The organism is Entomomonas sp. E7T21 (genome assembly GCF_058693955.1).
The window spans coordinates 1787553-1845223 of the sequence record NZ_CP191672.1 but is presented as its reverse complement, the minus strand read 5'-3'; the positions used below and the strand labels follow the sequence as shown (position 1 = coordinate 1845223).

The 57671-nt window shown below is 35.5% G+C and carries 61 protein-coding genes, 2 tRNA genes and 1 pseudogene (2 of these 64 cut by a window edge); 18 read left to right on the top strand and 46 right to left on the bottom strand.

Annotation, left to right across the window (positions count from 1 at the left end; genetic code table 11):
- The 6 genes in view from ACQVD9_RS09000 to grxB are tightly spaced (at most 26 nt apart) and all read right to left on the bottom strand, a layout consistent with a single transcriptional unit that may run on beyond the window.
- On the bottom strand, positions 1–453 hold the beginning of the coding sequence (locus tag ACQVD9_RS09000; RefSeq protein WP_264745706.1) for a glycosyltransferase. 660 nt of this gene lie to the left of the window's left edge; 453 of the gene's 1113 nt are visible here — the first part of the coding sequence; the start codon lies at positions 451–453; its stop codon lies off the left edge, out of view.
- Positions 450–1244, bottom strand: a complete 795-nt coding sequence (locus tag ACQVD9_RS08995) for a glycosyltransferase family 2 protein (protein ID WP_264745705.1) — start codon at positions 1242–1244, stop codon at positions 450–452. The genes ACQVD9_RS09000 and ACQVD9_RS08995 overlap by 4 nt, the downstream gene beginning before the upstream one ends.
- Positions 1245–2162 (bottom strand): glycosyltransferase, encoded by a 918-nt coding sequence (locus ACQVD9_RS08990; protein WP_264745704.1) that lies wholly within the window; start codon positions 2160–2162, stop codon positions 1245–1247. It lies immediately after the preceding gene.
- Positions 2163–2171: 9 nt separating this feature from the next.
- Positions 2172–2912 carry a glycosyltransferase gene (locus ACQVD9_RS08985; protein WP_264745703.1) on the bottom strand — a complete coding sequence of 247 codons (741 nt, stop codon included), beginning with the start codon at positions 2910–2912 and terminating at the stop codon, positions 2172–2174.
- Positions 2902–4323 (bottom strand): mannose-1-phosphate guanylyltransferase/mannose-6-phosphate isomerase, encoded by a 1422-nt coding sequence (locus tag ACQVD9_RS08980; RefSeq protein WP_264745702.1) that lies wholly within the window; start codon positions 4321–4323, stop codon positions 2902–2904. The genes ACQVD9_RS08985 and ACQVD9_RS08980 overlap by 11 nt, the downstream gene beginning before the upstream one ends.
- Positions 4324–4349: 26 nt before the next feature.
- Positions 4350–4991 carry a glutaredoxin 2 gene (gene grxB, locus ACQVD9_RS08975; RefSeq protein ID WP_264745701.1) on the bottom strand — a complete coding sequence of 214 codons (642 nt, stop codon included), beginning with the start codon at positions 4989–4991 and terminating at the stop codon, positions 4350–4352.
- A 66-nt stretch (positions 4992–5057) separates the two neighbouring features.
- Here grxB and dinG point away from each other — a divergent pair, with 66 nt between their 5' ends.
- Positions 5058–7190, top strand: a complete 2133-nt coding sequence (dinG, locus tag ACQVD9_RS08970) for an ATP-dependent DNA helicase DinG (protein WP_264745700.1) — start codon at positions 5058–5060, stop codon at positions 7188–7190.
- A gap of 257 nt (positions 7191–7447) precedes the next feature.
- Positions 7448–7651, top strand: a complete 204-nt coding sequence (locus ACQVD9_RS08965) for a cold-shock protein (protein WP_264745699.1) — start codon at positions 7448–7450, stop codon at positions 7649–7651.
- Positions 7652–7737: 86 nt separating this feature from the next.
- Here ACQVD9_RS08965 and fcl read toward each other — a convergent pair whose 3' ends face one another.
- The 3 genes from fcl to ppsA are packed head-to-tail and all read right to left on the bottom strand — an operon-like array spanning position 7738 to position 12261.
- Positions 7738–8709 carry a GDP-L-fucose synthase gene (fcl, locus tag ACQVD9_RS08960; protein ID WP_264745698.1) on the bottom strand — a complete coding sequence of 324 codons (972 nt, stop codon included), beginning with the start codon at positions 8707–8709 and terminating at the stop codon, positions 7738–7740.
- Between the two features lie 5 nt (positions 8710–8714).
- Complete coding sequence (gene gmd, locus ACQVD9_RS08955) at positions 8715–9836, bottom strand: GDP-mannose 4,6-dehydratase (RefSeq protein WP_264745697.1); 1122 nt, start codon at positions 9834–9836, stop codon at positions 8715–8717.
- Between the two features lie 52 nt (positions 9837–9888).
- Complete coding sequence (ppsA, locus tag ACQVD9_RS08950; protein ID WP_264745696.1) at positions 9889–12261, bottom strand: phosphoenolpyruvate synthase; 2373 nt, start codon at positions 12259–12261, stop codon at positions 9889–9891.
- Between the two features lie 190 nt (positions 12262–12451).
- Here ppsA and ppsR point away from each other — a divergent pair, with 190 nt between their 5' ends.
- Positions 12452–13261 (top strand): posphoenolpyruvate synthetase regulatory kinase/phosphorylase PpsR, encoded by an 810-nt coding sequence (gene ppsR / locus ACQVD9_RS08945; protein ID WP_264745695.1) that lies wholly within the window; start codon positions 12452–12454, stop codon positions 13259–13261.
- A gap of 14 nt (positions 13262–13275) precedes the next feature.
- On the top strand, positions 13276–13836 hold the full coding sequence (locus ACQVD9_RS08940; RefSeq protein ID WP_264745694.1) for a zf-TFIIB domain-containing protein: 561 nt from the start codon (positions 13276–13278) through the stop codon (positions 13834–13836).
- 102 nt (positions 13837–13938) lie between these two features.
- On the opposite strand, the gene pyrF is transcribed toward ACQVD9_RS08940, so the two are convergent.
- A complete protein-coding gene (pyrF, locus tag ACQVD9_RS08935; RefSeq protein ID WP_264745693.1) occupies positions 13939–14631 on the bottom strand; it encodes an orotidine-5'-phosphate decarboxylase in 693 nt (230 codons plus the stop codon).
- Positions 14632–14794: 163 nt separating this feature from the next.
- On the opposite strand from pyrF, the gene ypfJ reads away from it, so the two are divergent.
- The gene (gene ypfJ / locus ACQVD9_RS08930; RefSeq protein WP_264745692.1) at positions 14795–15643 is read left to right on the top strand and encodes a KPN_02809 family neutral zinc metallopeptidase; all 849 of its coding nucleotides are present in this window, start codon (positions 14795–14797) and stop codon (positions 15641–15643) included.
- Here ypfJ and ACQVD9_RS08925 read toward each other — a convergent pair.
- Positions 15636–16565 (bottom strand): CobW family GTP-binding protein, encoded by a 930-nt coding sequence (locus ACQVD9_RS08925; protein WP_264745691.1) that lies wholly within the window; start codon positions 16563–16565, stop codon positions 15636–15638. The two genes, ypfJ and ACQVD9_RS08925, sit on opposite strands and share 8 nt — an antisense overlap.
- Before the next feature lie 101 nt (positions 16566–16666).
- Between ACQVD9_RS08925 and ACQVD9_RS08920 the strand changes: the two genes are divergently transcribed.
- Together ACQVD9_RS08920 and ACQVD9_RS08915 are read left to right on the top strand one after the other, a co-directional pair.
- On the top strand, positions 16667–17566 hold the full coding sequence (locus ACQVD9_RS08920) for a GNAT family N-acetyltransferase (protein WP_264747877.1): 900 nt from the start codon (positions 16667–16669) through the stop codon (positions 17564–17566).
- Positions 17566–18996 carry a PIG-L deacetylase family protein gene (locus tag ACQVD9_RS08915; protein ID WP_264745690.1) on the top strand — a complete coding sequence of 477 codons (1431 nt, stop codon included), beginning with the start codon at positions 17566–17568 and terminating at the stop codon, positions 18994–18996. Before ACQVD9_RS08920 ends, ACQVD9_RS08915 begins: the two co-directional genes overlap by 1 nt.
- Positions 18997–19044: 48 nt before the next feature.
- Here ACQVD9_RS08915 and ACQVD9_RS08910 read toward each other — a convergent pair whose 3' ends face one another.
- The gene (locus ACQVD9_RS08910; protein ID WP_264745689.1) at positions 19045–20520 is read right to left on the bottom strand and encodes an amino acid permease; all 1476 of its coding nucleotides are present in this window, start codon (positions 20518–20520) and stop codon (positions 19045–19047) included.
- Positions 20521–20885: 365 nt separating this feature from the next.
- Here ACQVD9_RS08910 and ACQVD9_RS08905 point away from each other — a divergent pair, with 365 nt between their 5' ends.
- The gene (locus ACQVD9_RS08905; RefSeq protein WP_264745688.1) at positions 20886–22043 is read left to right on the top strand and encodes an alpha-hydroxy acid oxidase; all 1158 of its coding nucleotides are present in this window, start codon (positions 20886–20888) and stop codon (positions 22041–22043) included.
- A gap of 29 nt (positions 22044–22072) precedes the next feature.
- Here ACQVD9_RS08905 and phoR read toward each other — a convergent pair whose 3' ends face one another.
- The 7 genes from phoR to pstS are packed head-to-tail and all read right to left on the bottom strand — an operon-like array spanning position 22073 to position 28498.
- Positions 22073–23404 carry a phosphate regulon sensor histidine kinase PhoR gene (phoR, locus tag ACQVD9_RS08900; RefSeq protein ID WP_264745687.1) on the bottom strand — a complete coding sequence of 444 codons (1332 nt, stop codon included), beginning with the start codon at positions 23402–23404 and terminating at the stop codon, positions 22073–22075.
- Positions 23404–24102, bottom strand: a complete 699-nt coding sequence (gene phoB / locus ACQVD9_RS08895; protein ID WP_264745686.1) for a phosphate regulon transcriptional regulator PhoB — start codon at positions 24100–24102, stop codon at positions 23404–23406. The genes phoR and phoB overlap by 1 nt, the downstream gene beginning before the upstream one ends.
- Positions 24103–24104: 2 nt before the next feature.
- Positions 24105–24818: a phosphate signaling complex protein PhoU gene (phoU, locus tag ACQVD9_RS08890; protein ID WP_264745685.1), complete on the bottom strand. Its 714-nt coding sequence runs from the start codon at positions 24816–24818 to the stop codon at positions 24105–24107.
- 13 nt (positions 24819–24831) lie between these two features.
- Positions 24832–25614, bottom strand: a complete 783-nt coding sequence (gene pstB / locus ACQVD9_RS08885) for a phosphate ABC transporter ATP-binding protein PstB (RefSeq protein ID WP_264745684.1) — start codon at positions 25612–25614, stop codon at positions 24832–24834.
- A 6-nt stretch (positions 25615–25620) separates the two neighbouring features.
- A complete protein-coding gene (pstA, locus tag ACQVD9_RS08880; RefSeq protein ID WP_264745683.1) occupies positions 25621–26481 on the bottom strand; it encodes a phosphate ABC transporter permease PstA in 861 nt (286 codons plus the stop codon).
- Positions 26478–27434 carry a phosphate ABC transporter permease PstC gene (gene pstC, locus ACQVD9_RS08875; RefSeq protein ID WP_264745682.1) on the bottom strand — a complete coding sequence of 319 codons (957 nt, stop codon included), beginning with the start codon at positions 27432–27434 and terminating at the stop codon, positions 26478–26480. The genes pstA and pstC overlap by 4 nt, the downstream gene beginning before the upstream one ends.
- Positions 27435–27463: 29 nt before the next feature.
- Positions 27464–28498, bottom strand: a complete 1035-nt coding sequence (gene pstS / locus ACQVD9_RS08870; RefSeq protein WP_264745681.1) for a phosphate ABC transporter substrate-binding protein PstS — start codon at positions 28496–28498, stop codon at positions 27464–27466.
- 206 nt (positions 28499–28704) lie between these two features.
- Here pstS and ACQVD9_RS08865 point away from each other — a divergent pair, with 206 nt between their 5' ends.
- Together ACQVD9_RS08865 and ACQVD9_RS08860 are read left to right on the top strand one after the other, a co-directional pair.
- Positions 28705–29262, top strand: coding sequence for a hypothetical protein (locus ACQVD9_RS08865; RefSeq protein WP_264745680.1), 558 nt, complete (start codon positions 28705–28707; stop codon positions 29260–29262).
- Positions 29263–29489: 227 nt separating this feature from the next.
- Entirely contained in the window at positions 29490–30191 is a 702-nt protein-coding gene (locus tag ACQVD9_RS08860; protein ID WP_264745679.1) for a hypothetical protein, read from the top strand.
- Between the two features lie 23 nt (positions 30192–30214).
- Here ACQVD9_RS08860 and ACQVD9_RS08855 read toward each other — a convergent pair whose 3' ends face one another.
- The 8 genes from ACQVD9_RS08855 to leuC all read right to left on the bottom strand — a co-directional run bounded on the left by ACQVD9_RS08855 (position 30215) and on the right by leuC (position 39573).
- Positions 30215–31792: an EAL domain-containing protein gene (locus ACQVD9_RS08855; RefSeq protein ID WP_264745678.1), complete on the bottom strand. Its 1578-nt coding sequence runs from the start codon at positions 31790–31792 to the stop codon at positions 30215–30217.
- A 286-nt stretch (positions 31793–32078) separates the two neighbouring features.
- Complete coding sequence (locus tag ACQVD9_RS08850; protein ID WP_264745677.1) at positions 32079–33578, bottom strand: multicopper oxidase family protein; 1500 nt, start codon at positions 33576–33578, stop codon at positions 32079–32081.
- 19 nt (positions 33579–33597) lie between these two features.
- Complete coding sequence (locus ACQVD9_RS08845) at positions 33598–34065, bottom strand: hypothetical protein (RefSeq protein ID WP_264745676.1); 468 nt, start codon at positions 34063–34065, stop codon at positions 33598–33600.
- Positions 34066–34436: 371 nt separating this feature from the next.
- Positions 34437–35549: an aspartate-semialdehyde dehydrogenase gene (gene asd / locus ACQVD9_RS08840; RefSeq protein ID WP_264745675.1), complete on the bottom strand. Its 1113-nt coding sequence runs from the start codon at positions 35547–35549 to the stop codon at positions 34437–34439.
- 54 nt (positions 35550–35603) lie between these two features.
- Complete coding sequence (leuB, locus tag ACQVD9_RS08835) at positions 35604–36686, bottom strand: 3-isopropylmalate dehydrogenase (RefSeq protein WP_264745674.1); 1083 nt, start codon at positions 36684–36686, stop codon at positions 35604–35606.
- A 38-nt stretch (positions 36687–36724) separates the two neighbouring features.
- Positions 36725–37486, bottom strand: coding sequence for a class I SAM-dependent methyltransferase (locus tag ACQVD9_RS08830; RefSeq protein ID WP_264745673.1), 762 nt, complete (start codon positions 37484–37486; stop codon positions 36725–36727).
- Between the two features lie 10 nt (positions 37487–37496).
- Positions 37497–38141, bottom strand: coding sequence for a 3-isopropylmalate dehydratase small subunit (leuD, locus tag ACQVD9_RS08825; RefSeq protein WP_264745672.1), 645 nt, complete (start codon positions 38139–38141; stop codon positions 37497–37499).
- A gap of 1 nt (position 38142) precedes the next feature.
- Entirely contained in the window at positions 38143–39573 is a 1431-nt protein-coding gene (gene leuC, locus ACQVD9_RS08820) for a 3-isopropylmalate dehydratase large subunit (protein WP_264745671.1), read from the bottom strand.
- A 288-nt stretch (positions 39574–39861) separates the two neighbouring features.
- On the opposite strand from leuC, the gene ACQVD9_RS08815 reads away from it, so the two are divergent.
- Positions 39862–40437 (top strand): GNAT family N-acetyltransferase, encoded by a 576-nt coding sequence (locus tag ACQVD9_RS08815; RefSeq protein ID WP_264745670.1) that lies wholly within the window; start codon positions 39862–39864, stop codon positions 40435–40437.
- A 608-nt stretch (positions 40438–41045) separates the two neighbouring features.
- Here the strand turns inward: ACQVD9_RS08815 and ACQVD9_RS08810 are convergent.
- The 4 genes from ACQVD9_RS08810 to alaS all read right to left on the bottom strand — a co-directional run bounded on the left by ACQVD9_RS08810 (position 41046) and on the right by alaS (position 45451).
- Positions 41046–41136: transfer RNA gene (locus ACQVD9_RS08810), tRNA-Ser, on the bottom strand.
- 72 nt (positions 41137–41208) lie between these two features.
- Positions 41209–41397, bottom strand: coding sequence for a carbon storage regulator CsrA (gene csrA, locus ACQVD9_RS08805; protein ID WP_201090329.1), 189 nt, complete (start codon positions 41395–41397; stop codon positions 41209–41211).
- Between the two features lie 156 nt (positions 41398–41553).
- Complete coding sequence (locus ACQVD9_RS08800) at positions 41554–42789, bottom strand: aspartate kinase (protein WP_264745669.1); 1236 nt, start codon at positions 42787–42789, stop codon at positions 41554–41556.
- Between the two features lie 37 nt (positions 42790–42826).
- On the bottom strand, positions 42827–45451 hold the full coding sequence (gene alaS, locus ACQVD9_RS08795; protein ID WP_264745668.1) for an alanine--tRNA ligase: 2625 nt from the start codon (positions 45449–45451) through the stop codon (positions 42827–42829).
- Between the two features lie 633 nt (positions 45452–46084).
- Here alaS and ACQVD9_RS08790 point away from each other — a divergent pair.
- The 6 genes from ACQVD9_RS08790 (at position 46085) to ACQVD9_RS08765 (ending at position 50022) form a co-directional block, all read left to right on the top strand.
- Positions 46085–46161 (top strand) — tRNA-Arg (locus tag ACQVD9_RS08790).
- Between the two features lie 206 nt (positions 46162–46367).
- Positions 46368–47069, top strand: coding sequence for a hypothetical protein (locus ACQVD9_RS08785; protein ID WP_264745667.1), 702 nt, complete (start codon positions 46368–46370; stop codon positions 47067–47069).
- A gap of 480 nt (positions 47070–47549) precedes the next feature.
- A complete protein-coding gene (locus ACQVD9_RS08780; RefSeq protein WP_264745666.1) occupies positions 47550–47972 on the top strand; it encodes a hypothetical protein in 423 nt (140 codons plus the stop codon).
- A 197-nt stretch (positions 47973–48169) separates the two neighbouring features.
- A complete protein-coding gene (locus ACQVD9_RS08775; protein ID WP_264745665.1) occupies positions 48170–48310 on the top strand; it encodes a hypothetical protein in 141 nt (46 codons plus the stop codon).
- Between the two features lie 406 nt (positions 48311–48716).
- Entirely contained in the window at positions 48717–48857 is a 141-nt protein-coding gene (locus tag ACQVD9_RS08770) for a hypothetical protein (protein ID WP_264745664.1), read from the top strand.
- Between the two features lie 124 nt (positions 48858–48981).
- Positions 48982–50022 carry an IS481 family transposase gene (locus ACQVD9_RS08765; protein ID WP_264745663.1) on the top strand — a complete coding sequence of 347 codons (1041 nt, stop codon included), beginning with the start codon at positions 48982–48984 and terminating at the stop codon, positions 50020–50022.
- A gap of 181 nt (positions 50023–50203) precedes the next feature.
- Here ACQVD9_RS08765 and ACQVD9_RS08760 read toward each other — a convergent pair whose 3' ends face one another.
- The 7 genes and pseudogenes from ACQVD9_RS08760 to ACQVD9_RS08730 form a co-directional block, all read right to left on the bottom strand.
- Positions 50204–50386, bottom strand: a complete 183-nt coding sequence (locus ACQVD9_RS08760; RefSeq protein WP_264745662.1) for a MerR family transcriptional regulator — start codon at positions 50384–50386, stop codon at positions 50204–50206.
- Positions 50387–50768: 382 nt separating this feature from the next.
- Entirely contained in the window at positions 50769–51083 is a 315-nt protein-coding gene (locus ACQVD9_RS08755; protein ID WP_264745661.1) for a hypothetical protein, read from the bottom strand.
- A 58-nt stretch (positions 51084–51141) separates the two neighbouring features.
- The gene (locus ACQVD9_RS08750; protein WP_264745660.1) at positions 51142–52461 is read right to left on the bottom strand and encodes a phage portal protein; all 1320 of its coding nucleotides are present in this window, start codon (positions 52459–52461) and stop codon (positions 51142–51144) included.
- Positions 52458–53390 (bottom strand): phage terminase large subunit, encoded by a 933-nt coding sequence (gene terL, locus ACQVD9_RS08745; protein ID WP_264747876.1) that lies wholly within the window; start codon positions 53388–53390, stop codon positions 52458–52460. Before terL ends, ACQVD9_RS08750 begins: the two co-directional genes overlap by 4 nt.
- Positions 53391–53643: 253 nt before the next feature.
- Positions 53644–53886: a hypothetical protein gene (locus ACQVD9_RS08740; protein WP_264745659.1), complete on the bottom strand. Its 243-nt coding sequence runs from the start codon at positions 53884–53886 to the stop codon at positions 53644–53646.
- Positions 53828–54205, bottom strand: a complete 378-nt coding sequence (locus ACQVD9_RS08735; protein WP_264747912.1) for a terminase small subunit — start codon at positions 54203–54205, stop codon at positions 53828–53830. Before ACQVD9_RS08735 ends, ACQVD9_RS08740 begins: the two co-directional genes overlap by 59 nt.
- 32 nt (positions 54206–54237) lie before the next feature.
- Positions 54238–54369: pseudogene (locus ACQVD9_RS08730) on the bottom strand (terminase small subunit); the annotation flags it as partial.
- A 110-nt stretch (positions 54370–54479) separates the two neighbouring features.
- Here ACQVD9_RS08730 and ACQVD9_RS08725 point away from each other — a divergent pair.
- Positions 54480–55067: a hypothetical protein gene (locus ACQVD9_RS08725; RefSeq protein ID WP_264745658.1), complete on the top strand. Its 588-nt coding sequence runs from the start codon at positions 54480–54482 to the stop codon at positions 55065–55067.
- On the opposite strand, the gene lysC is transcribed toward ACQVD9_RS08725, so the two are convergent.
- The 8 genes from lysC to ACQVD9_RS08685 all read right to left on the bottom strand — a co-directional run.
- The gene (gene lysC / locus ACQVD9_RS08720) at positions 55058–55273 is read right to left on the bottom strand and encodes an Rz1-like lysis system protein LysC (protein WP_264745657.1); all 216 of its coding nucleotides are present in this window, start codon (positions 55271–55273) and stop codon (positions 55058–55060) included. The genes ACQVD9_RS08725 and lysC overlap by 10 nt on opposite strands.
- Positions 55260–55610: a hypothetical protein gene (locus tag ACQVD9_RS08715; protein ID WP_264745656.1), complete on the bottom strand. Its 351-nt coding sequence runs from the start codon at positions 55608–55610 to the stop codon at positions 55260–55262. The genes lysC and ACQVD9_RS08715 overlap by 14 nt, the downstream gene beginning before the upstream one ends.
- Complete coding sequence (locus ACQVD9_RS08710) at positions 55610–55684, bottom strand: M15 family metallopeptidase (RefSeq protein ID WP_413774191.1); 75 nt, start codon at positions 55682–55684, stop codon at positions 55610–55612. Before ACQVD9_RS08710 ends, ACQVD9_RS08715 begins: the two co-directional genes overlap by 1 nt.
- An 8-nt stretch (positions 55685–55692) precedes the next feature.
- A complete protein-coding gene (locus tag ACQVD9_RS08705) occupies positions 55693–55983 on the bottom strand; it encodes a M15 family metallopeptidase domain-containing protein (protein ID WP_264745655.1) in 291 nt (96 codons plus the stop codon).
- Positions 55980–56300, bottom strand: coding sequence for a phage holin, lambda family (locus ACQVD9_RS08700; protein WP_264745654.1), 321 nt, complete (start codon positions 56298–56300; stop codon positions 55980–55982). Before ACQVD9_RS08700 ends, ACQVD9_RS08705 begins: the two co-directional genes overlap by 4 nt.
- Before the next feature lie 115 nt (positions 56301–56415).
- Positions 56416–56691 (bottom strand): hypothetical protein, encoded by a 276-nt coding sequence (locus ACQVD9_RS08695; RefSeq protein ID WP_264745653.1) that lies wholly within the window; start codon positions 56689–56691, stop codon positions 56416–56418.
- 122 nt (positions 56692–56813) lie between these two features.
- Positions 56814–57152, bottom strand: coding sequence for a hypothetical protein (locus tag ACQVD9_RS08690; protein ID WP_264745652.1), 339 nt, complete (start codon positions 57150–57152; stop codon positions 56814–56816).
- A gap of 166 nt (positions 57153–57318) precedes the next feature.
- On the bottom strand, positions 57319–57671 hold the 3' portion of the coding sequence (locus ACQVD9_RS08685; protein ID WP_264745651.1) for a RuvC family protein. The gene runs 289 nt beyond the window's last position; only the last 353 of its 642 coding nucleotides appear in the window; its start codon lies beyond the right edge, outside the window — the gene reads right to left on this strand; its stop codon occupies positions 57319–57321.

Below are 57671 nucleotides of genomic sequence, written 5' to 3'. Positions count from 1 at the left end.
TTTCTTAGCAACAAACTCATCCACAGCTTCAGCACTAACATTGGTTGAAATATCAGCAAGCCAATCTGTTAAGCGATAAGCTAACATTCTTAACTTACCCCCTTCATACTTATTATGTGCTGTACAAACTAATACAGTTTCCCTTCTTGAAAACAGATGCGCCAAACGAGCGATAATATTTGCATGAACCATATGGCTATGAATAACATCTGGTTTAAATTGCTTTATAATTTTTATTAACCTAAATAAGGCTACTCCTAATGCGAAAGGATTCTTTTTAGTATTAAGGGCAATTACTTCAACTTCTTTTTGTAAAGGTAAAACCTTTCCTTCACCAGTTAGATAACACAAAACTATCTGATGACCAAGCTTAGCTAATTGATCCACTAAACTAACTACCTGTTGCTCAGCACCTCCCATACCAAGCCCTGTAATTAGAAAAAAAACCTTCACTCACTGTCCTTTTTATTATTAGCAGCTATATAATGAGAACATTGCATAGATCGAATAAAACACTTCAATTTGTTCTTCCAATTTTTTTCTCTTTTTAGTTGATCTTGATAAAACAATTTAAATCCTTTAGGATTTTTCTGTAAGTTTGAGGCAAAGTTTTTTGAATAACCATCCTCTAAATACTCTGTTAAATAGATATATTTTTCTGGGAAAAAGAGTATTTGTCCTTGATCGGCTATTTTATTCCACACATAAAGCTCTGGTACAAACTTCTCATCAGGTATAGTGGGAAAAGGATTATTTTGCAAAGCTGTATGCTTAAAAATATAAGCTAAATCACCCTGAAACAGATGTGTAGCCTTTGTCGGATTAATTCTTAAAACATCCCCAGATACTTTATTACCAATAATTTTCTTATCTAAAAATGCTCTTCTAAAACATAGACCTATAATTTGATCATGTTCTTGATGGTTAATTATTTCATCAATGGCTATTTTTATAGCATCATTGGTCAAAATATCATCACTATCAACAATAAACACCCAATCCCTTGCACAGTGAGTTACACCATTATTTATTGCTATATGCTTACCACTATTTTCTTGATATAAATATTCAATATCTATTCTATTATCACGTTGCAATTTTTCTATTAAATTAATGGTATTATCTGTACTACCATCATCAACTATTAACCAATTAAAACGCTTATTGGTTTGCTCACATAGAGAATTATATAAACGATTTAGTGTATAAGCTCTATTATAGGTTGGTGTTAATATCGTAATCATTTAAATGGCCCGCCTTAAAATAGTTTTCAAAATGAGAACACCACGATATTGGCCCAATCTAAATTTATTTTTTACTAATAGTTTTATCCTTCCCCATTTGCAAAGACTAGGAAAAGCTAAATAGGCCTCAAAAATTCCTTTCTGTTGCTCCGTTAGTTTACTATAAAAAAAGTCAAAAAATTCTTTTTGCTGATCATATGCGACTTTAGTAACCACTGTAGCATCTGTTCTAAAGAAAGTTTTTACTCTCGTTAGAAACCCTATTTTCTTAATACCTGAAGTATTTTTTTCATGTATACGATATAACATCAGTGGTAAAGTTAAATACTTAACCTTGCCAAAAGTATGTGCGATTAAACAAACAACATTATCATGCCCATAAAAAGGGGCTGTATAAGATTTTGCCATTTCTAATAAAGCACGATTAAATAAAAAAAGACATCCCTCATAACCACCATTTAAAAACAAAAACTCCTGTAATGTATTGGCATAATATTTCGGAATCAATCCCTTAGTAATTAGTCCTGTTTTATTACTATAATTATACCCTTGACTACATATCAGCGATGGAAACTGATCACTATTTAAGTTTTCAGTTTCTGCCAAAGCCAGTAAATGCGTTAATTTATCTTCAAACCATATATCATCTTGATCACAAAAAGCGATATATTCAGCAGTAGCATATTTCAATAAGCTAAAAAAACTTTTTCCATGTTTTAAGTTCTCACCTGCTTCTACTAATTTTATACGCTCATCCAATTGCGTAAACTTCTCAATAATAGATAAAGTATTATCGGTAGACCCATCATCTCTAATATAGAGTGTCCAATCTTTATAGCGCTGCATCAATAGCGATAGCAGCTGATTTTCAAGATATTGCTCGCCATTATAGGTTGACATTAAAATATCAACTGCCATTTTTTTTCCTTACATCTTAGGTAATATCTGTATTAATCGCTTTAAAAATAACAGAGATTGCCAATACTTATTACTACCTAAGTCAACTTGAATACAAAAGAACTCTGTTAAACAACGTAATGGACTACTACAACTGACACCTTCGGTAGAGAAAAAACCTGTTGCTTGAGGTGAGTTTACTAGCTTAGCCCCGCCAGCTACCGATTTTAGAATAAATAGTTGGTCGGCTAAAATAGGGTATTTAGGGGAATAAAAACCATATTGTTGATGCAGTGATTTTTTTATTAACAAACCAATTGAATGGCTGGCAATTAGTGCAGCAGCTCCATTCTTTGATACAGAACCGCCCTTAGGATGAAGCAGCTTGCCATTACAATCAATGGCTGTTGCAACAAAGTCTACTGATTCAGTAATAGCGGAACGAAATATAGCAACGGCTTCTTTATAAAAATAATCATCTGCGCCAGCTACCACATAGTACTCTCCTTCGCACTGCTTAATGGCTCGATTTAAGGCATCATAAATGCCAAAATCAGCTTGTGAAGTGATTTTAATATCAATACCTGTAACTTGTTTAAGTAATTCTAATGTGCCATCTGTCGAACCACCATCCGCCACAACCCATTCAAAATCCTTATCGGTTTGTTGTTGTAAGCTTTCTATTAGTTTAGGCAAATACTTCACTGCATTATAAGTGGCGGTAATAACACTGATTTTAGTATTATTATTTGCTTGCTTATTAGCGTCCATACTTATCCTCCAAGCGAATAATATCATCCTCTCCAAGATAAGAGCCTGACTGTACTTCAATTAATTCTAAGGGGATCTTACCTGGATTCTCTAAAGAGTGTATTTCGCCAATAGGAATATAAGTGGATTGATCTTCTGTCAATAAGTAAGTTTCACTATTTTTGGTAATTTTAGCTGTTCCTTTAACAATTACCCAATGTTCAGCACGGTGGTGATGTTTTTGCAAGGATAACTTAGCACCTGGCTTTACAGTAATACGTTTTACTTGGTAGCGTTCTCCGATATCAATACAATCATAAATACCCCAAGGCCTATGTACTTCACTATGTTGCACAGCCTCTATACGCCCAGCCTGCTGTAACCTAGCAACAATATCTTTAACTTGCTGTATTTTATTCTTAGCTGCCACTAATACCGCATCTTTAGTTTCAACAATTACTAAATTATCTACACCTAAAGTAGTCACTAATCTATCATTGGCATAAACTAATGTATTGGTAGTTTGTTCAACTAAAACATCACCTTTTAAGGTGTTGCCCTGTGAATCTTTATTTGTCACTTGCCAAAGAGCTGACCATGATCCTATATCTGTCCAACCAGCATCTAAGGATACCACTACAGCTTTGTCTGTTTTTTCCATAACAGCATAATCAATAGAATCCGCTGGACAGCCTAAAAAAGCCTCTTTATCGATACGGATAAAATCTAAATCAACAGTTGGTGATTGCATTGCTTGCTTACAGGCCTTATAAATATCAGGGCGATATTTTTCTAATTCTGCTAAATAAGTTTTAGCAGTAAACATAAACATACCACTATTCCAACAATAATGGCCTGCTTGTAAATACTCTTCAGCAATGGTCTGACTTGGCTTCTCTATAAACTGCTTAACTTGGTAACTACCCTCTGCTATTTGAGCTCCTTGCTCAATATAACCATAACCTGTTTCAGGCGCAGTAGGCACAATACCAAAAGTAACTAAATAGTCCTGTTTAGCTAACTCTAAGGCATTACTAACCACTTGTTGAAAAACTTTAGTATTTTGAATTAAATGATCAGCTGCCAATACTAATAAAATAGCATTAGGATTCTGCTGATAAACTTTAAAAGCAGCTAAAGCAACCGCAGGCGCTGTATTACGCCCTACTGGCTCTAATAAAATAGTCGCTTTTTGTTCTAACTGCCTTAACTGTTCAGCGACTAAAAAACGGTGTGCTTCATTACAAATAACAATAGGTTCTTGCTTGTTAATGCCATCTAATCTATTAATAGTATCTTGCAGCAATGAATATTCACCTACTAAAGCCAAAAATTGCTTTGGCTTAGTTTGGCGTGATAAAGGCCATAACCTTGTTCCTGAACCACCAGACATAATGACAGGAACCAATGGTTGTTCCATCGCCTCTACCATAGTAAATATTCCTTAAAAATGATTAACTAGCTCATATTATAAAGTGGAACACCACTTTCGTCAGACATATTTTTACGATACTGATCTACTTTTGAGGGATAGTTCACACCTTCCACAATAGACAACCCCCTTAATAGAGGAAATAATTGGATATCATCCTCTGATAATTCACCATTACAAGCCTTAGGAGATTTAATCAATGGTTCTAAAGCTAACAAATCCTTATTAATCTTAGCTAACCAATGATCTGTTTCAGACAATAGTGTTTTAAAGTCACCAAAAGCCGCTTCTTTTTTGTTGGTAAAATAAGTTCGTGCTTCCTCAGTGGTAAATTCCGGCAAGGTAGCATTCACATAACGAGGAATAAGTAATTTATTAATATAACTATTTACCTGTTTAATCCAAGCAGCAACTGCTGGGCTAGTTTCACCAGTCAATACTGGATTACCATCAATATTATTGATTTTATGGACAATATCCATACTTTCGCCCATATAGTGACCATCTTCATCTAAAATGGGTAACATTTTTTCCCCAATCATCTTAATAGGGGTTGCTTCATCATCATTTAGCAAATAATGAATCACATAAGGCCGTTTTTTTAAGCCAAAAATCATTCGTGCTTTTACACAAAATGGGCAGTGATCATAAACATATAAAACTTCCATTATAACTCCTTACTAATCTTTGCATCATAGGTTAAACTAATCAGCTTACTTATTATCAGGTTAGCCATGCTCAATAACGAACTCAAGTCGCAAATTCAACAAGCTTACTCTAACTTCTTAGAAGCTAAAGGGCTAAAACCTCGTTATGGACAAAGACTAATGATTGCAGAAATTGCAAAAGTCTTTGGCACAATTGCTACTGATGACAAAGGCCAGCGTGTTGGTGATTCCGCCATTATAGCAGTTGAAGCAGGTACAGGCACAGGTAAAACAGTGGCTTATAGTATAGCTGCAATACCTTGTGCCCAATTTGAAGAAAAGCAACTGATTATTTCAACGGCTACTGTTGCCTTACAAGAACAAATTATCTATAAAGACCTACCTGATATTGCTAAACATACCAATTTAAACTTCACTTATGCATTAGCGAAAGGTCGTGGTCGCTATCTTTGTTTAACCAAATTAGATCGTTTATTACAGGAAGACCAATACACGAGCGACTCATTATTTGAAGAAACATTAGAAAATACTAATAAGCTTGATATAAAGCTATATAAAAGCATGCTAGATAAACTAGCGAGTGGCAAATGGGATGGTGATCGAGATGGGTGGAAAGAAATTATTACTGATGAAGAATGGCATAGTGTAACCACAGAACATAGCCAATGTACTAATAGATTATGCACTAACTTTCAACAATGCCCTTTCTTTAAGGCACGCACCCAATTAGATGATGTTGATATTATAGTCACTAACCATGATATGGTATTAGCTGATTTAGCTTTAGGTGGTGGTGTGGTATTACCTGCCCCGCAACAAAGTTTATATATCTTTGATGAAGGACATCATCTCGCAGATAAAGCAATCAATCATTTTGCTCACTTTACGCGCTTACAATCTACTACTGATTGGCTAGACCAAACCTCAAAAACACTGACTAAACTTTTAAAACAGTTTTCTCCCAGTGGCGACTTTGGCAGAATATTGGAAAAAATACCTGAATTAATTACTCCTTTAAGGGAACAACAGCATTTTATGCTTAATGCTTGTATGGGTTTATTTTCAATACCTGAAGCTAAAAATTCAGATAATCAAGAAGCGCCGCGTTACCGCTTTAATCATGGCATTGTTCCAGAAAATCTCTTAACCATTGCTACAGAGCTAAAAAAAGGCTTTGCCTCATTGGTTGATTGTTTGAGTCATCTCACTGATCTATTAAAACAAGCAATGGATGGTAAAATTAATTTAAGCTTGCCGTCTTATATTGCTGAAGACTGGTATCCAGCCTTTGGTGCATTGCTTAGCCGCGCTGAAAACAATTGGGAATTATGGACAGCCTTTACGGTTATAGATAAAGAAGACAAACCTCCTCATGCCCGTTGGCTTACCTTATATACTTCAGGTAATTACTTAGATATTGAAGTTAATGCCAGCCCTATTTTAGCTGCTGATACATTACGTCAATCACTTTGGAATACTGCCCATGGGGCATTACTTACCTCTGCCACCTTAACAGCGTTAGGCAAGTTTGATCGATTGATTATGCGTGCAGGGCTGCCTGACTCTACGGTAACCTGCATTGTGCCAAGCCCGTTCCAATATGAACAGGCTGGTTTATTACAAGTTCCTAACCTTAAAGCCGATCCTAGAGATGTTGCTGATCATACAGCGGCTATTATCAAGGCATTACCTGAACTTACTCAGGATTATCAAGGTTCCCTTGTATTATTCTCTTCAAGAAAACAAATGCAAGATGTCTATGCAGGACTAACCAATACCTATCAAGAATCTATACTGGTACAAAGCAGCTTATCCAAACAAGAGTTACTAAAACAACATAAAACCCGTATAGATAAAGGATTAACCAGTATCTTATTTGGTCTTGCTAGTTTAGCTGAAGGTGTTGATTTACCAGGTGAATATTGTGAACATGTGATTATTGCTAAAATTCCTTTTGCAGTACCTGATGATCCCATTGAAGCAGCATTAGCAGAATGGATTGAAAAAAGAGGGGGTAATCCTTTTATGGAAATTACTGTACCCGATGCTTCATTACGTCTTATACAAGCTTGTGGTCGATTGATTCGCACTGAGCAAGATAAAGGCACTATCACCCTGCTTGATCGCCGCATTATCAATAAAAGCTATGGTAAAGCGTTACTCAACGCATTACCTCCTTTTAGACGAGAAATTCATTAATGCTAAACGCTTAAAAGCATATTTACACATTAGCACATACTTTTAAAAAATATATTAGTTGCTATTTAATTAAAATACGCGCATAGTAGCTGAGTGTTCTCAAGTTGAATTGTTTTTTTCTGGTTGTAGTTCTGTTAGCTTTCTTGCCGATATTGTTTTCTTCCAAATCTTTTCTTCTCTGCTTGATGCCTATATTTGGTTTAATCTCCATATAGGATACACGCATTTTTTATTTTTTATTTAGGACATTTAGTTTTATGAAAACAGGTATTGTAAAGTGGTTTAACGAAGAGAAAGGCTTTGGTTTTATCACCCCAACAGATGGTAGCAAAGATTGTTTCGCCCACTACTCAGAAATCGCTAGTTCAGGATTCAAAACCCTAATGGAAGGTCAACAAGTATCTTTCAGTGTTACCCAAGGTAGCAAAGGGCCACAAGCAACTAATATTCAGGTTGCTTAACCCAATCAAAGCTCTATATGATTTAGTATAGAGCTTTTATATCTCCCTCTTGTATTAATTCCTAATAATCAATGCTACTAACAAGATTAAGCTCTTATCCTTTGCTGATTATCTAAAAACCATTGATAAGTATCGTGCAATCCTTGCTCTAAACCAATACTAGCCTGCCAGCCCAATATATCTAAGCGTGATACATCTAATAATTTGCGTGGTGTACCATCTGGTTTACTGCTATCAAATACCAACTCACCCGTAAAACCAGTTATCTTAGCCATTAACTCTGCTAACTCTCTAATAGTACAGTCCTTACCTGCCCCTATATTAATATGGGATAGCATAGGTTGTGTATGTGACTGATAAAAAGCTTTATCTAACTCCATCACATGCACACAAGCAGCAGCCATATCATCAACATGTAAAAACTCACGGCGTGGATTACCACTTCCCCAAATTGTTACAGTTTCTTCTTTATTTTCTACAGCTTCATGAAAACGTCGTAATAATGCAGGGATTACATGGCTATTTTCAGTGTGAAAATTGTCATTAGGGCCATATAAATTAGTAGGCATGACACTGCGATAATCTCGCTCATATTGTCTATTATAACTTTCACAAAGTTTTATGCCTGCTATTTTGGCTATAGCATAAGGCTCATTAGTCGCTTCTAAAACACCTGTTAATAATGAGTCTTCTCGCATAGGCTGTTGTGCTAATTTAGGATAAATACAAGAAGAACCTAGAAATAATAGCTTATTCACATCAGCTTTATGCGCTGCATGAATAACATTAGCCTCAATCATTAGATTTTCGTAAATAAACTCAGCTGGATAAATATTATTAGCGTGTATTCCACCCACCTTGGCAGCTGCTAAATAGACTTGTTGAATGCTATTATGTTGAAAAAAATCATTAACAGCTCGTTGATCCAATAAATCTAATTCTTTGCGAGAGCAAGTGACAATATTAGTATAGCCTAATGCTTTTAAACGACGAATAATCGCTGAACCAACCATTCCCTTATGGCCTGCAATAAAAACAGCTTGATCTAAGGCATGCATTGCTACTAATCCTCTATACTTACAGGTAACTCATAACCATGTTGTTTTAATAAAGCATGGCGTTTAGCCGTTTTTAGGTCTTCTTTAACCATATCGTGACACATTTCCTGAACAGTAATTTCAGGCACCCAACCTAGTTTTTGCTTAGCTTTAGTAGGATCACCTAACAATGTTTCTACTTCAGTAGGTCGGAAATAACGAGGGTCTACTCTTACAATAATATCACCCACATCTAAAGCAGGTGCATCATTACCAGTAATTGCTGTAATCACAGCATATTCATTAATACCTTCCCCCTTAAACTCAAGGGTAATACCCAGTTGTTCCGCTGACCAACGAATAAAATCTCGTACCGAATATTGCTTCCCTGTAGCTATAACAAAGTCTTCTGGCTGCTCTTGTTGCAACATAAGCCATTGCATCCGCACATAATCTTTAGCATGTCCCCAATCGCGCAAAGCATTAAGATTACCAAGGTATAAACATTGCTCTAAACCTTGTGCAATATAAGCCAAACCACGGGTAATTTTACGGGTGACAAAGGTTTCCCCTCTGCGTGGCGACTCGTGATTAAATAAAATACCATTACATGCATACATGCCATAGGCTTCACGATAATTTACAGTGATCCAATAAGCATAGAGCTTGGCTGCTGCATAAGGAGAACGTGGGTAAAAAGGTGTTGTTTCTTTTTGTGGCGTTTCTTGCACTAAACCATAAAGCTCAGAAGTAGAGGCTTGATAGAAGCGCGTTTTTTTCTCTAAACCCAATAAACGAATAGCTTCTAATAGTCTTAATGTCCCCATACCATCTACATCAGCTGTATATTCAGGTGATTCAAAACTCACTGCCACATGCGACTGTGCCCCAAGATTATAAATCTCATCGGGTTGTATTTGTTGAATAATACGGGTCAAATTAGAGGTATCTGTTAGATCACCATAGTGCAGAATAAAGTTTTTATTTTCCACATGTGGATCTTGATAGATATGGTCAATACGTTGGGTATTGAATGAAGAAGCACGACGCTTAATACCATGCACCTCATACCCTTTTTCTAATAAAAATTCGGCAAGATAAGAACCATCTTGCCCAGTAATACCTGTTATTAATGCTTTTTTAGCCATCGCTAATCCTTGAAAACTACCCTTACCAACTATTTGATAAGGGCAATTTAACTTATTGATTATCAGCTAAGAAGAACCACGTATCTAAAACTGAATCAGGATTTAATGAAACACTTTCGATACCTTGTTCCATCAACCATTTTGCTAAATCAGGATGGTCTGATGGTCCTTGTCCACAAATGCCAATATATTTATTAGCTTTACGACATGCCTGAATAGCCATAGATAATAGTTTCTTAACAGCAGGATTACGCTCATCAAATAAATGGGCAATAACACCTGAATCTCTATCTAACCCTAAGGTTAATTGAGTCATATCATTAGAGCCAATAGAGAAACCATCAAAATACTCTAAGAACTCATCAGCCAGTAACGCATTGGATGGTAATTCACACATCATAATAACGCGTAAACCATTCTCACCACGCTTTAAGCCATACTCGGCTAATAAATCAATTACTTGGCTAGCTTCACCTAATGTACGAACAAAGGGTACCATTAGTTCCACATTGGTTAAGCCCATTTCTTCGCGCACACGTTTCATGGCACGACATTCTAGCTCAAAGCAATCGCGGAAAGACTCGCTAATATAACGAGAAGCACCACGGAAGCCCAACATGGGGTTTTCTTCTTCAGGTTCATATAACTTGCCACCAATTAAGTTGGCATATTCATTGGATTTAAAGTCAGATAAACGCACAATCACTTTCTTAGGATAAAAAGCAGCGGCTAAAGTACTTACTCCTTCCACTAGTTTATCTACATAGAAATCAACAGGGCTACTGTATCCAGCAATACGTTTTTCAACCGCTTCTTTCACATCCATGGGCAAGCCATTAAAGTTTAATAATGCCTTAGGATGCACCCCTATCATACGGTTAATAATAAACTCTAAACGTGCTAAACCAACGCCTTCATTCGGTAGCATTGAGAAATCAAAAGCACGATCAGGATTACCCACATTCATCATGATTTTGAATTTTAAAGGTGGCATAGCATCTACTGAGCTTTTACGAATATCAAAATCCAATTTACCTTCGTAAATAACCCCTGTATCACCTTCTGCACAAGAAACAGTAACTTCTTGACCATCTTTTAAAACTTTGGTTGCATCGCCACAACCTACTACCGCAGGGATACCTAATTCACGAGCAATAATAGCAGCATGGCAAGTACGACCACCACGATTGGTAACAATCGCGCTAGCACGCTTCATTACTGGCTCCCAATCTGGATCCGTCATATCAGAGACTAATACATCACCAGGTTGTACCTTGTCCATTTCAGCCACACTATGGATAATTTTTACAGGGCCAGAACCTATACGCTGCCCAATTGCACGACCTTCTACAAGAATATTACCCTTTTCTTTCATTAGGTAACGTTCCATTACACTAATATTGGTACGGCTTTTTACGGTTTCAGGACGAGATTGCACAATATAAAGTTTGCCATCATCACCATCTTTCGCCCATTCAATATCCATTGGACGACCATAGTGTTTCTCAATAATTAATGCTTGTTTAGCTAGATTAGCTACTTCTTCATCAGTAATACAGAAACGAGCACGTTCTTCATTGGCCACATCAACCGTTTTTACTGAGTGCCCTGCTTTAGCTTCATCCCCATAAACCATCTTAATGGCTTTGCTACCTAAATTACGACGTAAAATAGCAGGACGACCAGCTTCTAAAGTAGGCTTATGTACATAAAACTCATCCGGATTGACAGCACCTTGTACGACGGTTTCTCCTAAACCATAAGCACCTGTAATAAATACAACATCTCTAAAACCAGATTCTGTATCTAGGGTAAACATCACCCCTGCGGTACCTGTTTCAGAACGAACCATACGTTGTACACCAGCCGATAAAGCCACTAACTTATGATCAAACCCTTGATGCACACGATAAGCAATCGCACGATCATTAAATAAAGAGGCAAATACTTCTTTAGCAGCACGAATTACATTATCAACGCCACGAATATTTAAAAAGGTTTCTTGTTGGCCCGCGAAAGAAGCATCTGGAAGGTCTTCGGCAGTTGCAGAGGAACGAACAGCTACTGAAATATCATGCCCTTGAGCTAACTCAGCAAATGCAGTACGAATATCTGCATCTAATTGAGCAGGAAAGTCCGCCTCCATAATCCATTGGCGAATTTGGCTACCTGCTTTAGCTAAAGCATTAACATCATCTACATCTAATGTGTCTAGTAAATCATGGATACGATTATTTAAACCACTTTGCTCCAAGAACTCACGATAAGCGTCAGCTGTTGTGGCAAAACCTCCTGGTACGGAAACTCCTGCACCAGCTAAATTACTAATCATTTCACCCAAGGAGGCATTCTTGCCTCCTACCGTCTCCACGTCGTGTACGCCTACATTCTCTAATGAAACTACGTACTTTGTATTAGTCGCCAAGGCTGTCTCTCCACTCTAACGATTGACAATAGGTCACACAAGATGACTCAGTTAATATCTATCATAATGAAAATACTAAACAAGCATATTTTTCTAGCAAATTCTTTTTAAAAAAACTTACTAATAAAAAATAATCGCATTACTATAGCAGACTTGAGCGTAATATTGTTTAATTTTAGGCAAGCATTTTATGAAAAGAACCGCATTTTTTGTATCTGATGGTACTGGTATTACAGCTGAAGCAATAGGTCATAGCTTATTGTCACAGTTTGATAAAATAGAACTACAAATGACCACTAAGCCTTATATTAATACGGTTGAAAAAGCCCAACAGCTCGTTCAACAAGTTAATGAGGCGGCGGAAAAAGATGGTGTGCGCCCCCTTGTTTTTGAAACTATTATTAATCAAGAAATTAGTAATACCTTAAAACAATGTAATGGCTTTATTATTAATATTTTTTCTACTTTCTTATCTTCTTTAGAAACAGAGCTAGATACAAAAGCCACTGGCTCTGTAGGAAAAACTCACTCTATTTCAAATAGTTATGTAGATCGTATTGATGCTATTAACTTTGCCTTAGATAATGATGATGGTTCACGTACTCGTTTTTATGATCGTGCGGATATTATTCTAATTGGTGCCTCTCGCACAGGTAAAACCCCTAGCTGCCTTTATATGGCCATGCAATATGGTATACGTGCAGCTAATTATCCATTAACAGAAGAAGATTTAGAAAGCCGTAAATTACCAGAACCACTGCGAGATCATAAAAATAAGCTATTTGGTTTAACCATTGATGTAGACCGTTTAGTAGCTATTCGTAATGAACGCCGCTCCAATAGTAAATACGCTAGTTATGCCCAATGTCAATATGAAATCCAAGAGATAGAAGCATTATTTCAGAGGGAAAATATCGCCTTTGTTAACTCTACTCATTTTTCAGTAGAAGAAATTGCTGCTAAAATCCTAGCAACCCAAAACGTGACTAGACGTTTTTAATGAGGAGTTTACTAATGAAATGCCCAAGTTGCCAACAAGGCGAATTAAAATATTCGCAACTGGAAGAATTTCTTCCTTGTCAAACCTGTAATCATTGCGGTGGTAATTGGTTATTGCTGATAGACTACTTAAGTTGGCAAAGCGTTACTAAATTTGCCGCTACTACAGATGAAACTCACACTAATACCACCATTGAAGCGGATGAAAGTAGCCATGCATTAATCTGCCCTGTTACAGGCACATTAATGACTAAATACCGTATTTCAAGTAAAAGCACTCACAAAATTGATTTAAGTACGGCAGCTAATGCCATTTGGTTGGATAAAGGCGAATGGGTGCTCTTAAAACAACAAGGCTTAAGCCATAAACTAAATAGTATTTTTACAGAACCTTATCAAAAACACATTCGTGAAGAGCTAGCCTCTAAAACATTTGAGGAGCTTTATCAACATCAATTTGGTAAAGAAGCTTATCAACAATTAAAAACTTTCCGCACATGGTTAGATAAGCAAGATAAACGTGCAGCTATGCTTGCCTATTTAATAGCAGAAGATCCTTATTCAGCCATTCGCTAACGTATAAGACGACTGTTTTAATTAATTTAAAACAGTCTTATCTAAGAACTAGAACCTATAGCTACATAAATTCTAGTCAAATAAAGAAAACAATAATCAAAATCACTTTAAACTAATTAAAATATCTTCTAATGCTTGGGTAGGATTAACTGCCTTAGTAATAGGACGACCAATCACTAAATAATCTGAACCATCTTGTATGGCTTGTGCTGGGGTAACAATACGCTGCTGATCATCTTTACTTGAACCAACAGGTCTAATACCTGGTGTCACTAACTTTAACTGAGGGAAGTTTACTTTTAATGCCCTAGCCTCTTGCGCAGAACTTACTAAACCATCTAACCTAGCTTCAGCGGCTAATTGAGCCAAACTCAATACCTGTTGCTCTGGTGTTTTAGTAATACTTAATTGCTGTAAATCTTCAACACCTAAACTGGTTAAAACAGTAACACCTATTAGCAATGTTTTACTGTTCATTTGATCTAGTACATTACGGCAAGCTTGCATCATAGCCAAGCCACCCACACAATGAATATCCACCATCCATACGCCCATAGAAGCGGCTACTTTAACAGCCATTGCAGTGGTATTAGGGATATCATGGAATTTTAAATCTAAAAATACTTCAAATCCTAATTTTTGTAATTCCTCAACAATTTTGGGGCCTGTGACTGTAAATAACTCCTTCCCTATCTTTACACGACACTTTGTAGGATCTAATTGTTTAGCTAAATTAATAGCATCTTCAACAGTCGAAAAGTCTAAGGCAACAATAACAGGACTAGTACAAGACATGTAAAGGGATTCCTTTGAATAGAAAGTAGAGATCAAACCAAATGCTATTTAACAAACCTTTTTAAAACACAGTAAGGAATTTGTTAGATTAAAAGCTAGTTGCATTTTATTAAATACTTTCCTCATAATAAACCAATTTTATTGGTTATTTTGAATATTTTATATGCGTTGGAAAAATCGTCGAGAAAGTGACAATATTGAAGATCGTCGTTCAGATCAATCTATGCCTATGACTGGCTTTAGTCTACCCCGTGGCAAACTAGGCATTGCTGTTATCGTTATAGTCTTTGTAGCAGGTTACTACGGTATAGACCTTACACCGTTATTAACAGGCCAATCTTCTCCTGTAGCTACTCAACAGCAACCAGTAGATACGCCCCGCGATAATGAAATGGCTCAATTTACTTCTGTGGTGTTAGCCACTACAGAAGATACGTGGACCACTATTTTTCAACAGATGGGTAAACAATATACCGATCCTAAACTCGTGCTTTACCGTGGTGCTACTCGCACTGGTTGTGGTGTGGGGCAATCTGTTATGGGGCCTTTCTATTGCCCAACGGATAGTACGGTCTATATTGATCTTTCTTTTTATGAAGAAATGAAAACACGCTTTGGAGCTGGTGGTGATTTTGCCCAAGGTTATGTTATTGCCCATGAAGTTGGCCACCATGTACAGCATTTATTAGGTATCACCGATAAAATGCGTGCTATGCAACGAGGCCGCAGTGAAGTAGAGCAAAATAAATTATCAGTTAAATTAGAGTTACAAGCAGATTGTTTAGCAGGTGTTTGGGGACATTATATGGAAAATGAAAATATTTTAGACCCTAATGACTTACAAGAAGCCCTAAATGCAGCAATGGCTATTGGCGATGACAGATTACAAAAACAGGCGCAGGGCCGTGTAATTCCTGATAGCTTTACTCATGGCACATCAGAACAACGTTATACATGGTTTAAAACAGGGTTTGATAGCGGCAAAGTAAGTAGTTGTAATACTTTTAACTGATAGTACTTAATAAGGTATCTATCAACATTTGCTCTGCTTGTTTAGTAGCAAAGATAAGTTCTAAACGGCTATCTTTACGCCATTCTGTTGCTTGCCAAGCAGGTATATCTTCAGCAACGGCATTAACAGATAGCCAACCTTGATTAGTATGTACCACTAGCTTTGCCCGTAGCCATTGATATTGCTTTAACCAGTTATCTAATTTTATCTTATCAAAACAATAGCATGGCTCAAACTGCCAACCGATAGACCATCCTTCAAGTTGATCTTGAATATGGCAAACAATGCCCTCTGCCAGTTGTCTTTTTTGCTCATCCTCACCATCAACAATATATATTTGTTGTTGTGATAATTGCTCAACTAAGGGCTGTTTAGGTAAATAAGATAAGGGTAGATAGCCTTGCGTTGTCCAATACAGATTAAACGGTGCAAATTGTTTATTTATCGCTTGTTGCTGCTGCTTAGTAAGCTGTTCTGATTTATTAACTAATAATAATCCTGCACTGTTATAAGGTTGAAAATCTGCTAATAACTGTTTGGCTTCTACTACTTGTAGCAAGGGATACAATGTTAAAACCTTGTTCCAAGGCTCGGCTTGCAATTGTTTTTGTACTTGTAGAGGATGGCCTAATCCCGATAATTCTATAAAAAGCACATCAGGTTTAGACTCTTTTAATAATCTATTCAACCCTACTTGAAAAGGCGCACCACCAGTACAACAAATACAACCGCCCGCTATTTCACTAATAGTAACTGCTTGCTCGCCTAACAACGCTTTATCAACACCAACTCTACCAAACTCATTAATTAATACAGCCCACTGCTCATTGCTTGGTTTTTGTTTTAATAATTGTTGGATCAAGCTAGTTTTACCAGTACCTAAGGAACCAACAATTAAATAGGTTGTTATTTTATTAAGCAAACAAATCACCTCTTCTCTATTCTTTCAGCTAGTAAGATTAAAGCCTATTAATTAATATCATGTTAAAATAACTGCACTATTTATTAAAGGAAAAAGCAGTGTTGCTGAATAAGTTTCAATGGTTTCGCGAACGTGGCTGGCATGAAATTGATGCTACTCGTTATGAACAAATATGGCAAACCTATGGTGGTAGTGTAGCCACACACCCTACTATTATTGATAAACTATCTAAATTTGCCAATATCCCTGTACGTTATCTTGGTTGGCAACAAGAGGGGCAATTAGTGGGTGCTATTGCTTGTTGGGGAGACTCACTAGCACTTTCTCGAGATCAACTAAAAAAGCAAGGTAAACGTGGTTTGTTTGACCTTGGTAATGCTGAAATTATTCTGCCATTTGCAGAAAATAGCCAAATTACTTTGCGCCATAAGGCACGCTATCTTTCCACACTTAATCAGCCGCAAATAACTAACTGGAAAACACAAAAAGATCAGTTAGCAATAGCGAGGGCTTCTGAAGAATATTCTAAGAAATTTAGATATAACCAACGCCGTGAATTACGTTTACTAGAAGAAACAGGTGGAGTTATTAAGCCTATTCAAGATTTCTCTGCTGAACAATTAGCCACTATCTATTGTGAGCTATTTTTTAAACGTTGGAATTTCCAAGTACCTAGTGCAGCCACTCAAAAAGAAGTATTTACTTTACTGCGTGAGTTTATGGTGGGTTCTGTTATCTTCTTAGAAGATAATCCAATAGCCATACAGGTTTTATACCAAGTAGAATCACCTAAATGGCTTAGTATTGAATATGTAAATGGTGGCGTAGACCCACAAGAAAGAACTTTTAGCCCAGGCAGTGTATTAAGCTTTGTGAATTTACAACAAGCGTGGGAACAAGCCAATAAACTGAATAAAACGTTACGCTATTCCTTTGGTAGAGCAGATAGAGAATATAAAGACCGTTGGTGTAATCGTGTGGCTGTAGGAATTATTAATTAATGAGTAAAAAACAGCAGTTATTAAAAAAACATCGGCAAAAGAAACGATTAATCCTAATAGGGTTTGCTATCTATTTACTGGCTTGGATTATTGCTTGTTTTTTTGTTCCCTTCTTGGCTTGCTTTATCCCATTTATCATTATTGGTATTTGGATTATCCATGAAGCATGGTTAGCTGATCATTTATTTTACTCACCGAAACAAGATTATCTTTATAACTTCCCTGCCAATACCTTTACAGTCGCGGCACAATTACAACAAGATACCTTGCAAATTGATTTAGATAATTTACCTGATAACTTAGATACACTTTTTCTGGCTGTTAACTTAAAAACCTCTTTTATGGGTCACTTATTAGACCCACAAGTTATTATTAAAACCAATCAACTCACTGATCGACAAGATTTTGAACGAGGTGTACAAGGGTTACGCTATATTAATTTATCAGGTCTAGCTGATGAATTACAGCAAGGCACTATTTCAATTTCCACTAAGCACTGCCATATTAAAGGTGAATTAATACTTTATGGCTTTACTAATCCCGACTACAGCCAACAACGTATGATGGTTATTGCACCTCATGCTGATGATGCTGAGCTGGCTGCCTTTGGACAATATAGTCAATGCTCAGATGCCAGTATTATCACCCTTACCCAAGGCGAAATTGAGGCTGAATATTATCAACAAACGCTTAACCTAACTAAACAAGAAGCAGCTCAACTCAAAGGACGTTTAAGAAGTTGGGATAGTATTGCAATTCCTTTATGGGGTGGTGTTAATCCTAGTAACAGTGTCCAATTGGGTTATTATTGCTTACAATTAAAAGCTATGCACCAGCAACCTGAGCAATCTTTTGGTTCAAAAGAGTCTGGTGAAACAGATACGCGCCTAGTTCGTCTATTTAACTCCTTACCACTACCTAGTGATAACGATGGTTTAGCCACATGGCATAATTTAAAGAATGATCTTACTTTGTTAATTGAGCACTTTAAGCCCGAAGTTATTATCATGCCTCATCCACAACTAGACCCTCATGAAGACCATGTAGAAGCAAGCTTATTGGTAGAAGAAGTATTACAAACAACCACTTGGCAACCTAGCACGCAATTACTGTATGCTAATCATTTGCATGATAATGATCGTTGGCCAATGGGGCCTGCTTATAAAGGCATTGCTCTGCCACCTGCTGTAGACCCATTACCTGCTTATGCGCTATGGAGTCCTGTACTGAGTAAGCAAACCCAGCTTAATAAAGCAATGGCGTTAGCGATGGAACATGATCTACAACCACCCTTATCGATTAAAAGACGCTTACGCCGTTTAATTCAATCGCTTATCACTGAACGCGAACATCCACCAGCAGGTGAAAATGAATTCTTCCGTAAGGCAGTACGTAGCCATGAACTATTTTGGGTAAAACCTAGGCAGTAAACACAAAAAAGCACCTTTAAGGTGCTTTTTTATTAATCATACAAATGATTACTTCTCATCTTCTTCTCTAAACTCTGGATATTTCATTTCTTCATAACGAACAAATTTAGTTCTCTTAATGAATTTATAACTTAACCAAATAGCAAAGAATAAGGGCAATCCAATATAAGTAGAAATCACTCGTTTCCAGTCTATATTATCAGCCCAAAATGCTTGATAATCTTGCCCTATTACAATAATCATACAAATAATAAAGGCAAATATAGGTCCAAAGGGGAAAGAACCTGCCTTATAAGGTAGTTTAGATAAATCTAAGCCTTGCTTTACAAAACCTTTTCTAAAACGATAGTGGCTGATAGCAATACCTAACCAAGCAATAAAGCCTGTCATACCTGAAATACTTAATAACCATCCATAGACCTCTTGACTTTGAAACATCGAGGTTAAGAAACACAACATGGCAATTAAGGTAGTCGCAAGTAGTGCATTACGTGGTACACCGTTGCTTGATAAACGGGCAAAAATAGCAGGTGCTTTTCTATCGCGAGCCAGTGCATAGAGCATCCGTGATGATGCATACATTCCCGAATTACCTGCCGAAAGTACTGCTGTTAAAATAACTGCATTCATTACTGTAGCAGCTGATAATAAACCAGCATGTTGGAATACCAACGTAAATGGACTTACTGCGATATCAGATTCTGCATTGCTTAATAAGCGTGGGTCTGTATAAGGAATTAAAAAGCTAATAATAAAGATAGCAAATACATAAAATAATAAAATACGCCAGAAAATACGACGGATTGCAATCGGAATATTTTTACCTGGATTCTCTGACTCACCGGCTGCAATACCTACTAACTCTGTTCCTTGAAACGAGAAGCCAACAATCATGGCTACCCCTATTATGGCGGAGAACCCTCCTACAAACGGGGCATCGCCCATCGTCCAGTTTTTCCAGCCACCTGTATCGCCACCCTGCATAATGCCTAAGATCATTAATAACCCTAGTACAATAAACACAACCACAGTGACCACTTTAATTAATGAAAACCAGAACTCTGCCTCACCAAATCCTTTTACAGAAATATAGTTTAGCCAAAACATAATCAGCAGGAAGATAGCACTCCACTTCCACCCTGCTACATCAGGTAGCCAATAAGCCATTACCAATTGCAACGAAACAAGGTCAACCGCAATGGTTACTGCCCAGTTATACCAATAGTTAAGCCCCATTGCAAAACCAAAGCCTTCATCCACATACTCTGCACTATAAGTGGCAAACGAGCCTGGGGTTGGCATAAAAGAAGCTAATTCTGCCAAACTGGTCATAATAAAGTAAACCATTATGCCTACAACAATATAGGACAATAAAGCACCACCAGGGCCCGCCTGTGCAATGGTTTTTCCTGATGCAACAAATAGCCCCGTACCTATAGAGCCCCCAATGGCTATCATAGATAGATGACGTGCTTTTAATGATCGCTTTAATGAGGTTTTATTATTTGTTGTTGCCTGAGTCATCATTAACCTTATTAATTTTAAAAATAGCGCGGATTTTAACAAATTATCTTAAAAATAGCTTAAAAGATTTTAAAATAAACATAACCATTTGATTTAAAAAACTTATTAAAGCAATGTCAGCTGATAGTTATTAATTAAACGAATTGAATTACTATCATGTCTTCTTGTTAAAAAAACACCTTATTCTTATATTATTTTTTTGTTAAAGCTATAACTAGGTGGCTATTAACCCAGAAAATGCATATTTTTTATTGCTGTTAATTACATTTTATCTAAATTAAACTTAGTATAAAACTAATCCACATAAAAACTATCTATTATGTTTATCTATCACAATAGTAAACATTAAATATAAGGTAATGAAAGTGACTGTCATAACTAATATCGAAGACCTACGTGTTATTGCTAAACGTCGTGTACCTAAGATGTTTTATGATTATGTAGATTCAGGTTCGTGGACAGAATCTACCTATAAAGCCAATACAGAAGACTTTCAAAAAATAAAACTACGCCAAAAAGTAGCTCGCAATATGGAAGGACGCACCCTTAAAAGAAGTATGCTAGGTATAGATATGACTATGCCCGTAGCTATATCTCCAACAGGTTTAGTTGGGATGGTTCATCCAGATGGCGAAATACTAGCGGCTAGGGCATTAGCTAACTTTGGCTGTCGCTATACCCTTTCTACTATGAGTATCTGTTCTATGGAAGATATTGCTACCCATGTAGCAAAACCCTTCTGGTTCCAACTCTATGTAATGCGTGATAGAGACTTTATGCTAAGTCTTATAGATAGAGCTAAAGCGGCTGGTTGTGATGCACTAATGGTCACTTTAGACTTACAAATAATAGGTCAACGCCACAAAGATTTAAAAAATGGTTTATCTGTGCCACCTAAACCTACTTTAAAAAACTGGCTCAATCTTCTAACTAAACAAGCTTGGTGTTGGAAAATGCTAAAAACTAAACGTCGCTCTTTTGGTAATATTGTTGGTTATGTTAAAGGGATAGATGACCCTAGCTCTCTATTTTCTTGGACAAGCCAACAATTCGACCCTACCCTAAGTTGGAAAGATTTAGAATGGATAAAAAAAGCATGGGGTGGCAAACTGATTGTTAAAGGTATTTTAGATGATGAAGACGCCAAAATTGCTGCTGAGTCAGGGGCTGATGCTATTATTGTCAGCAATCATGGTGGCCGCCAGCTTGATGGTGCTTGCTCAAGCATTCAGGTCTTACCCTCTATTGTTGAAGCTTTAAAAAATTCTTCCACAGAGGTATGGTTAGACAGTGGTATTAGATCAGGGCAAGATGTACTAAAAACTATTGCCTTAGGGGCGCAAGGAACATTGATAGGCCGAGCCTATCTTTATGGTTTAGGCGCTATGGGAGAGGCAGGTGTTACCAAGTGTTTAGACATTATCCGCAATGAGCTTGATCTAAGCATGGCCTTTTGTGGCCTAACTGATATCAACCAAGTTAATCAAGATATTCTTATTCCCAGCACTATCCCACACTTATAAAGCATAAAAAGCTGGTTAGTGAATTATCATTAACCAGCTTGGCTATTTTGTGATTCTAGTTGCTTAATTCTATTAGTTGGAAAAACTAGACTAAAGCTAGAGCCTTTGCCTTCTATGCTTTTAATATCTAAACGTCCACCATGTCGTAACACAATATGCTTTACAATCGACAAGCCTAACCCTGTTCCCCCAGTATCACGAGAACGACTTTTATCCACACGGTAAAAACGTTGGGTTAAGTTTTTAATATGCTGTGCGGGAATTCCCTGACCTGAATCTTTAACTTGAAACACACCTTCGCCATCAATCAGTTTAAAACTAATATCAATATTACCACCTTGTTTGGTATAACGTACCGCATTAACAGCAATATTAGCTACCCCACTAATAAGCTCAGATTCAATACCTGCAATGGCAACATTATCAAAACTGTTAACGGTAATCTTATGCTGACCTGCTGATAATTCTTGTACAGTATTTTTCGTATGCTCTAAGATACTTTTTACAGACACCCATTGATCCATAGGTGGTGGCGGGCTATCTTCTAAACGAGCTAAGGTTAATAAATCGTTAACCAGTGACTGCATACGGTCACCTTGTTGTTGCATTAAATCTAAATAGTGTTTACGCTCAGCCTCATCTAATGGCAAATTCTGAATCGTCTCAATAAAGCCACTTAGTACAGTTAAGGGCGTTCTAATCTCATGTGATACATCCGCCACAAAATTACGCCGCATTCGTTCAACACGCTCTAATTGAGTAATATCATTGGTTAGTAGCAGTAAGCGCCCTTCATCATAGGGATGCAATTGGATTAATAGTTTTTGCCCTTCATCATGGCCTAATGCTAGCTTTAAAGGTTTCTGATAGTTATTACTTTCTAAATAAGCGATAAATTTAGGATCTCTTACTAAATTAGTAATATGCTGTTGTAAGTCTAACTCAGAATCTAAACTAAAGTGTTGTGCAGCGGTGGCATTACACCATTCAATTTTATAGTCTTGATCGAGTAATAACACCCCATTAGGTGAAACTTGAATAGCGCCTAATAACTTATTTAATTGATCTGTGCTATGTTGGTTTTCCTGATCCCGTTGTTTTAATAAACGCTCAACATAATCTGCTATTTCTTTACAATTACCAGCAAAATGATATTGGTCTTTATTTTTAGCACCTTGCTTTAACCAACTAATTAAAAGATTAAATTGTTTTTTATTAAACCATAACCAACCAATAACAAAAACAAAGATGCCTATAACTACAATAATTGGGTTTGCCAAATGAGCGCCCAAATAGACATCAATAAATACCGCTACAATAATATAGATTAATAACCAAAACAGTGGTTTATAAAAACTCATTATTCACTCTCAGTTTTAGGCGCATTAAAACGATATCCTGCCCCTCTTACTGTTTCTATTAAATGATCGGCTTTAACAATAGCTAACCCTTCACGTAAGCGTTTAATATGGACATCAACAGTACGCTCTTCAATAAATACATGTTGCCCCCATACTTTATCTAATAATTGGCCTCGACTATGTACTCTATTAGGATAATGCATTAAATAGTTTAATAACTTAAATTCGGTAGGGCCTAGCTTAACCTCTTCCCCTTTATAGACAATTTGCCATAATTCAGGGTCTATGGTTAGTCCAGCTAATGATACACGCTCTGCACTTACTTCGGGTAGTTTACGACGTAATAATGCACGCACTCTAGCCAATAATTCTTGGGTAGAAAAAGGTTTGACTACATAGTCATCGGCACCAGCATCTAACCCTTGTACTTTATCTAACTCTTCACTACGGGCGGTTAGCATAATAATAGGGATTTGTTTTGTCCGCTCATTACTACGCCAGCGTCTTGCTAAAGATATACCACTTTGTCCAGGCAACATCCAATCAAGTAATACCAAGTCAGGCAATATACTATCCACTTCCTGTTGTGCTCTATCTGCATCATCTACTACTACACAATCAAAACCTGCATGCTTTAAGTTAATAGCTAATAATTCTGCAATGGCAGGTTCATCTTCAACCACTAAAATACGTGCCATAGTTAACCCTCTGAATTGTTAGTAATAGATTCAATTTCTTCCATGGCTACATGCCTAACATCTTCTCCCTTAACGATATATATAATTAACTCTGCTATATTTTTTGCATGATCACCAATACGCTCTAAAGCTTTCGCAATAAACAGTAGATCTAAGCTAGGAGAAATCATGCGAGGATCTTCCATCATATAGGTGATTAGTTTACGGGTAAAACCACCAAACTCCACATCAATTTCATTATCACTACGCATAATATAAAGCGCGGTTTTAATATCTAGTCGAGCAAAGGCATCTAATGATTTATGCAATAAATCTAGTGCTAAATTGGCCATAAAGCGCAACTCTGCACCCATTAGGTTTCTAGAGATGCCATGCTCAATAATTGACTTGACCATACGCGCTATTTTGGTAGCTTCATCACCCGCTCTTTCTAAATTATTAGTGGTTTTAGAAATAGCCATTAATAGCCTTAGATCACGCGCAGTTGGCTGACGACGGGCAATCATGGATACTAAGTTTTTATCAATTTCCACTTCCATTGAGTTTACTTTATGCTCAAGTTCAATGACTTTATCTGATACTTCAATATCAAAACTCGTTAATGCAGTAATGGCTAAAGTCATTTGTGACTCAACTAACCCACCCAACTCCATAATCTGAGTAGAGATGCTATTTAGTTCTGCATCAAATTGGGTTGAAAGATGTTTATTAGTCATAATCTATTTCCTATTAACCAAAACGGCCAGTAATATAGTCTTCTGTTTCTTGACGTTGGGGTTTTAAAAATAATTGCTCTGTTTCGCCCACTTCAACTAACTCACCTAAATACATATAAGCGGTATAGTCGGAGCAACGTGCTGCTTGCTGCATATTATGGGTTACGATAGCCACCGTATAGTCTTGTTTTAACTCATGAATAAGCTCTTCAATTTTACCTGTAGAGATAGGGTCTAGGGCTGAACATGGTTCATCTAGTAGTAAAACCTCTGGCTTAATTGCAATACCTCTGGCAATACACAACCGCTGTTGCTGACCTCCAGATAAACTAGCACCATTTTGGTGAAGTTTATCTTTTACCTCATTCCATAAGGCTGCCTTATTTAAAGCCCACTCTACACGGTCATCCATTTCTGCATTAGAGAGCTTTTCAAATAGTTTTACGCCAAAAGCAATATTATTATAAATAGACATAGGGAAAGGGGTTGGTTTTTGAAATACCATACCAATTCTCGCTCTAATTAAAGCTACATCTTCTTTACTGGTTAAAAGATTTTCACCATCAATTAAAATTTCACCTTCGGCTCGTTGCTCTGGGTATAACTCAAACATTCGATTAAGGGTACGCAATAAAGTTGATTTACCACAACCTGATGGGCCAATAAATGCGGTTACTTTTTTCTCAGGAATATCTAAATTAATTCCTTTTAATGCATGAAACTTACCATAGTAAAAATTTAAATCACGAATTGCTAATTTCGTTTTAATTGTTTCATTGTGTGGTTTGTTGACCATCAGTAATTAACCTTTCTTCTTAAATAAAATACGTGCTGTAACATTGAGAATCAATATGCCAAAGGTAATAATAAAGACTCCTGCCCACGCTAATTTTTGCCAATTTTCAAAGGGACTCATCGCAAACTTAAAGATTGTGACAGGTAAGCTTGCCATCGGTTGAGATAAATCACTGGTCCAGAATTGATTAGACAGTGCAGTAAATAATAAGGGGGCTGTTTCACCTGCAATACGAGCAATAGCTAACAATATGCCTGTAATAATACCGGCACTAGCAGCCCTAATTGTTACCATTAATACCACTTTCCACTTTGGTGCCCCAAGTGCATAAGCCGCCTCTCGCAATGAATTAGGAATAAGCGCTAACATATTTTCAGTAGTTCTCACTACCACTGGTACAACAATCAATGCTAATGCCACAACACCAGCCCAACCAGAGAAACCTTTAAAGGGTAGTACAATTAATGAATAAACAAAAAGGCCAATGATAATGGAAGGTGCTGATAATAAAATATCGTTAATAAAACGGGTCACGCTGGCAATAATCCCTTTACCACCGTACTCACATAAATAAACCCCTGTCATAATACCGATAGGTGTGCCTATTAAGGTAGCCATTAATACCATTAGGAACGAACCCCAAATGGCATTAGCTAAACCACCTGTTTCTGCATTAGGCGGAGGGGTCATTTCACTAAATACCGCTATATTAATGCCACCAACACCTAAATAGATGGTTTCAAATAATATCCACGCTAGCCAAAACAACCCAAATAACATAGCCATTAATGATAAAGCTAAGGCAATATGATTTTTAAATTTACGACGTTTATGTTGTTTAACTTTTTGAGGGCTAAAATAACTCATGTACGCCCTCCTTCATTTTTCTGTAATTTCATTAAGAATAACTTTGAACAAGAAAGTACTAGGAAGGTAATAAAGAATAAGATCAAACCTAGATAAATTAATGACGCTTGATGTAAACCTGGGCTTGCCTCAGCAAACTCATTAGCCAATACAGAAGTGATACTATTAGCTGCTTCAAATAAAGACACTGACTCTAATTGGTTCATATTACCAATCATAAAGGTAACGGCCATGGTTTCCCCTAATGCTCTACCTAAACCAAGCATAATTCCACCAACTACACCCGCCTTGGTATAAGGAAATACCACATTTCTAATTACTTCCCATGTAGTAGCACCTAGTCCATAGGCTGACTCTTTTAATAATGGAGGCGTTACTTCAAACACATCTCTCATCACTGAGGCAATAAAGGGAATAATCATAATGGCAAGAATAATACCTGCTGAAAAAATACCTATTCCCACAGGATAACCTGATACTAGAACATTTAAATAAGGTACATCACCTAGTAGACTTTGTAAGGGTGTTTGCACATATTCAGCTAATAAAGGTCCAAAGACTAATAACCCCCACATACCATACACAATGGAAGGAATAGCCGCTAATAGTTCAATAGCTGTACCTAAGGGTTGTTTTAACCAATTAGGTGCTAATTCGGTAAGAAATACAGCGATACCAAAACTAACAGGAATAGCAATAAGTAATGCGATAAGCGAAGTGGCCACCGTACCATAAATCATTACCAGTGCCCCATACTTGTCCTGTACAGGATCCCACTCATTACTCCAAATAAAACTTAAACCAAATTCTTTAAACGCAGGTATGGCGCCTATAATCAAGGAAATAATAATACCTGCCAGCATGACTAAAGTTAAAATAGCAGCACCACGAAACAGCCCTGCAAAGATAGCATCCCCATAACGGGAATGCTTACGACTAGGAAAAGATTGCATATTTTATATAATAATCCTTAGTAATCTGACTACTTATAATTAATTGCTGTACCATTACTATCAACTATCTTAGACCAACTATTACGAATTGTTTTCTTCACTGTTTCTGGGAAAGCCACATAATCTAACTCGGCAGAAGCAGCATCACCTTTTTCTAATGCCCAGTTAAAGAATTTTAAAGCTGCCGCTGTTTGTGCTGGTTTATTAGTTTGTTGATAAAGGATGATATAAGTTGCTGTTGATAAAGGCCATGCTTGATCCCCTGCTGCATTAGTCATATCTTGAGCAAAGGTTTTTTCCCAATCAATACCTTCAGCAGCAGCTTTAAAGGCATCATCACTAGGAACTACAAAGTTACCAGCCGCATTTTTTAAAGCCACATAAGCCATTTTATTTTGTTTAGCATAGGCATATTCCACATAACCAATAGAGTTAGCTAAACGCATAACAAAAGCAGAGACCCCCTCATTACCTTTACCACCCACACCTACAGGCCATTTAACGGCTGCGCCAGCCCCTACTTGATCTTTCCAGCCTGTACTTACTTTAGCTAGGTAAGAAGTAAATACAAAGCTGGTACCTGAACCATCCGCACGACGCACTACCGTAATTTTGGCATTAGGTAAATCAAGGCTAGGATTCAAGTTTTTAATAGCTTCATCATTCCATTGGGTAATTTTTCCTAAATAAATATCAGCTAATACTTCGCCTGTTAATTTTAACTGTCCTTCTTTAATGCCTTTAACATTGATAACAGGCACCACACCACCAATTACGGTAGGAAACTGTATTAAACCCTCTTTAGCTAAGTTTTCATCAGTTAATGGGGCATCAGAAGCACCAAAATCAACGGTTTTAGCTAATATTTGTTTAACACCTGCACTGGAACCTATTGATTGATAATTAACGCGATTACCTGTTTCTTTATAATAACTATCTGCCCACTTTGCATAAACAGGTGCAGGGAAAGAGGCTCCTGCACCTGTAATATCTTGTGCGGCCACAGGTAAAGCAACTAACAAAGAGGCTAAACCAAGTGTTTTTAAGATCGATGTTAAGCGCATAATACTCACCTTTATTATTAAGTTATGCGTATCATGACAAAGTTTTGTGACAGTTTTATGACACAACTGTAAAATTATTTTTTGTTAGAAATATCCTCCTGTACTTTTAATATCCACCACTATATTAATAGCTATTTTGTAAATTATTGTAAAAAATTTATGCTCATGTTACTATCAGTCGATAATATGGAATTTAATAATAATCTATGCCAAAAAATTTTAAATCTTTAATAATAAAAGTATGCATATTATTTTTTTTCATAGCACCTATCTGGGTTTATTATAGTACCCATCAAGAAGAAAAAATTGTGTATGGTAGAATGAAAACAGATGCGCAACTTTTAACAGAACTTGATTGTAATTCTGAAAGTTGTATTGTTGACGGTGAAATAGAATATATTAATACAAGCACCCCTCAAAGTAGAACCTTCTTCTCTGCACCACTTACTTATTATTACAAATATACTTTTACTGTTAATAATATTACCTATCATAACAATATTGAAGTTTATGGAGAAGCGAATGTTTTTCGTGGAGGAGTGGTTTGGTTACCCAATGCAAAAATCAATAGAGGAGGAATATTTAAAGAAAAAATTAAATTTGATCCTGATAACCCTAATATCAATCTACCATTAAACTATATTGCTGTTATATCTGATAGTTCTAGTCCTTATAACAATAAACGTAAAAATGCTGTTGTGTACTTCTTTCTTGGATTACTTTTTACTTATTTGTACATTACAGAAAAAAAAGAATCATATTGAATAAAAAATCACTGAATTAACTCTCGTTTAACGAAAAACACTTAGCTAAGGTTATTGAGCTCTAATTTTTTATAATTTCTTATCATCTATTGATTTTAATAAATTTTTTATCACTAATAACTTTAAAAAAAGGCTGAGCGCTTTATAATACATTAGAAATCATATGGAATTAATTAAAATAGCTAATGTATTTTTCTAGAAAGTTTATCCAGTATCCTTTTATAGTAATGTTTTTACTAGCTTTAACGGCCTGTCAAACTAATTTCAGTGATGCTGATCTTGATCGACAAGAAATTGTTACCAACCATAGTAATGTAGCTGCTGGTGAATTATTACAAACAGATGCTAACCGTGTAACTACTATAGCCATGCGTAATAACTTGCATGCCCTTTATGTTTTATTAGAAAAATTTTATAAACGCAACCCTCAAGAATGGCGAAAAACAGCCAACTCCTTAGAGCAGGCTAGAAAAGTAGTATTTGATGCTATAGAACATGATAAATTTCTACCAGGCCTAGATAATAAAACAAGTATTGATGCACTGTATGTTGCCCTAGATCCAAATTATACAGGTGACCGAGCAGGTGCTTTAATTTATGGTTTGGCTACAATGATTATTGTTGCCCATGGCGACCATACAAAATTTTATTTGTCTGATGTTGTTGATGCTGAACATATATTTAATGCTGCTCGTAATGTAGAAATTGCCCAATGGATGCTTAAACAACGTAAAAGTTTAGATGGTAAACCATTGCTTATCTCTAATGAGATATCTGCTACAGGCTATAATTTAAGTTTTGCCATTGAACTAGCCAAAATAACTGCTCGCTTAGATTTAGTTTCAGCTATGCTAGATGAACGTTATCGACGTGTTGGCACCAACTATGTACATAATTTGCTATTCTTAACTTTCTTACCCGTACAATGATTTTACTGTTTACAAGTGACAAGCTACTCACTAAACATTGAAAACTGTTGATATGGCAAAGGAGCATTATAAGGTTTAAGCAAGGATTTAATTGTATATTCTATAGGTGAAGGTCTACTAAATAAAAACCCCTGAATATACTCTACCCCTTGATTACTCAAATAATATAATTGGTCTACTGTTTCAACACCTTCTGCTACAATATCCATCTCCATATTTTTAGCTAAACTAATAATGGTATCAAGCAAATAAGTAGCTGAATATTTTTTATAAATAGTTGATACAAACATTCTATCAATTTTTAAATTATCAATTTTATATTTCTGCAAATACCCCAAATTAGAATAGCCTGTTCCAAAGTCATCTATTGAGATAGAAACACCTATTTCATGAAATTTATCTATTAATTTGTCTAATTTATCAGATGATTTAACAAATTGACCTTCAGTTAATTCTAATACTAGTTTGATTGTATCAGCTGGAAATCTAGCTAAAAACTGTTGGCAGTCAGTTAATAAATCGGGATCATCTAGATGAGAAGCATGAATATTGAAACTAACATAAAATGGTTTAGGGAGAGAAAAAACATAAGGCGTTAATTCATTTGCTACTCTTTCCATAAGGCCTTTTGTCATAGGAATAATAAGTTTAGTACGCTCCGCTAAACCAATAAATTTATTGGGTGTAATTAAACCATGTTTTGGGTGTTGCCACCTTGTTAGTACTTCAAGGCCATGCCATCGATAGTCCGCTGTAGAAATAATTAATTGATAATAAGGAACCAACTCATTGTCTAAAATAGCCCGTTTGAACTCTCGCTTGGCTGCAGTCATTGCTATATAAAGAAGTACAATAATGCCCAATATTAACAATGCTATTGTTAATATAATAAAAGATTGAATAGTTTGGTAATTACTTTTGATAGCAATATAATTTACCATAACTTTAAACGGATATTTATTAGAATGAAAACCCAGCCATTCCTGCACTTTAGAATCTTCAATTACTGATACAGTATTATCTGCACCTATCAACTTATTATTAATAATAATAAAACTTTCTTTTTGAAATTCAGATGTCTGTAAGATATCTGCTATTACTTTACCATGAATTCCAACAAACGCTCCCCAATCTCCATCTCTAATACTATAACTAATAACGGGAGTATTCGGAGTCAAATGATTGGACTCAAATAAATTAAGAGGTTCTTGTAGATAACGCTTCAGATTAACATAATTTTTTTGAATTAATTCATAGATAGACGAACAATAGATAACATCATTATGTGTTAATGTTGCAGATCTAATTACATTACTTGTAGCCACTAACTTTTTAAAACTATACTCTTCCAACTTACAAGGAATATCTTTCATTCCTATTATATTGTGTGTAATTTTATTCGCTTCATCAAAAACATAATTAAGTTTATCAATTACACGGTTTGATTCGAATACAATCTGTTTTCTATAGTTCTCATTAATACGATAATAGTTATAAAACTCAGACAATAATACAACTAATAGAAATACCAATATCGCAATAACAGCAAGAGCTGTATTGGAATAGCGAGCCTTTAGTAAAAAATGATGCATCAAATGCATAAATAACAGCCTACCTAATTAAGGTAGCTTTTAAAGTTATAATCTTTATATGCACTTTTATGCCTCCAAAATAATAAATTAGTCTATATCTATGCTAATTTAAGTATTTTTAAAAACATGTATATTAGATATTAGTCATATTAACCAGCTCTTGATAATGTCGACAAATGTTGCCAAAAGCTACCATGTTACTGAGAAACAACCAAATTCAATACTAACAACTATAAAAAATAGCCTAGTTGCTATAACAAACTAGGCTAGTTAAATAGACTTATTGATCAATACATTATTTTATTTCGACTTGCCCCATCATTCCTAATGTTTCATGCTCTAGAATATGACAATGATACATTCTTAAACCTTTATCATAATCTACAAACACAATGCGCGCTTTCTCATAAGGTTTTAGATTGATAGTATCTTTTAGCTCTTTAAATAATGGTTTAGTTACTTTACCCGCTAACTCATATTCTTTTACTTGGAATTGAGGACCATGTAAATGGAAGGAGTGATCCATATGGGAGTTATTAAAAATCTCCCACTCTTGTACTTCACCTGACTTGATAGTGAAATCAACACGCTTTAAGTCATGCTTTTTACCATTAACTAAGAAATCCACGCCTGCTGGTGAGTTAGGATTATTTACCTCAGTAAACTCAACTTTATAAGTTACAGCAGATTTAGCCGCATCAGCAATATCTTTTAATTTTTCTGGTAATAGTATTTTATCTTTAAGCTGCATTTTTACTTGAGCTAAAGGTAAATCTTGCTCTTTAGCAACATTACCCATTTTACCACGATCATAGGCCAAAGCAGTTAATGTAAAATCACCTTGCTTTTTAGGTGTTAATACTATTTCTGCTCGCTCACCCGGTGTTAAAAGTATACTAGTAATGGCTTGTGGCTTTTCTAATAAGCCACCATCACTAGCAACTTGATAAGCCTCTACTTGATCTTCAGGAAATGATAACTTCAAATAGCGTGCAGAATTACCATTCCAAATTCTCCAACGCTGTGTACCTTCTAAACTGATCACAGGCTGATATTGGCCATTAATTAACTGAAACTGCCCTTCTCGACCATTCATCCAATCCAACATAGTATTGCTAGCAATTTGTCCTTTTTTATCTAATTTCAAATCAGAGAAAAACAGATTTTGCTCTGGAATAGCTTTTAATGGGTCATTAGGATCTCGCACAATAAATGCACCTGCTAACCCTCTATAAACCTGTTCAGCAGTATACTCATGAGGATGTGGATGGAACCAATAAGTACCAGAAAAATCTTTTGGCAAAGTAAATTCAATATTTCTTGTATCACCTACTTCAATGGGGTGTTGAGGATTGCCATCCACTTGTGGTGATACAGGTAAACCATGCCAATGAACAGTTGTTCCTTGGGGTAAATGGTTTTGTATAGCAACTTTTACTGTTGTTCCTGCCATTACATCAATGACAGGTAAAATCTTCTGCTCATACAACCAAAAAGTTGTAGGTTTATTAGGGATTAGCTCAACCTTGGTTGGCATAATCATTAAATCCGTCTGAAACACACCCTGTTGTTTACTCTTATTAGTCAATACGGGTAATGGTTGTAAGGGTTGCCCTTTTAGCATTAAATCTGTTGATAATAATTCTTCATTACTTGAAGTCATCACCATATCCGCATGTTGGCTATGATCCTGATGAGAAGTATGATGATTATGTTGCTGAGCAAAACTGATTGAACTTGATAGAGTAAAAATAAATAAATAACTTAATTTTTTTACTAGTTTTTGATTCGGCATAAAGGTCTCTTTTTACTAGTTACTTTTTAGCTTTGGGGTACCTCCAATACCATAACACTTCTTCTTTACCATCGTTGATACCCACCCAACTATTACTTTCTCCGGTCATTATACCATCAATAGCCCATCTAATTTCACTAAGCCAATTTTTACCAATTGTTAATGTAGCGGGCTCTAATCCAGCCGAAAACTCCCATTTCTCAGACTGTTTACAAAAACTTATATGCCATTCTTTAGGTGCAATCCACTTGGCAACACCTACTCTATTATTGGGAATACCTAATATTTCATTACTAGGTGCAGTAATGGTAATCGTTTTATGATTAATTTTTTGGTCTTTTTCAAATGCTTTAAGCAATAACATTAATGAGAGGCAACCTATATCATCTGCTGTTATGTGCCAATTTGGGTAGTGAATGTCATCAGGATACTGATATCGCCACAGCGAAATAACCCCTTGTTGCTTCCAATTCTCAACATACGACATTGAACACTCAACTCCTCATTTATACTCAAATAATGATGTATAAAACTACTCTTATAATAATTATAAATTATGCCATAGATTATAATCATAAGTAATATGATTATTTATCATTTTTAAAAAAGTTTTTAAATACAATCCTTCATTGTTATTAATCTAGATAATACTCTTAATTTGCCATTTAAAATAGTAATAGATTAATCCTACTCAAAGAAGAATTAGAAGTCTTATATAATAAGAAAATACTATAAAAAGCTTAACTGTAACTTAATAATAATATGCTTAAGATCATTTTATATATAAATTTAAAAAAATATACCCATATACATCTTGTTAGAAAACCTAATAAATGTATATGGGTAGTATAAGTATTACTAACGTTCTAATAATATACGTAACATACGACGCAATGGCTCAGCTGCCCCCCATAGCAACTGATCCCCTACAGTAAAGGCACCTAAATATTGTGATCCCATATTTAACTTACGTAATCTACCAACAGGGACAGTCAAAGTACCAGTTACCGCAGTAGGCGTTAAATCTTGCATACTAATTTCACGATGGTTAGGTACTAACTTCACCCAATCATTATGATTTTTTATCATGCTTTCAATGTCTTCCATAGGTACATCTTTATTTAATTTAATTGTTAATGCTTGACTATGGCAGCGCATTGCACCAATACGTACACAAATACCATCAATAAGTATTGGATTTTTAGAGCGACCTAAAATTTTATTCGTTTCAACTTGTGCTTTCCACTCTTCACGACTTTGACCACTAGCTAGTTCTTTATCAATCCAAGGGATTAAACTACCTGCTAAAGGCACTCCAAAGTGTTCATCTGGAAAACTCGCACTGCGTTGAGTAGCTGCCACTTTGCGATCAATTTCTAAAATAGCGCTAGCAGGGTTAGCTAATTCATCTGCTACTGAATCATTAATAACACCCATTTGTTTGATTAATTCACGCATATTTTGCGCACCAGCACCTGATGCAGCCTGATAAGTCATCGCACTCATCCACTCCACAAGGCCAGCTTCAAATAAACCACCTAACGCCATCAACATTAAGCTAACAGTGCAATTACCACCAATAAAATCTTTTTTACCCGCATCTAATGCTTGGTCAATCACTTTACGGTTTACAGGATCAAGCACAATTACAGAGTCATCTTCCATTCTTAACGTGGAAGCTGCATCAATCCAGTAACCTTGCCAACCTGCACTACGTAATTTAGGGAAAATTTCAGTCGTGTAATCACCACCTTGGCAAGTAATAATGGCATCTAATGTTTTTAGCTCATCAATATCATAAGCATCTTTCAATGGATCTACTGTTTTACCAATAGAAGGCGCTGCACCACCCACATTAGAAGTGGTAAAAAATACAGGCTCAATAAGATTAAAATCCATTTCCTCTTGCATACGTTGCATAAGGACCGAACCAACCATTCCACGCCAACCAATTAAACCTACGCGCATCATATAATATTGTTTCCTCTAAATACTTAGTGCATTAATGCCCCAGTGACTAACAAATTACAACTTCTTTAACTCTGCAACAACTGCATTACCCATTTCTGAAGTAGATACTTTATCACATCCTATAGACATAATATCAGCAGTTCGCAAATTTTTGTCTAAAGTCAAACCTACTGCTTTTTCAATTAAGTTAGCTGATTCAGTGTGCTTAAAGGTATAACGCAACATCATAGCGACGGACAAGATAGTTGCCAATGGGTTAGCAATATTTTTTCCAGCAATATCTGGTGCTGAACCATGGCTAGGCTCATACATACCCTTACCATTGGCATCTAATGAAGCAGAAGGGAGCATACCAATAGAACCCGTTAACATTGAAGCCTGATCAGATAAAATATCACCAAACATATTTTCTGTTACGATCACATCAAATTGTTTAGGTAAACGTACCAGTTGCATAGCTGCATTATCTACATACATATGCGATAACTCTACATCTGGATAGTCCTTAGCAATATTATTAACGACTTCACGCCATAATTGGCTAGCTTCCATTACATTGGCCTTATCCACAGAACAAAGCTTTTTATTACGTAATTGCGCCATTTCAAAGCCCACTCTAGCAATACGCTCTATTTCACTCTCACGATAAGGTAAGGTGTTATAACCTTGACGTTCGCCATTCTCTAAAGTGCGGATACCTCTTGGCTCACCAAAATAGATACCGCCCGTTAGCTCACGGACAATTAAGATATCTAACCCAGCTACAAACTCAGCTTTTAAACTAGAAGCATCTGCCAATTGAGGATACAAAATAGCAGGACGTAAGTTAGCAAATAGCCCTAGTTCAGAACGAATTTTTAATAAACCTTTTTCAGGGCGAATGCTACGCTCAATAGTATCCCATTTAGGGCCACCTACAGAACCTAATAACACAGCATCTACTTCACGAGCAGTCGCTAAGGTTGAGTCAGCTAACGGAACACCATATTTATCGACAGCCGCACCACCAATAGCATCTTCTGTTAACTCAAAACCTAAGTTATATTTATCATTAATAACATCTAATACTTTAACCGCTTCAGCAACGATTTCTGGACCAATACCATCACCTGGTAGTACTAAAATTTTCTTACTCATAATAATATTCCCAATTCACTTTTTAATTAAATATCCAGTTATAACTTAGTAGCCCATACTACTAATACATCAGTAGAAAATGAGCCTTGCTGATCTATTTCAAAATAATCTCTTACTTCTTGTGCCATTGCTTGTTGCAAAGCTAAGATAGCCGATCTATACACCTCTGGAGTACGCATCCGCTCTACCCAACTAGTAAACTCTAAACGTAATTTTTGCTTATGGTGCTTAGTAACAATTAATTGCGCTTCACCTAATTGCCTTACCCATTCTGCTACAGAATAATCACGCACATGACTAGTATCACGCAATACTTCTAATGTCTGTAAATAGGTATCTAATAGGGGCTGTTCAGGTGATACTACATCAATAAATGCCGCTATTCCTGATGGTTTTAACACACGCTTTACTTCACGTAAAGCAATCCCTAAATCTTGCCAATGATGGGCAGAATAGCGACTAAATACAAAATCAAAACTATTATCCGCAAAGGGTAAGGATTCAGCAACACCTTGCACTGTTTCTATATTGCCTAAATTTTTGGCAACACTGCTTGCAGCAACAACTTCCAGCATTGATTCAGAAAGATCATAGGCCACCACCTTATTAACGGAGGGCGCCACATGAAAACTCACATGCCCTGCACCACAGCCTAAATCTAATACATCTGCATGCTGACAATTAGCAACAGCCTGTTGTAATAAACTAAACTCCTCACCTTGGGCATGAACAGCACTGGTTAAATAGGCATTAGCTTGCTCACCAAACTGTTTATCCACCACCTGCTTATGATCTTTCATCAGCTATACTCTACTTGTTTTGAAATAACCAAGGCTGCGCCTGCTTATGTTTTTCTTCAAAGCTGCGAATGGTATCAGCATCTTGTAAAGTTAAACCAATATCATCCAAACCATTTAATAAACAGTGCTTACGGAAAGCATCCACTTCAAAGTGGTATTGCTTACCTTCTGGCGTAGTTACTGTTTGGCTAGCTAAGTCTATTGTTAATTGATAACCTTCTTTCGCTTCTACCGCTTTAAATAACTCATCTACTTCTTGTTCAGTTAAAATAATAGGCAATAAACCATTTTTAAAACTGTTATTAAAGAAAATATCTGCATAACTTGGCGCAATTACAGTACGAAAACCGTACTCTTCCAATGCCCAAGGTGCATGTTCACGGGATGAACCACAACCAAAATTCTCACGAGCAATTAATACCGTAGCACCTTGGTAACGAGGCTGATTAAGTACAAACTCTTTATTAATAGGTCTAGTTGAGCAATCTTGCCCAGGATAGCCCACATCTAAATAACGCCATTCATCAAATAAGTTCACCCCAAAACCAGTACGTTTAATTGATTTTAAAAACTGTTTTGGGATAATTTGGTCAGTATCCACATTAGCACGATCTAAAGGAGCTACTAAGCCAGTTACTTTAGTATAGGGTTTCATCTTATGCTCCTTCCTTCATTAATTCACGAACATCAATAAAATGGCCTGTCACTGCCGCTGCTGCAGCCATTGCAGGGCTCACCAAATGAGTACGACCACCTGCACCTTGGCGACCTTCAAAGTTTCTATTAGAGGTTGATGCACAATGCTCACCACTTTCTAAGCGATCAGGATTCATGGCTAAACACATAGAGCAACCCGGTTCACGCCACTCAAAACCGGCTTCAATAAAGATTTTATCTAAACCTTCTTGTTCAGCCTGTTCTTTCACTAAACCAGAACCTGGTACAACCATTGCTAATTTGACATTAGCAGCCACTTTACGCCCTTTAGCTACTTCTGCTGCCGCTCTAATATCCTCAATACGAGAGTTAGTACAAGAGCCAATAAATACTTTATCCACTTTAATATCAGTAATCGCTTGGTTTGCTTGTAAACCCATATATTTTAAAGCCCGTTCGATAGAACCACGCTTAATAGGATCAACTTCTTTGGCTGGATCAGGCACTATCGCATCTACTGGCAATACCATTTCTGGCGAAGTTCCCCAACTTACCTGAGGTTTAATAGTAGCAGCATCTAACTCTACTACAGTGTCAAAATGAGCATCGGGATCTGATACTAAATCTTGCCATGCAGCAACAGCCTTATCCCAATTATCACCTTTTGGTGCAAAAGGACGACCTTTTACATAATCAATAGTCTTGTCATCAACAGCCACTAAGCCTACCCTAGCACCTGCCTCAATAGACATATTACATATTGTCATACGGCCTTCAACCGATAAGTCACGGATAGCACTACCAGCAAACTCCATAGCATGCCCCGTACCACCTGCAGTTCCTATTTTACCAATCACTGCCAATACAATATCTTTAGACGTTACACCCGCAGCCAATTTGCCCTCTACTTTGACTAACATATTCTTCATTTTCTTAGCCACTAAACATTGCGTAGCTAACACATGTTCAACCTCAGAAGTACCAATGCCATGCGCTAATGCACCTAAAGCACCATGAGTTGAAGTATGGGAGTCACCACATACAATGGTCATGCCTGGCAAGGTAGTACCTTGTTCAGGGCTAATCACATGTACAATACCTTGGCGAGTATCATTCATCTTGAATTCTAATATACCAAAGTCATCACAGTTTTTGTCTAAGGTTTCTACCTGTAAACGCGATACTGGATCAGTAATAGACTCAATACCGCCTTTACGATCTGGTGTAGTAGGCACATTATGATCAGGTGTAGCAATATTGGCATCAATTCGCCAAGGTTTACGACCCGCTAAGCGAAGCCCCTCAAATGCCTGTGGAGAAGTTACCTCATGCAAAATTTGGCGATCAATATAAATTAAAGCGGAACCATCATCACGTTGTTTGACCAAGTGCTGATCCCATAATTTATCGTATAACGTCTTAGCAGACATGATATTTCCTCATCAAAACTATTTATTAATCTTTTATATGTATCTATAGTAGGGGTTTATTAGTAATAAAACAAATTTATAATTTTTATTAATTCTATAACCAAAAGGAATAGAAAATTTACCAGTACCAATTAAAGAAAATTGATTTAAAACAAATACTTTTTAAAAAACAACAAAGAAAGACCTAAAAAATAACCACACTATACTAAAGGTTAATATACAGTAACCATAATAAATGAAGAATTTACAGCCTTATAAGGAGTATAACTATAAAAGAGGAATATTGTGATGACTTCATTTTCAACAACAACTTTAAATACTGCGCGACTATTATTACGCCCCCTTGTCGCTCAGGATGCTCATGATTTATATAAAATAATGTTTGATACTGAAGTTCTGCGCTACTGGAAAACGGATCCTATCAAATGTATTGAACGTGCCTATAAAGTAATAGATGAAGCCAATAAAGCAATGAAGGCTAAAACCCAACTAACGCTAGGTATTATCAGAAAAAGTGATAATAAATTAATAGGTACATGTTTATTATTTAATATTCTAAAAAACGCCAAACGCGCTGAAATCGGTTATGGTCTAGCAACTCATGCTTGGAATAAAGGTTATATGCGTGAGGCACTTTATGAGTTTCTGAGTTTCGCCTTTGATAACTTACATCTTAACCGTATAGAAGCTGAAATTGATCCACATGATACTTGCTCTGGCAAAACATTAGACCATTTAGGCTTTCACAAAGATGGCTATTTAAAACAACGTTGGATTATTCATGGTGAACATTGTGATTCAGAGCTATATGGCCTATTAGCAGAAGAATGGGCTATTAGAAAAAAACAAAACAAGGTAGCTTAATATATTAAGTTACCTATAAAGCATCTTAATCTACAAATTGTTTTTCCATTAAATTAACATGCTCTTGGTTTTTCAACTGACTTATTTTAGAGTTCGTCAAATAAAAATGATCTCTTAACTTTTAATCACACATATTAAACCAAAATTTAGCATAACGTCGCGTTTGCTTATCATATTTAAGGGTTATAGGATCATATGGGCGCCATATCTTGGGTAGCGCCCCATGGCAACAGTGTCTTAAATTTAAAAGCTAGCCCCCTGCTAATACATTTGCAAGGATTTGGCTGTAAAAAGGCATTGCTAAAAAATTATATGCTTTATATCCATAATATGGCACATTCTAGTTTTTTATTATTTACTCACACTTTTTATTATCCTAATAAAACAGCGCATCGTTAGCTTATATATGTAAACAAAGAATAATACTATTCTCTAATCAACACAGTATTCCATAATAACTTTAATATTATATTAATTATTACTATTTTTACTGGTTGAGTATTAATAAAGGAGATAGTTTGGATATTTTTATAAATACAATTCAGATAGCTTTTTTTGTTATACAAAATAAAAACCCCTTGCAATAACAAGGGGTCTAATAATTCCTATGGCGGAGAGGGGGGGATTCGAACCCCCGATACCCTTTTGAGGTATGCTCCCTTAGCAGGGGAGTGCCTTCGGCCTCTCGGCCACCTCTCCGGTATTGGGGGCGTATCCTACCTTTTTTTTAGTCATTTGAAAAGCAAAATTTTCATTTTTTTCAAATTTTTCCTATTCAGGCTTTACAGCTTGATTTTTTTCCTTTTGAATACGTTGATAAATCTCTTCGCGATGTACCGCTACCTCTTTAGGCGCGCTCACACCAATACGAACCTGGTTACCTTTAACACCTAATACAGTGATATTAACATCATCACCTACCATTAAAGCTTCCCCAACCTTACGGGTTAGAATTAACATTCCCTATCTCCTCACAAGTACTTCTAGGATGTAAAATTGAACACATAATATTTCACAAAATGGAAATACTATAACCTTACTTTTTTAAAACAATCACCTTTAATAATAAGGGCATAATGAATTAAAAAAAGCACCCTTTTGTTTCAAAACATTTAATTAATCTAAAGTTTTATCTGGTGCATCTAGTTCAAATGCAGTATGCAATGACCTAACTGCTAACTCCAAATACTTCTCTTCAATCAATACAGAAATTTTAATTTCTGAAGTTGATATCATAAGAATATTAATACCTTCCTTAGCAAGTACTCCAAACATACGGCTAGCAACACCTGCATGAGAGCGCATACCCACTCCAACAATAGATACTTTAGCAATATCTAGGTTACCAGCAACCTCTCGCGCTGAAATCTTTTTGGCTGTATCATTTAAGATATCGAGTGCCGTTTGATATTCATTACGAGATACCGTAAACGTAAAATCTGTTGTCCCATCTTGAGATATATTCTGAACTATCATATCTACTTCAATATTAGCAGCACTGATAGGCCCTAGAATATCAGATGCTACTCCTGGAGTATCTGGCACTCCACGAATAGTTAGCTTAGCTTCATCTCTACTAAAAGCTATACCAGAAATAATAGGCTGTTCCACAGAAACCTCTTCATCAATTGTTATAAGAGTACCAGACCCTTCTTTAAAGCTATGTAATACACGTAATGGCACATTATATTTGCCAGCAAATTCAACTGAACGAATTTGCAATACTTTTGAACCTAAACTAGCCATTTCTAGCATTTCTTCAAAAGTAATTTTTTCTAAACGACGTGCCTTAGGCTCTATCCTTGGATCCGTTGTATAAACACCATCAACATCTGTATAAATTTGGCATTCATCAGCCTTTAAAGCCGCAGCTAGGGCTACACCTGTAGTATCAGAACCACCACGCCCTAATGTAGTAATATTTCCATTATCATCTACACCTTGGAAACCCGCTACAACTACTACTCTACCCGCTTTAAGATCTGCTTTAATATTATGGTCATCAATACTTAAAATACGCGCTTTAGTATGAGAACTATCCGTTTGTATTCTAACTTGTGCACCAGTATACGATTTAGCAGGTACACCAATAGTCTCTAAAGCAAGGCATAATAACGCTATTGTAACCTGCTCACCTGTAGAGACCATTACATCAAGCTCTCTCAGATTAGGACGATCTGTAATCTGCTTAGCAAGACCTAATAGCCTATTAGTTTCGCCACTCATTGCAGAAACAACGATAACAAGATCATTACCTTCTGCTTTAAACTTCTTAATTTTCTGCGCTACTTGCTGAATTCGTTCAACAGAGCCGACTGAAGTACCACCAAATTTTTGTACAATTAATGCCATAATATTAACTGCCTAACGCTATTGTGCAATTATTTTGCTATAAAGTCTGTTCTACAAAAGTAGTTGCTAAAGTTAATGCCTCATCTATTTTTGAAACATTACTGCCACTACCTTGTGCCATAGTTGGACGACCACCGCCCTTACCTTCTACTACTTCACAGGCTTGTTTAATTAAGTCCCCTGCTTTTAATTTACTACTTAGATCATCTGTTACACCTGCGACTAAAACAGCTTTACCATCTAACTCACTAGCTAATAAAATAACAGCTGAACCTAATTTATTTTTAAGTTGGTCTAATAAGGCCAATAATGCCTTATTATCTTGACCATCAATACGTGTTGCTAAAACTTTTACGCCTTTAATATCTAATGCATTAGATACTAAATCACTACCTGCAGCTGAAGCTAATTTCGCTTTTAGTTGCTCTATATCTTTTTCCAACTGACGATTCTGCTCTAATACAGATTTCAGTTTTTCAAAGAAGTTATCTTTGTTACCCTTTAATAATTGCGCAGCTGTCTTTAAATCGCTGTCTGCGGAGTTTAAATAATCAAAGGCAATAGCACCAGTTACTGCTTCAATACGACGCACGCCTGAAGCAATACCTGTTTCCGCAATAATTTTAAATAGACCAATATCACCTGTACGATCAACGTGAGTACCACCACAAAGTTCAACAGAGAAACCACTACCCATTGAAAGAACACGTACTACATCACCGTATTTTTCTCCAAATAGAGCCATAGCTCCCATTTCTTTGGCAGTGTCTATATCAGTAATTTTGGTTTGAACTTGAGTATTTAGGCGTATTTGCTCATTGACTAATCGTTCCAACTCTTCAATTTGTAAGGGAGTCACAGCTTCAAAATGGCTAAAGTCAAAACGAAGGCGTTGGCTATCAACTAATGAACCTTTTTGTTGTACATGATCGCCTAAGACTTTTCTTAAAGCTGCATGTAACAAATGTGTCGCAGAATGATTCAGTGCAGTAGCTTTACGTACATTAATATTGACTACTGCCTTTAGTAACATACCTGTGTGGATAGTCCCTTCAGCTACCTTACCATGATGTAAAAAAGCACCTTTTACTTTAGTTACATCATGAACTTCAAAGCGTACACCATCTATAAATAAGTAACCTGCATCGCCTACTTGTCCACCTGATTCAGCATAGAAAGGTGTTTTATCTAGAATAACACAGCCTTCATCACCTATTTGCAATTCTGTGATGCTTTCATTACCTTTTAATAAACCAACTACCTTACCTTCATCTGCTAAGTAATCATACCCTGTAAATTCTGTTTCAGAATCTATTTTAAGAATACTGTTATAATCTACACTAAACTGACTAGCTGATTTGGCTCGAGCCTGTTGTTCCTTCATATTGTGTTGGAAACCTTCTTCATCCAACACTAATCCTCTTTCACGAGCGATATCATTAGTTAAGTCAACAGGAAAACCATAAGTATCATATAGCTTAAAGATAACATCACCAGGAATAGTATTCCCAGTTAGTTCCGCTAGATCCTGCTCTAAAATACGTAAACCCTGATCTAATGTTTTAGCAAATTGTTCTTCTTCTGCTTTTAAAACACGTTCAATATGGCCTTGGTTTTGTTTAAGCTCTGGATAGGCATTGCCCATTTCAGCCACTAATGCAGCGACTATTTTATGGAAAAACGCACCCTTAGCACCTAATTTATTACCATGGCGACAGGCACGACGAATAATACGACGTAACACATAGCCTCGCCCCTCATTCGAAGGTAAAACACCATCAGCAATTAAAAAGCTACAAGAACGTATATGATCTGCTACCACTTTTAAAGAAGGTGCATCATCATTTGCACAACCGATTGCTTCAGCAGATGCCTTTAATAAGCTTTGGAATAAATCAATTTCATAATTAGAATGTACATGTTGCATTACTGCACTAATACGCTCCAAGCCCATGCCTGTATCAACACTAGGGGCTGGTAATGAATGCATTACACCATCTGCAGTACGATTAAACTGCATAAAGACCACATTCCAAATTTCTATATAGCGATCACCATCTTCTTCTGGAGTTCCGGGAAGACCACCCCAAATTTCAGCACCATGATCATAGAAAATTTCTGTGCAAGGACCACACGGACCAGTATCCCCCATTGTCCAGAAATTATCCGAAGCATAAGGAGCACCTTTATTGTCGCCAATACGAATAATTCGTTCTGCTGGAACACCTACTTGATTCGTCCATATATCAAAAGCTTCATCATCATTCTGATAAATAGTGACCCATAGTTTCTCTTTAGGTAAACCCAACCACTCAGTTGAGGTTAGAAACTCCCAAGCATAACTAATAGCATCTCTCTTAAAATAATCGCCAAAACTAAAGTTACCTAGCATTTCAAAAAAAGTATGGTGTCTAGCTGTATAGCCTACGTTCTCTAAGTCATTATGCTTGCCACCTGCTCTTACGCATTTCTGGCTTGTGGTAGCACGAGAATAAGAACGTTTTTCGCCCCCTAAAAAACAATCCTTAAATTGATTCATGCCTGCATTAGTAAATAATAATGTTGGGTCATTATCTGGGACTAATGAACTAGAAGAAACACGGGTATGTTTTTTACTTTCAAAGAAACGTAAATAAGCTTCACGAATTTCTGTACTTTTCATAAAGCATTCCACGAAATTTGGTAACTAAAAGGCATATTAATCATCTTAATTTAAATTCTATTCTTCTATAATATATATCTAACTGTATAAAAAAACTTATTGAAACATTAAATACATATCATTAAATATACTAATTGATAGACACACTTACTAAATAACTACCTGCTTTAGCGCTTCAAACATAATTATTGAAAAATGTGCCACAACAAACAGCCCTGTCTATCAGAAAATAGACAGGGCTAGAATAATGCAATAATAAAACTAAACTGATAAATGATTAAAATAACTAATCATTAATTCAATTAAACTTTTACCTAATCTTAAGCATTCTACAGGATTATCAAGGTACTTTCAATAATGGCTTAATATACAACACACTATAAATAATGGATTGATTTATAACATAAAAACATCTCTTATTATAAGTACTTATCTAACTACTTCTATGTTTTAAAAAGCTTTTTAGAATAACCCCTTATAATAAGCTATATTAGCTATTGTATAAATTTTCTATCAATCTAATACATACAAAAGAAATATCATAAAAACTGAGAAACAAATTTATACTACAGTAATCGTGTGGCAATTAATTTAAGGATTATGATAAAATTACTGTTTATTATAATCCTTATTGCGCTTGTAGCTCAGCTGGATAGAGCGACCGCCTCCTAAGCGGTAGGCCGCGGGTTCGAATCCCGCCTCGCGCACCATCTATAGTTTCATATCATGTAAAGCCTTTATGTTGTTATCATTTAAAAAAAATATATGATTAACATTGGTTTCTCAATTTTTTATTCAGTCGACCATAGTCTAATAATAAAACTTTAACTAATAAACTATCCTAAAATATAATTATATAGAACAACTTCACTTATATCACTTACCTACCAAACACCTATGTTTTATAAGCCAATATATGAAAAAAGTAATCCTTTATATACACTCTAAAAAACAACAGTTTTCAAAATTACCATTATTTGATCTGCTAAAAAATGAAGAGTTTTCTTCAAAAGAAAAGTTATCTTCCACTCTACCCATAATGTCTCATTTTATAATGAGTTTCGGAGATTTAAATAAATATGTATTAAAATATACAGAGCCTAAAAATGAGTTAGAAAAAGTGGTAAATACTCACGCTAAAGAAGATCAAGATCATTGGAAATGGTTTATTGATGATCTAAAAACATTACAAATCAATAACATAGCCACTTTACCTGAACACTTAATGTATTTATGGGACTCTACAACATCATCCGTTAGAGAATTAACTTATACATTAATTGGAGAAATTTACAATAGTTCAGCAAAACAACGCTTAGCAATTATAGAGGCAATGGAAGCAACAGGTAATGTAATGTTTAAGGTTCTTGCTCCTTTAGCCAATGACGTAAAATTAAAATATAATAAGGAGTTAGTCTTTTGTGGAAATACTCATCTTTCCCATGAAACAGGCCATACTATTGGAAGTGAACAAAGATTATTTGATAATATCGCATTTAATACTAACGAATTAGAACTTATTAAACAAAAAATTGACATTGTTTTTGAGGCATTTACTCAATTTATTAATCTTCTCTTTAAGCTTATTCATTATAAATTGCTACAAAATAACAAATGAAATAAACATTTAGCTTCTAATGCCTAATTATATACAAAGAGACTACAAATGCAGCCTCTTTCCATCTTTAGTTAGTTTTTAATAACTAGACAAGCCATATTACGGGGAACAACTTTGGTAAATTGTGCAATTAAATAATGCAAGAATCTTGAAATATCATAGCATTCCTACTAAAGCCTAGTTTATAGATGTTCAACACTTATACAAGAACTTCCTTGACAGCCATAATTCTTGTGGTTTATAAATAATTAAAGCTCCTAGCTTATATCATTTTAAATTCTTTCCTAAATGCTCTAAACACTATGTTTAGAGTTTTTTATTTACCCATATCGATCTTTATTTTCTTTAGACTAAAGACTAATAAACGCCTCTCTCCCTTTAAGTCGATATACTTTTAGAAACAATCTACCTCTTTTCTTTTATAACACACCTAACTAACATAATATTCACAATATTATTTTTTAATAAGGTAGTTATAAAATGAAAAAAGCACTTCCATTTGCATTATTAGCATTAGCCCTTTCAAGTACAGCGCTTTATGCTCAAGAGCAAACTGAACAACCTCAACACAAATCTTTAAAAGAAGTGATGGCAGAAAAGAAACAAGCTAATAAAGAACAAGCAGCAACAGAGCGTCAAGCATTAAAAGATAAAATTAAAGCTAATAAACAAGAAGCTAAAAGCAAGTTAGATGCAGATAAACAATCACTTGAAGCAAAAAAACAAGAGCATAAAAATGGCTCAACAACTAAAGAAGATTTAAAGAAAGAACGTCAAGCACGTAAAGATAAATTTGAAGCAGACAAGAAGGCTGCAAAGCAAAACCGTATTGAGAAAAAGCAACAATTTGAAAATAAACTTCACCAAAAAGAACAAGATGCTTTAAACAAAGTATCTCAATAATGAAAAATAAGGTGATTAGCTAGCTAATCACCTTACATAAAAACCATTCTACAAAACAAACCTTCCTAAATATTCCAATAGACTTATAATGCATTGAAATCTAATTTTATTAATCAAAGCCTCTATTAAAAACTGATTTACAAAAATTTATTTTAAACTATATTTAAGCTACAATGTTTTAACAAGATGAAATCATTATGGATCTTACTAAAGAATTACAAGTATTTGCTGAAAGTCGTTTAAAACGCCCTCTAACTGAAGAGGAGCAAAAGCTAATAGATGAATTGATTAAACATATGGAATCAAAAGAAAAAAAACGTACTTCCACTGAGAATTAATGCTATATAAAAATCATAAACCTCAATGTATTTACTTCCTATCTTACTTAAAGATATTAAATAAATGTAAAGATTGCTCTGCAAATTAAGTGGATTGATTAATAACAGATTAATATTTAAAGATATCTAATAAAGATATGCCACTTTAATAAATAACTCTCAACTAATGGATTGTAGGTGTTTTTTAGCTTACACTAAGTTATGATAGAACATACTATCGATTCATCTAGCTTTGATCAAAAATATGCAAAACTTAAAACCCATAGGATTTTATAGCAAAAGCAAAAGTGAAAATTACAGCTATTTAAAAGTAAATAATTTCTACAAGATAATTAAACCTTTTACTGATAATGATAATAACCATCATGTCATTGGAGAAACATAGCAATATCTAGGTTATTCTTTTTTGCCTTATGACGAAGGCTTACAATGGATAGTATCATTTGATAGAGAACATGAAATGATGATTCAGCTTTGGCTATTGCTAGAGAAACAGAGGTATATTGCTAACAACATAGAGCAATATATTGAGCAAACCCAACAATAGAACATTTTACTAGAAACTAACTGGAATAGTTAAGACCTGATCGTACAATTTTCTTGCAAAAGAGAGAGTTACCCGTTTTGATAAAGGTGTTGAAACTTTAATCAGAACAAAAGGAGTAACTCTCATGTTACATACTAACAATCCAATCATTAAACATAAAGTAGGTCTTTTAAACTTAGCAGAAGAACTACAAAACGTATCCAAAGCCTGTAAAGTAATGGGGGTATCAAGAGATACCTTTTATCGCTACCAAGAACTTGTAGAGCAAGGTGATATCGATTCGCTTATTTCAAAAAGTAGACGAGTACCTAATCTAAAAAATAGAGTGGATGAAACAACAGAGCAATCAGTAGTATCTTATGCTGTAGAGTATCCTGCCTATGGTCAACACAGAGCTAGTAACGAGTTAAGAAAGCAAGGTATATTTGTTTCAGGTGGCGGTGTTCGTTCTATTTGGCTTAGGTATAACTTAGAGAATTTTAAAAAACGTCTTAAAGCATTAGAAGAAAAAGTAGCTACTGAAGGTATTATTCTCAACGATCAACAAATAGCTGCTTTAGAAAAGAAAAAGCACGATGATGAAGCGAGTGGTGAGATAGAAACTGCTCATCCTGGTTATTTAGGTTGCCAAGACACCTTTTATGTAGGTAACTTAAAGGGTGTAGGTAGAATTTACCAACAAACCTTTATCGACTCCTACTCAAAGGTAGTTCATTGTAAGCTATACACCACTAAAACACCGATTACCGCAGCGGATATACTTAATGATAAGGTATTACCTTTCTATAATAGTCATGAACTGCCTATGTTGAGAATACTCACTGATAGAGGCACAGAGTATTGTGGAAAGGTAGAACACCATGATTATCAGCTCTATTTAGCGATCAATGATATTGATCACACTAAAACTAAAGCCATGTCACCGCAGACTAATGGTATTTGTGAAAGATTCCATAAGACTGTATCACAAGAGTTTTACCAAATTACCTTTAGGAAAAAGCTTTATAATCATCTAGAGGAACTGCAAAAAGATCTGGACGAATGGCTAGATTACTACAATAATAACCGAACTCATCAAGGTAAAATATGCTGTGGAAGAACTCCTATGGAAACATTACTTGATGGAAAACTGATCTGGTTAGAAAAGAATTTAGACCAGATCTAACCTAACAGACACCTTTTTAAAATGGGTTACTGTACGATCTGGTCGTGACTACTACAAATTAACTTAACCTAAGCAATAAACCAAGTCATACCCTACCTAATAGCACTACTATTAAATGCTAATTAAAATTCTTATCCATAGCTTTTACAGATAAATACACTGTTCTTTATTCTATACTGGATTAGGGCTGGTGCTTTTGGCTGTCTAACCATGACATAACGTCCGACTTATAATAGATAACCCATCTGTCTGCCTTGCAGTAAGTTGGCCCCATACCTCTTACACGCCATATAGCCAATGTTGTAGACTTAATACGAAGTAGTTCTGCTACATCTTGATTAATTAAAAACTTTAGACTTTCCATTTTTATTACCTCTAAAAATGCCTATCGCCATAACAAAAAACAGGCAATAGACTTAACAATATGCATTACACATATTCTAAGTCCGCTGCCTGCTCATAAACAGACTTCTCGGTACTTAACTTTAAGTTTTAAGTTAAGAAAGCGGAGATTGTTTTTATCCTACAAAAAAAATTGAAAAAATCTATCATAATTTGAGGATCATTATTTTTATGACCAACTCCTTAGCTTAGAAAAACTTATCTCTGCTGAGTCTGCCTTACGTGCATATGGTATTTTAATCCATATTGCCACAAGCTGTTTAACACTGGCAACAAAACTAAACAGCTTACTAATAATAGGAAGGTTAAACCATTCATGTTTAACCTTTTACTGGATTACAGCATTATTGAGTTGAATTCCTCATGGACTGTAGGGACTTTGCGTTTTGTAAGCCAATTTTCATGTACTCAAGCTCGTAATTAGTCTCCTTACATGTTTGAATAGCTTGATCATTATCCATTTTTTTAAGTTGAGTTTCTAGCGTGCCGCGTCGATCTTTAAGACGTGTAATCTCGATTTCGGAAAAAATACCAGTTGCGCTAGAGATAAAGTTGCTAAGTCTTTGAATAATGGTATTAGTTTTCCCTAACAGAGTATTATCTGCTTCAGCATCTATAAGGATAGTATTATTTACCGCTGTTACTGCTATAGAGACCATTGTATTAATAATCTCTGTTAAAGCATCCCTATAGATAACTTCAGCCTGTTTACTGCCCTTAATAGGCCGTATTTTGCGACTGTTGCGAACCTGTCTCCGTGATTTGATAAGGGTCGGTAAATTGATTATCATAAGGTTTTTCCAACTCTTCTATATTCTCAATATCTTGTTCACTAATATTTGAAAAAACTCCTTTTTGCTTTAATTCCATCAGTGCCTGTTTACCTGTTATCAGGTTGTTTTGATAAAGGCTAACAATGCCCGTTGAATAGGTTGCAAAGGTGGTTGATTCTTCTTTAATATTAGACGGTTCAATACTTGGAAAATTATATGCGAAGTCGTCAGGATTGATATTAGCCATTGCTAACAAAAACTGGTCAGTAAAATCAAGTAATGGCCTTAAACGTGATTCTTGTAATGAGTTAATAGTGCCATAATAGGCTTGATTATCTTCTTCGCCACTGGCAAAGCCTGCTGCTGATTGACCAAACATCACTGTAACAGGTCTATCCATTGCACCAGCTACTACTTCACGCGCCTTCACCCATAGATCAGATAAACCGCTAAATGTAATTTCTTTCTGGTCGTACTCGTCATCAGCATCTACTAGCAACATATTGCTTAATGATTTAATTTGTTGAGCTAATTGAGCATATTTAACAACTAAATCCTCTTGACCGGCCGCTATTTGATTATTTAAACCCTTCATCTTTAATACATCAATCTTACATTCTTCAACAAGATCAGAGACTGAGGTTGATATAGCATCAAAGGCTTTAATAATATCCATCTTAGAATTAAGATCACTAACGCCTTGACCACCGTTCTTTTTTCTTTTGCTGAATGGTATCTTGCCAGTTACTAATCTATGTACTCTTGATGCATGTATTTCAATATTGCTTACTGTATAGGATAAAGGCTCTCCAAACGTTTTTGATAATATGCTGGTATCAATATCACCATTCTTATAATCATCTATTACAATAAAGCGTAATAATTTTTCTGTTGATAGATTTAATTCAGTTGCATATTGATCTTCTGTAATATCAGTAATAGCAAGTATTAATATTTCACCAAACAATGAACCAAAAGCAAGGGCTTCTTCAGCAATCATTGGTACTTTAAATTTATCTTCAAGTTTTTCAAGCAGCTTTAATTGTTCTGATTCAGTATCAGATGTTTCTATAACACGCCACTTTTTAACCATATCTCTGGCGGTTTTATCAATATACTTTTCTGCTATCCAACTTGAGAAATAAGTATTTAACCAGTAATTATTGCTTTTATTAGTAAATTGTTTATATTTTCTACTCTCTGACTTTCTACCTAATGCAGTAACTAAATTCATCATACTGTCATTTAACGTTTTTTCACTCATAAACTATCCCAAATAGTGACACTGCCACCTAAGAAATGATTAATAGCCATTACTAAAGTATCTACTTGGTCATCATGTAGATGGCTATCTGTGGCGGTAAAATCTTCACATTCATCAATAAAGTCACGCACCCATGAGGCATTAGCAGGCAGAAACACAAAACCACTTTCAATATATCCCTGTACACCTAACACTCTTGTATATTTATCAGTATCTGTTTGTATTGGTTTAACTGGAATTTTGGTGAACTTGTTTAATGTTTGAATTAAGCTTGAACCACTAGATTTATCTTCGATATGAATAGCTGTTGGTCTTTTATCTGCATATTTATTCCAAACATCTTTAGCAGTTCTAAAAAGGTCTGGAGCTTCCCACTTACCGCGCACCACATCAATAATATAAAGATTACTATCATGGCCAAGACCAACCACTAAAAACACGGTATAGTCATTTTGTGTTTTTACTTTCTGGGCGGTATCAGCAAATATTGCTACTCGTTTTATTCTTGGTAGTATTTCATAACGTTTGAACCAAGAGCCTTTAATTACTCCACCGCCAGCAGTAGTTGGACGTTGTTGATAGAAACTATTCCAAGTGGTTGTACCCACTGCTGACTTGATTTTATTTAGACGCTCTAAAGTAAATCTTTCAGGATGTAAAGGCTCACCTATTTTTCTAAACTGTTCATCTATCTCAGCAATAGCAGGGAAGCGTATTATTTTCCATTGGTCACCTTCCCCTTTTTCCATTTCAGCTATTAGTCGGCCTGCAAGATCGTCTTGATGCCAACGAGTCATACCTAACAGAATGCCGCTATTAGGGCTTAAGCGTGTATATAGTGTTGTAGTGTACCAACCCCATATAGCATTGCGTATTGTTGCACTATTAGCTTCTTTGGCATCTTTTATAGGGTCATCAATAATAGCTATATCAGCACCCGCCTGCGCCTACCCCTGCGCTTCTGTATGCACCTTGATAATTAACTATCTCAAATATTTCGCTATTCCTTAGTGGAGTATTGGCAATAGTTACAATGTTTTTTCGGTTTAGACTGGTGTCAGGGAAAACAGCATTATAGTTGGGTTCATCGATAATTCTTTGTACATCCCTGTTCATTCTACTTGATAAGTCTGAACTATAACTGGTAGCTATTATCTGAAGATTAGGGTCTTTACCTAATACCTATGCTGGAAATCTTCTACTAAATAATTCACTTTTACCGCTACGAGGTGGAGCAAAGATCATTAATCTAGGTTGTTTACCTGCTTTTACATCTTCATAGAACTCTTGAAGTGCATCAGCAACTATTTTATTAAACCATCCTTCTATAAAGTCTTGCTTAGTGTACTTTACAAAGTTGAAGAAATTACGTCTCGCCTTCTCTTGTCTGATCTCGCTTAGATTGTAAAATTGCAAGTTCTTCATATAGTTCTAATTCTTTATCTGACAGCTCAGAAAGATAAAACCTATTGTCTACTTTAATTGCTCCACCATTAGCACCTGTTACTTCATGTTTATCAGTAAATAGTTTTAAATGCTTTCCTAATAACTCGTAACCCTTTAATGCACTATTAGCATCAAACTTATATGCAGGGGCAAATTCACCATTAGATAATTCGACCATAACAGGCTTACCTGTTGCATCAATAATAGGTTTTGCTTGCATACAGCGTTCAACTGTTTCTTTGATAGCATTAAGCACATAATCAGCAGTAATTTCTGTTCTTTCTGATCTATTGTCCATAGCTTTTGAATTGCATTTGAAATACTAGTTTTACCTAGTAGTTGAGTTCCTATTTTATTAGCTGTAACTTTTGAGTACCTTGCTCTTATAGCTGCTTGTGTTGCATTTAGATCTATTAGATATTCTTTTATGAATAACTTCTGTTTGTTTGTTAATTTTCTCATTACTATTCCTATCGCCTAACGATAAGAAATAATCTCTTAGTTAGTTCGTTCTTTCATGATTATTTTAAGTTATTATACTTCCTATAAAATCGCCTAATATTGGAGTTTATATGATTGAAATACTTAATTTTATATTAGCTGTCCTTGTACCGGCCGCTTTCACTTTTATAGGGTATTTACTATATAGTAAATACCGAGATTTAGACCGCATAGAAAACCTTTTAGAAAAAATAGAAAAAATACAAGATCAGGAAGAGATGGCTGATACTAAAAGATATTTAGAAAAGAAAAAAATATACACTATAAAATTTCTTGTAACTGGCCGTAAAACAAAAGAACAACAAGATATGTTTTATAAAATATATGAAAAATGTGGCACTAGCTTTTCTAGCACACTAATAAGAATGTACACACACTATACGACACTATCAAATAACAGATTAGTATTTAGCTTTTTCCCTTTTTTATGGCAATCTCTTCTAGCAACCATCTTTATGATTGCTTTCATTTCATCAGCAATGAGATTTTATTTACCCACTATAAAAGAGCATGAATATTTGTATGCAGGCTCTTTTGTATTTTACTCCTTAGCACTATCATTTTGTATTATTTCAGCACTTTACTATTACCTTACTATTATTTTTACTTATAAAAAGTATAAGCAATTAATCGCCTCTGATTATGAGCATCAGCGATAATGATCTTCCTGCCACTCAATCAATGCATCTACCTGATCAGCACAAAGATTTAGATTCTTCTGAATAGTCAAAGTACACTCATACAGCTCACCATTATCAACTGGTTTGCAATCAGGAATAGATAATCTTTGGCATGGTGTAATAGCAGGTAGTTCTACTTTGACTACCTTCACATCAGTAACTACAGGCTTATCAATACAGCCCATTAGGCAAAGGCTGACTAGCCCAGTTATTAATAGTTTGATTTTCATGTTTCTTTGTCTTGAACTCTTGGACTAGCTTAGTAGCTTGTTTCTCTGTCTCTGTTCGTTTAGCTTCTAGCTTAGTGATATAAACCCTGTTTTGTTGAGCTTGGCTCTCTAATAGATCAATAGAGCCATTAAGGTTTTTATTAATATCAACCAACTGAATTATTTGACTCTCAGCACTATTTAATTGTAATAATGCTTTATCACGCTGATTAGAAAGTATTGATATGTAGATAATAGTTATAGCTAATAAAGCTACTAAACCAATAGAAGCATATTTAGTTATTGTTTCCATTATGGATACTGTTTACGATCTAATTCAAAGTGAGGTCCATCTTTCAGGGATTTCCAGCTTCCTCCCCATATAATAGGAATATTTAACTCCTCAGATGCCCGCTTAAATGCTTTTGAGATTTCTTCATAATACTTCCAACCTTACCATTAACATAAGCTACTACATCTACAGCATGGCCTGTTAAATGGCGGCTATTCATAGTTTGACTAGCACCACTAGCTACATATTTTTCTTGTGTAGCTCTATCTCTTAACCCTTCAGTAATACCGAAATCAATTGTAGATAACTGTAAAGCTCTATCAACTACTTTTCGTAAATCAGGATTAATGCCTGTTAGTTTATCTAAGCTTCTTTGGCTGAATTTGAATGTCATTCTTTATCAATCCTTTTATTTATAGCTTTTAAGATAAAATTTCTGAGCGCTGTCACACCAATAAAGCCAATGGCACCACCAATAGTAATAACTGCGCTTTGTGGGAGGTTAAATATTTCAACTATACTTGTAATACATAGTGACATGGCACCACAAGTAACTGCTTCTAAAGCTATTCTTATTGGTTTTGTTTCGTTTTCATCATAAAGTAATCTTAGTATAGCCATAATTGCCGCCATAACAGCCCCTTGTATAGTAGGGCTTTGTTCAATTGCTGCTATCAACCAATTCCATAGGTTGGGATCTTTGTTCGGCATATATTCTCTTAAGTAAAGTTGTATTATTTCAACACATCAATGTGTGATAATATTGAGTTGCAATACCTTAATGCAGATAAAAAAACCCCAATCATTTCTGAAAGGGGCTTTATTTTTATTTAATATAAAATTCAACATTTAGATCTGGTCTAAACAAATTACTTACTATTTCTTTAGCTTTTTGTTGAACTTCTGACATAGAGGTAGCTCTTTCATTTTCAAGAGCAACATTTATAGTTATCTGTGTATTTCTAAAAAGCCCTTCTTCAGTTACAAAACTTCCTTGTACAGGAACAATCCAAGTTGGTTTAGGATTAGGGCTCATTCCTGATGAGTCAAAAAGAAAATCACTAGGAAAATTAACAGTAAATCTAATATTATCAATGGCCATTTTTAAAATCTCCTTTATTGTTTAATAGAGATTACATTCTAGCTAGTATAAGCAATTGATTCTTTTTGCTTTAACAAGATAAAAAGCCCCAGACTATTGCTAGAAAGGGGCTTTTATATTTGTTACTGGTTACCTGCTCTTTCAATTGCCTCTCTATATTGAGCGGCTACCGCTACTTTTGCAGCATTATTGACTGCACCAAGAAAACCAGATGTTTTAGTATTTATTGTATCGGCTATTTCATTACCATATAACAAAATAGCACCTCTTAATCCTCCTGACTCGGAAGACTCAATTGAATTAAAATAATTTCCCATTTGTGGTGCTTTTTCACCAAATGACTTTAAAACATCCAAAAGAACATCCATAGTTTTTGTGGTTACTTTTATTGAGTTTCCAATACTTGACCCCCAAATTGAACCAATTACTAAGCGTATATTTTTTTCATGAATTGCTTCCACTTTTATCTCCTTATTTGTTTAATGGAGATTTAATTTTAGTGATATAGGAATGTTTATTCTTTTGGCTATAGCAAGATAAAACAGGCACAAAAAAACCAGCTTTGCTTGCTGGTTTTTAGTTTCAACTTTCAGTTATGATAATTTTTACCAAAATTCTGCACCACTGTCAATCTTTTAATTTATTTTTTTCTTTCATTCTTGTAATTGTCTCAACTCTTCTTGTTTTGCTTAGTTTTCTCAATCTTTCATTTTCTTCGTCAAGTGTTCTTATAAAATTTGCCACGCTGAGTGAATTAATCAATTTAACACTAGGGGTTCCAATATCATTGAAATAACCAGCCTCTTTCAGTCTATTTTCTAAGTCTTCAGAAATAACATCCATATTTTCTACTAGTATTCGCTCATAAGCTACATTTTTAAAGTTATACTTTTCTTTTAAACGTTCTAACATACCTAACAGCTCAAAAAAAGGAGTTTCTAGTATTGCTCCAGAAGTTTCAAGCTCAATAATCTTATTTT

What these genes read in the sequence shown, in the direction of transcription:
- ACQVD9_RS08965 (WP_264745699.1), top strand. Translation starts at nt 7,448, where the DNA reads ATGAAAACAGGTATTGTAAAGTGGTTTAACGAAGAGAAAGGCTTTGGT.
- ACQVD9_RS08695 (WP_264745653.1), bottom strand. Translation starts at nt 56,691, where the DNA reads ATGGCCATTGATAATATTAGATTTACTGTTAATTTTCCTAGTGATTTT.
- ACQVD9_RS08740 (WP_264745659.1), bottom strand. Translation starts at nt 53,886, where the DNA reads ATGAAGAACTTGCAATTTTACAATCTAAGCGAGATCAGACAAGAGAAG.
- ACQVD9_RS08775 (WP_264745665.1), top strand. Translation starts at nt 48,170, where the DNA reads ATGGATCTTACTAAAGAATTACAAGTATTTGCTGAAAGTCGTTTAAAA.
- ACQVD9_RS08780 (WP_264745666.1), top strand. Translation starts at nt 47,550, where the DNA reads ATGAAAAAAGCACTTCCATTTGCATTATTAGCATTAGCCCTTTCAAGT.
- ACQVD9_RS08705 (WP_264745655.1), bottom strand. Translation starts at nt 55,983, where the DNA reads ATGACATTCAAATTCAGCCAAAGAAGCTTAGATAAACTAACAGGCATT.
- ACQVD9_RS08700 (WP_264745654.1), bottom strand. Translation starts at nt 56,300, where the DNA reads ATGCCGAACAAAGATCCCAACCTATGGAATTGGTTGATAGCAGCAATT.
- leuD (WP_264745672.1), bottom strand. Translation starts at nt 38,141, where the DNA reads ATGAAACCCTATACTAAAGTAACTGGCTTAGTAGCTCCTTTAGATCGT.
- ACQVD9_RS08750 (WP_264745660.1), bottom strand. Translation starts at nt 52,461, where the DNA reads ATGAGTGAAAAAACGTTAAATGACAGTATGATGAATTTAGTTACTGCA.
- pyrF (WP_264745693.1), bottom strand. Translation starts at nt 14,631, where the DNA reads ATGTCTTGTACTAGTCCTGTTATTGTTGCCTTAGACTTTTCGACTGTT.
- ppsR (WP_264745695.1), top strand. Translation starts at nt 12,452, where the DNA reads ATGAAAAGAACCGCATTTTTTGTATCTGATGGTACTGGTATTACAGCT.
- fcl (WP_264745698.1), bottom strand. Translation starts at nt 8,709, where the DNA reads ATGCATGCCTTAGATCAAGCTGTTTTTATTGCAGGCCATAAGGGAATG.
- gmd (WP_264745697.1), bottom strand. Translation starts at nt 9,836, where the DNA reads ATGGCTAAAAAAGCATTAATAACAGGTATTACTGGGCAAGATGGTTCT.
- ACQVD9_RS08910 (WP_264745689.1), bottom strand. Translation starts at nt 20,520, where the DNA reads ATGACTCAGGCAACAACAAATAATAAAACCTCATTAAAGCGATCATTA.
- pstS (WP_264745681.1), bottom strand. Translation starts at nt 28,498, where the DNA reads ATGCGCTTAACATCGATCTTAAAAACACTTGGTTTAGCCTCTTTGTTA.
- ACQVD9_RS08985 (WP_264745703.1), bottom strand. Translation starts at nt 2,912, where the DNA reads ATGGACGCTAATAAGCAAGCAAATAATAATACTAAAATCAGTGTTATT.
- ACQVD9_RS08860 (WP_264745679.1), top strand. Translation starts at nt 29,490, where the DNA reads ATGTTTTTACTAGCTTTAACGGCCTGTCAAACTAATTTCAGTGATGCT.
- ACQVD9_RS08765 (WP_264745663.1), top strand. Translation starts at nt 48,982, where the DNA reads ATGTTACATACTAACAATCCAATCATTAAACATAAAGTAGGTCTTTTA.
- ACQVD9_RS08735 (WP_264747912.1), bottom strand. Translation starts at nt 54,205, where the DNA reads ATGGACAATAGATCAGAAAGAACAGAAATTACTGCTGATTATGTGCTT.
- ACQVD9_RS08865 (WP_264745680.1), top strand. Translation starts at nt 28,705, where the DNA reads ATGCCAAAAAATTTTAAATCTTTAATAATAAAAGTATGCATATTATTT.
- ACQVD9_RS08940 (WP_264745694.1), top strand. Translation starts at nt 13,276, where the DNA reads ATGAAATGCCCAAGTTGCCAACAAGGCGAATTAAAATATTCGCAACTG.
- ACQVD9_RS08990 (WP_264745704.1), bottom strand. Translation starts at nt 2,162, where the DNA reads ATGGCAGTTGATATTTTAATGTCAACCTATAATGGCGAGCAATATCTT.
- leuB (WP_264745674.1), bottom strand. Translation starts at nt 36,686, where the DNA reads ATGAGTAAGAAAATTTTAGTACTACCAGGTGATGGTATTGGTCCAGAA.
- ACQVD9_RS08915 (WP_264745690.1), top strand. Translation starts at nt 17,566, where the DNA reads ATGAGTAAAAAACAGCAGTTATTAAAAAAACATCGGCAAAAGAAACGA.
- phoR (WP_264745687.1), bottom strand. Translation starts at nt 23,404, where the DNA reads ATGAGTTTTTATAAACCACTGTTTTGGTTATTAATCTATATTATTGTA.
- ACQVD9_RS08815 (WP_264745670.1), top strand. Translation starts at nt 39,862, where the DNA reads ATGACTTCATTTTCAACAACAACTTTAAATACTGCGCGACTATTATTA.
- ACQVD9_RS08980 (WP_264745702.1), bottom strand. Translation starts at nt 4,323, where the DNA reads ATGGTAGAGGCGATGGAACAACCATTGGTTCCTGTCATTATGTCTGGT.
- lysC (WP_264745657.1), bottom strand. Translation starts at nt 55,273, where the DNA reads ATGGGCTGTATTGATAAGCCTGTAGTTACTGATGTGAAGGTAGTCAAA.
- ACQVD9_RS08800 (WP_264745669.1), bottom strand. Translation starts at nt 42,789, where the DNA reads ATGGCATTAATTGTACAAAAATTTGGTGGTACTTCAGTCGGCTCTGTT.
- pstA (WP_264745683.1), bottom strand. Translation starts at nt 26,481, where the DNA reads ATGAGTTATTTTAGCCCTCAAAAAGTTAAACAACATAAACGTCGTAAA.
- csrA (WP_201090329.1), bottom strand. Translation starts at nt 41,397, where the DNA reads ATGTTAATTCTAACCCGTAAGGTTGGGGAAGCTTTAATGGTAGGTGAT.
- ACQVD9_RS08995 (WP_264745705.1), bottom strand. Translation starts at nt 1,244, where the DNA reads ATGATTACGATATTAACACCAACCTATAATAGAGCTTATACACTAAAT.
- ACQVD9_RS08725 (WP_264745658.1), top strand. Translation starts at nt 54,480, where the DNA reads ATGATTGAAATACTTAATTTTATATTAGCTGTCCTTGTACCGGCCGCT.
- asd (WP_264745675.1), bottom strand. Translation starts at nt 35,549, where the DNA reads ATGATGCGCGTAGGTTTAATTGGTTGGCGTGGAATGGTTGGTTCGGTC.
- ACQVD9_RS08855 (WP_264745678.1), bottom strand. Translation starts at nt 31,792, where the DNA reads ATGCATTTGATGCATCATTTTTTACTAAAGGCTCGCTATTCCAATACA.
- leuC (WP_264745671.1), bottom strand. Translation starts at nt 39,573, where the DNA reads ATGTCTGCTAAGACGTTATACGATAAATTATGGGATCAGCACTTGGTC.
- dinG (WP_264745700.1), top strand. Translation starts at nt 5,058, where the DNA reads ATGCTCAATAACGAACTCAAGTCGCAAATTCAACAAGCTTACTCTAAC.
- ACQVD9_RS08830 (WP_264745673.1), bottom strand. Translation starts at nt 37,486, where the DNA reads ATGAAAGATCATAAGCAGGTGGTGGATAAACAGTTTGGTGAGCAAGCT.
- ypfJ (WP_264745692.1), top strand. Translation starts at nt 14,795, where the DNA reads ATGCGTTGGAAAAATCGTCGAGAAAGTGACAATATTGAAGATCGTCGT.
- pstB (WP_264745684.1), bottom strand. Translation starts at nt 25,614, where the DNA reads ATGGTCAACAAACCACACAATGAAACAATTAAAACGAAATTAGCAATT.
- grxB (WP_264745701.1), bottom strand. Translation starts at nt 4,991, where the DNA reads ATGGAAGTTTTATATGTTTATGATCACTGCCCATTTTGTGTAAAAGCA.
- ACQVD9_RS08755 (WP_264745661.1), bottom strand. Translation starts at nt 51,083, where the DNA reads ATGGTCTCTATAGCAGTAACAGCGGTAAATAATACTATCCTTATAGAT.
- ACQVD9_RS08785 (WP_264745667.1), top strand. Translation starts at nt 46,368, where the DNA reads ATGAAAAAAGTAATCCTTTATATACACTCTAAAAAACAACAGTTTTCA.
- alaS (WP_264745668.1), bottom strand. Translation starts at nt 45,451, where the DNA reads ATGAAAAGTACAGAAATTCGTGAAGCTTATTTACGTTTCTTTGAAAGT.
- ACQVD9_RS08715 (WP_264745656.1), bottom strand. Translation starts at nt 55,610, where the DNA reads ATGGAAACAATAACTAAATATGCTTCTATTGGTTTAGTAGCTTTATTA.
- phoB (WP_264745686.1), bottom strand. Translation starts at nt 24,102, where the DNA reads ATGGCACGTATTTTAGTGGTTGAAGATGAACCTGCCATTGCAGAATTA.
- ACQVD9_RS08845 (WP_264745676.1), bottom strand. Translation starts at nt 34,065, where the DNA reads ATGTCGTATGTTGAGAATTGGAAGCAACAAGGGGTTATTTCGCTGTGG.
- ACQVD9_RS08760 (WP_264745662.1), bottom strand. Translation starts at nt 50,386, where the DNA reads ATGGAAAGTCTAAAGTTTTTAATTAATCAAGATGTAGCAGAACTACTT.
- phoU (WP_264745685.1), bottom strand. Translation starts at nt 24,818, where the DNA reads ATGACTAATAAACATCTTTCAACCCAATTTGATGCAGAACTAAATAGC.
- ACQVD9_RS08850 (WP_264745677.1), bottom strand. Translation starts at nt 33,578, where the DNA reads ATGCCGAATCAAAAACTAGTAAAAAAATTAAGTTATTTATTTATTTTT.
- pstC (WP_264745682.1), bottom strand. Translation starts at nt 27,434, where the DNA reads ATGCAATCTTTTCCTAGTCGTAAGCATTCCCGTTATGGGGATGCTATC.